This window comes from Bacillus sp. C1, assembly GCF_054570475.1.
Genome location: NZ_JBTMZT010000016.1, coordinates 1 through 57671, shown reverse-complemented (window position 1 = coordinate 57671; position 57671 = coordinate 1). Strand labels below are relative to the sequence as shown.

The following is a 57671-nucleotide window of genomic DNA, read 5'->3' as shown; positions in this document are numbered from 1 at the left end:
AATGAGCGCCGGAACTGTAATTGGTGTTCCATTTGGTATATATATTGCATCTGCTTCTGACTGGCGCACCGCAATGTGGCTTATTGTTGCGATTGGAACAATCGGGATACTTGCGATTGTGACTAAGTTTCCGATTATCCAATCCTCTCCTTTACCAACATTAAAAGAACGGCTTCATCTGTTCAAAAATAAGCAAATTTCACTCGTCATGCTGATCACAATGGTATTAAGTTTTTGTAGCTTAGGTTTGTACACATACTTAGATACGATCATTACCGCATACGGCTTTCAAAAATCCATTCTGTTTATTTGGATGTGGGGAATCGGCGGGATTGCAGGAAGCTTTCTAATTGGATGGATCCTAGATTTGTATAAGAAACCAAAGATCATATTAATGTACCTAATGGGTATCATGTTTTTCTCATTTATAAGTATGAGTCTTTTTTACGGAAGTGCCGTATTGCTAGCTCTTTGTTTACTTCTCTGGGGTGGTACAGGTTGGGCAACAGTCGCTACCCAACAAAAAACACTTTTAGAAATTAGTCCACAGCATGCAACCATTGCCATTGCTTTGCTTAGCTCAATTAATTATTTCGCTGGAGCAATCGGAACAATGGCAAATGGAATGTTTTTAGAAAAAGGAGTAGCTCCAGTCACTTTGCCCTATATAATAGGTGGGATATTACTTCTTGCTATTATAGGACAATTCTTTTTTATTCATAACGATTCCAAAGCAACTACAAATACGAAAGGCCTTCTTTAATAAAAATATCATATAATAAGAAAACCCAAGAAGCATCTATCTCACTTCTTGGGTTATTATCTTTATCTTCTTTTTGTAATCTTCCCAGCACCACCAACTCTCGTTTTCGGGGGAGACGTATTCTTCGGCGGGCTTTTAATCGATGATTTCGGCTTCACATCTGAGCCGCCTGAACTACTTGGTGACTTCGTAATCTTCCCTTTATTTTCAGTAGACGGCGGAACCGTTTTCGATCCTTTTTCTGTAATGCTTCCTGTATCACCGACGGATGTCTTTGGATCTACTTTATCACTTCTTTTAATAATAGAACCTTTCCCTTGTTTCGTAATCGGTGGTGGAGTTTTCTTCTCTTCTTTTGTCGGTGGTCTTTCCGGAGTAACCGGTTTATGATTTTTCCGATCTGTATATCCGCGGTAATCACCATGGTACGATTTGCGAGAATCAAATATATCATTTAATATGCTTGCTAACAGATAGCCTTGTAAGAAAGATGGTTGATAATTTTGGCGAACATATTCCTTGTTACTGATCTCAACTAATGTATCAGATGGCTTTTCTTTGTCTTTCTGAATGTTATAAAGTTTATCAGAATAGACAAGGAACATCTGATTTTCATCTTCTTTAGATGCTTGCTTCGGCTCTTTTTCATCAATCAGTTCCTTTGCAACTTCTGGAACTGATTGATTGGCAGCCCTATATACATATGACTCTTGCTTACCATCTTTTGCAACTGATTCTAATGGGTATCGGTCTTGAATCGAATTTTCATTTTGACACCCAGATAAAGCAAAGCCAGCAATAACAAGTAGCGTAACAATAACAGCAATAGGGATTATGAATGATTTCATCATGGTAAACAGTCGGTTTGACATGATTACATCCCCCTTACGTTGCCCTGATCATTTGTACATCAGCAGGAAGAATCGATTCCCCTTCATACATCATCGTACGTCCATCTTGCCACTCAATGCGAAGTAGCTTTCGGTTATCAGATTGAAATTCCCACACGTATTGTTCGTCAGAAACGGCAAACGGTGTTTTTCCCATCACAACAACACGTCCGTTATAGCGCTCTTCCATATGATAATCAATATCGTCCATTTCAATCGTTGTTGGAATCTCCTCTATAGAGTCTAAACGTCCATCAATTGGTGTATATAATTTATAATGAGTGCTTTCACGGTTTTCAATTTTTAAATAGCGAATCGTTCTCCCGTCCTGTAATGTTAAAACGATTTCATTACGAGAATGCATACTTGTTTTTCCGATCACTTCATACATGACTAATGAAACTTCAATCATATCGCCAGGTGCTAACGTAAGTAATGATTTCTCTTGTCTCACAGGCTCTGGACTTTTCACTATATTTTTAATACGTTTAAATAAACTCATCATCTATCCCTCCCTTTTCGTTATAGACAAGCGGATAGAATGAGGGCTCCAACAATATGTAATGAACCAGCTAATAAAGCATGAGTCACATGACCTTGCTTCGTTCCCTCTTCTAAATCTAAACCTGCCATCTTTTTCAAAATGAACTCAATAAACATTTCAACAATTAATAAGATAACGAAAGAAACAGCAGATGCAAGAAGTGCTTGCCATAAATCATTTGCTTTCATAATCGATTGTGACAAAATATATCCTTGTGCAAACAACTTCATAATAAAGCGCGTTGTGACAGCCATGTTGCCTTGTTTAATTTCTGCTAAATCGTTATATTTTGTAAAAATCGAATCAATCCACATCAGTGCAAATAAAAGAACAGCACTTGCTCCTGTCCATACAAGCATGGCTAAAACATTCATCCACGTCATTGCATAACCTCCTCTTAAAAAAATAATAAGAAAACCGACATGATTACTCTTCATGACATGTCGGTTCCTTTATCATATCTATTTTGATTTCCCTACATATAAACCACAGCTATGAAAACAAAAACAGTTCGCCTCTCATTCCCTCCTTTTGTCTTCACGCCGCATGGGGCTAAAAAAGGCACTGACCGCTCCTATGCATGGACGGATCCTCTCTCCACACTAAAAAATTAGGTTTTTTGGCAGTTCCTCAATTATTAGTTTACTTCTCGTACTGCTTCATAATACGAGCTAATTCATCATCTACAGCTGAATTTTTATTTAGACTTGCAAATTCATCGTCTAATGATTTTTCTTTCTTATAGATTTCCCCACTTGCTTCTGCTTCAGCCTCTAATTGAAGAGCTTTTTCTTCCATACGGCTCAGGCCAGCTTTTGCAGTGTTCGCATCAAATCCAGACATTGCTTGATTAATATTTTTTTGTGCTTTCGCTGCATTTACACGCGCTACAAGTGTTTCGCGTTTATTTTTCAGCTCTGTTAATTGCTTACGCATCTCTTCTAATTTCGCACGTAAGTTATCAGCAGCCGCTTTATTTTGCTCATAGCTCGCTTTATATTCATTCATCTTTTGCTCTGCATTTTGCTTCTCTTCTAGCGCACGGCGCGCAAGATCAAGATTACTTGCTTGAACAGCCATATGTGCTTGTTCTTCACGTTTCTTCACAAGTGCTTCTTGCTCTTCAAATAATAATTTGAACTTTTTCTCAAGCGCAATTTGGGCTGCTACACTTTTCTCAGCTTCTTGTACATCAGCTTGCATATCACGTAAATATTGATCTGTCATCTTAACTGGATCTTCCGCTTTTTCAATTAATGCATACACATTTGACATCGTTACATCTCTTAATCGTTTAAAAACAGACATTTAAATTCCTCCTATGGATTTCCTCATATTTCAAATGTACTTCCCGTAAAAGTGTCCTTTTACAGTAAGAATATTCATTTTTTAAATTCCTTATATTCATTATATCAAACCTCAAGTGTCCTTACATGTTATTTATCAAATATACAACCTATAATCTGACATCGTTATTGTAATATGTATTCATACCTTTTCCCTTTATATGTTCTCCTTTCTACCACATCTTCACTCTTTTCAATATTACATAAGTGTAAGCTAACTCGATGGTTACAAAAACGTTATTCTTATAAAGTGAAACTTTAATCAGTGGGGGTTTTCTTCACCCCCCACTGATTATTAGCCCGCAAATAGCGAGATAAAGCATATGAAAAGGAGACAAGACAAATAGAAAAAAGCTTTGCGAAATTCGCAAAGCTTTTTTCTATTTATTCACGATTCCCTTCATATCCGGACTACAAGTTTTTGTCTGACACGACTTATTCAAAGAACACGCCGCACATTTCCCTTTTTTACTTCTCTTTACAAAATGAAATAATGTATATCCTGCATAACCAAAAATGATCGCTCCAATGATAATATTGACCATCATTATGATACATCTCCTTCTAGAATCCAAGCATGGATCCGACTTGGTATATAACGAGCGTTAATACGTAAGCGATAATAAGCGGATAAACAACAGAGAAAATCGTCCACTTTACGGACCCTGTTTCACGACGAATGACAGCAACGGTCGCTAAACATGGAACGTATAATAAAATAAAGAACATGAATGCATATGCCGATAACGCAGTATAGTGCGTCCCCATTACATTTCCTAACACATCTTCTTTCACCGCATAAATAATGGCCATTGTCGAAACGACAACTTCTTTTGCTAAAAATCCTGTTAGAAGGGATGCTGCCGCTTGCCACGTTCCAAAACCGAGTGGCGCTAAAATTGGTGCAATAAAACCACCAATCATCGCTAAGAAACTATCTCCCATACCAACGTTAAAACCAGATGGGCCAGCATAGTTTAATAGCCAAATGACGACGGAACCACCAAAGATAAATGTCCCTGCTTTACGTACAAATCCTTTTCCTTTTTCCCACGTACTGAGCCACAATGTTTTTGCTTGTGGCATGCGATACGGCGGAAGCTCAATCACAAAAATCGATTTTTCTTCTTTTAAAACAGTAAGAGACATTATCTTTGTAACAAGCAAGGCAAGTACAATACCAACAATGTATAAAGAGAACACAACCGTCGCTTGACTATTCGGGAAAAAGACTCCTGCAAATAATGCATATACAGGTAACCGCGCTGAACAAGACATAAATGGTGTTACTAACACAGTAAGTAATCTTTCTTTTTCCTGTTCAATTGTTCTTGCTGCCATAATTCCTGGAACATTACAACCAAAACCGATAATCATTGGAATAAATGCTTTTCCGTTTAAACCAAAGAATTCCATAATCCGGTCCATCACAACTGCAATACGGGCCATATACCCTGAATCTTCTAATAACGAAATAAAGAAAAAGAGCGCAAAAATTTGTGGAACGAAAACTAATACAGCCCCAACCCCAGCAATAATCCCTTCTGTAACGAGCGCTTGAATAAACTCAGAAGCACCAATCGTTGTTAAACTAGCTGTTACCCAATCCGTAAGTTGCCCTGCGAAAAATTCATCAAGCAGATCTGATAAAGGTGTACCAATCCACGTAAACGTAACCTGAAAAATAAAAAACATAACTGCTAAAAAGATGGGAAGTCCTAAAATTTTGTGTGTAATTAACTGATCAATTTTTTCTGAAAAGGGAATCTTTCCTTCCTTTTCATGCTGAATTACATTTGTTTTTAACTTTTCAATATACGCCGCACGCGCATTGTAAATATGCTGTTCTAGCGTACCATCAACTGCCGATTCTAAAGCAGAGCGAATAACTACTAACTTTTCATAAACAGGCAATCTTTTTACTTCTTGCTCCACTACTTCGTTATTGCTTAAAAATTGCAGTGCTAGCCATCTTGGGTGTTTATAATTTTCTTTTGTTAAAAGATTTATAATATCGATAATTCCTGCATCTACTTTTTCACCGTAAGAAAGAATGAACGGCTTCTTCTCTTTCTCCCCACTCTCATGAAGAGTAGCAAGTAACTTGTCGCATCCTTTTCCACTTCTTGCGACAACAGGAACAACTGTTACACCTAATATTTCCGACAATTTTTTCACATTAATAACGATTCCACGCTGCTTCGCTACATCAATCATATTTAAACCGATAGAAACTGTTTTACCAAATTCCAGTAGTTGCAGTGTTAAATGCATATTACGTTCAAATTGAGAAGAGTCTACAATATTTAGCATATGATGAAATTCTTCTGTTAATAGAAAGTTTGTCACAACACCTTCATCACGAGATACAGGGTTTAAATCATATACACCTGGTAAATCGATTAATGTACCTTGCTTACCCTTTAATTTACCAACTTTCTTTTCTACCGTTACCCCGCTCCAGTTCCCTACATATTCATAAGAACCTGTTAGCGCATTAAACAATGATGTTTTCCCTGTATTCGGGTTCCCTAATAACGCAACCTTATTCACGCTAATTCCACCTTTATCATTTTCGCGTCACAATGACGAATGCTAATAAGTTGCCCGCGGCACTCTAATGTACATGGACCTTTGAACATCGCTTTTTGTTTCATACGAAGTTCACTCCCCTCTGAAAGGCCGAACGCAGCTAATCTACGCTTTAATAACTTATCTAGTGACTGGATGTTTTTCACTACTACTTTCTCACCTATTTGAATATCAACTAAACTCATAATCTCCCCCCCAAAAAAGAGAATGATAATTATTTTCAGAAGGATTATATCATATCCTATTTATGAAGTACTATATCTTTTTTTTTATATTTATTAACAGTTTCGGACAATTATATTCAAATAGTTTTTTACACTATATAACCATTTGAAATATTTCAACATGCAAGTCACTACTATGAAGAAAAAAGGCTCTAATCGCTTCTATCCTTGCTCAAAATTTCTCTTTAAGCTCAAAAAATTTATGTATATATAAGGTTCATCACCATAAGTTGGGAATGAGACATATAGAGAAGGGGTACACTCCATTCCAAGTGGACGCTTTCCGTCCTTGTATTAAAAATGAATCATTTTCCAAAAATCCCCCCATGTTACGGTGATGAACCTATACCTATATAAATCCATTTTGATTTTTCGACACATAACCCGCTGCTGTGGAGAACAAAAAGTGCTCTACACTCTTGTTTCAACTTGGCATGGGGCAGGAAGAGGGGCTGACCGCTTCTATGCATGCCGGATGCTCTCTCCCACCTAAAAAGAATGGTTTGATGTTAGTTTTTCAATTTGTATTTATATATAAACGCCATTTGCCATTCTCATCCATTTCAATTACAATAAACCTAGCAAATAAAGAATCTCGTTATCACAGGGGGAGCCTCGTTGCTGAGAGGGAACACTTCGTTCCGACCCTTAGAACCTGTTAGTTAATGCTAACGTAGGAATTGTGCAAACGTCGAAATACATATAGCTCCTCATTTTCTATTTACGTATTTCCTATCTCCCTATGGTAATTTATTCTTTTTTTGTGCAACTTACATTTAGGGGGAATGACAACATGCGTAACACCAATTTACAAGCGATGATTGAAGCGGCTATCCTTGCAGCCTTTGCCTTGATCATCGACATTTTACCACTCTCAATTAAACTTCCAACAGGTGGTTCCATTTCATTTGCTATGATTCCTATTTTTATAATTGCATACCGCTGGGGATTTAAAACGGCTTTCTTAGGTGGATTAATCTGGGGACTACTACAAATCGTAGTCGGAGATGCGTATATTTTAACGCCTATACAAGCATTTATTGAATACTTTATTGCCTTTGCTTTTATCGGTTTTGCTGGTTTATTCTACCGCCCGATTCAGAAAGCACTTGCGAATACCCAATATTCTTCTGACGAACAACAAGGCATTGGTAGCCGTAAAGAAAAACCAATAGAAAAGAATAGCCAAGGAAAAAAGGCACTTGCTTACATTATCCTTGCTACATTTGTCGGCAGCTTAGCACGTTATTTCTGTCACTTTATTGCCGGTGTTATCTTTTTTGGACAATACGCACCGAAAGGACAATCAGCTTTCCTTTATTCATTAATTGTTAACGGCAGTACGATGCTTGCTTCATTTGCATTATGTACAGTATTACTCTTGCTTCTCTTTACAACTTCACCACGCTTATTTAAAAGCACAAGTGTATATAATACAAACACAAAAAAGAAGAGTGCCTAAATAGGTGCTCTTCTTTTTTGTAACTAACTCTTGATGGAGCATAAAAAATGGTGAATGAAATTTTATCCCGCATTAACGGGCAGTAAGACTCCCACCTCAAAATACAGCAAAAGCAAAAAAGTTAGGTGGGAGAGCAACTGCCCGTAAAAGCCCGATTCGTGAGGGCTAATAATCAGTGGGGGATGAAGACCCCCTCCACTGATTAAAGTTTCACTTTATCAGCGATTTTTCAAATATATCAACTGTTTCTCACAATATATCGGTCGCAACTTTGAATATATCAGCGATTCGACAAAGGATATCGACAAGCCAACAAAAAACGACAAAAAACACAAGAGCCCCTAGCTCCTGTTTTCCCTTCTTTCATTTTGCATCAACGGCAATTAACTTCGCTTCAATAATATATCGATTTGGCGCATCCCCTATATAATTGAATGGATAACAAGTCGTAAGTGTTAATGTTGATGCTTCTTTTTTTACAATCACTGTGCGATCATCTGCGCTTGTAATCCACTTTCTTTTAATTTCATACGTATACATTTTATGATCGTATTCAACAATGAGCGTATCCTTTTCTTTCAGTTCTCCTAACTCTGTAAATACAGTATCACGATGACCACTCAGTACCGTGTGCCCTCCTTCAGATGGAGCTGTTGTAATATCACTAACAAACATACCAACACCTTTTTTTAAAGTCGTATCATTTGTCCCCCAGTATATAGAGAACTTCTTCTTTATTTTTGGAATACTTAATAGCGCTACTTTTTCACCTTCTTGATATTGCATTTGCGAAGAAGGTATTTGAGAATTTACAAGTGTTTTAATGGAATACCCCTTTGATTTTATCTTTTCAAAATGCTGCACTTCTTCTGCTGTTAACTCTTGTGCTGCACTTTTTCCTTTATACCATTCAAAAGAATAATACCCTCCTATAAGAACACCAAGTATCATGAAAACAAGTCCAATACGATTTACAACTCTCACTTTTAATCCCTCCATGCAAAAAATGGTAGGAGAATCCTACCATTTTTAATATGTGAAGTTATCCTATTCTTTATAGACAAATTAAAAATTCATTTGTTATTTTATTTTTACGGCAAGTATCCAAACAATGATCTTAACGCTACAAAGCATGTACTTACTATCTCCAAATAGCTATATAGCTAAACATAAAAAAAGTATTGCAGATTTCTCTACAATACTTTTTAGTGTCTCAGTATTCACTTATTACTTTCCTGTTACTCTAGAATAGGAGGGTCTGGAGCGATACCCATTTGTCTTGACTCAGTTTTCCTAAATTGGTTAGTGACGTTACACTTACGACGTTGAATACTCCATGCCTGTAAAGGATTTGTGAAAATGACTCTTCGCTCTTCATTAGGGGTCTCTTCTTCAAATTTACAACTTTCGCTCCATTTACACCACTTCATTGTAAACTTGGAAGAAGAATGATCGCTTTCTCGATCAAACAAATACGAAAAACTCATATCTCCAGCTAACGTAACTGTATTACTAGCTGATAACAAAGCGATGGTCATCCAACGTCTCTCCATTCCCTCCTACCCCATTTCACAGTGCCTAAAGCTTATTTTACCTAAAATGTGCTTGCCTTTTACCTTACACCTATAAGTCTATCTAAAAAACGACTACGCAACTATCGATTTTTCTTACAAATCACCTTACATTTTTGTAAGAAACAAAAAAACCTCCATCTCAACGAATGAAGGTTTTCAATCACTTTTCATCTATATATTTTTTCATATCATCTAATCCGGCTTCATACAGTTGCAGCATCATTCCGTGCGAAATTGCTCCAAGAACTAAAGTCATTCCAATCAGTGAAATACGAATAGCAGGAATATCAATTAAGTAAGCTAACATACCAATAACAATGGTTAAAAGTAATGCTTTTATAAATGTCATACTTGTATATTGTTTCTTTTTCATAATCCTCATCCTTTTGGAAGCGTTTTCTTGATATAGTTATTATATCATATCATCAGATCTTTTGGTGGGTATTTCTGTAAAAAGAACGTTGTTAAAAAAATGCCTCTGAGACAGATTACATTCTTTTTGATTTACTCGCCTCTACTAGCTAAACCTGTTGGACGAAAAATAGTACTCTATCCAAATCTTCTTCTCACTCTATTCTATTATATTTATATCCGTTTACTACTTTCGTCATACAAAATAAAAGACCCATATAAAACATAACTGGAATCACAATAATTCTGGGCTCTAACATTAATTCTCCATAGTAATAACTAATTAAATTTGCCCAGTCATTTAAGTACGGAAAATATATATTAAACTGATCATGAGCTTGCCCAGAAACAATTTTTGTTCCTCCTAAAAATAATTTAAAAAGGGCAAGATGTAACATTATTAATAATACTTGCACCATCTGTTCTCCAATTTGAAATATAATCTGTGGTTGTAATCCTTTCATAATATGAGTTCGGAATATATGCCATCTGCTGCCCCCTAATAGAAGGGAACTTATTACATACTCTTGTCTCCACATTTGTTGCACTTCTTTTTGAAAAAATCGTGTCATTCCTGGAACTGCCACAAACACTAATACAATTAATTGTATACATAGTACTTCTATATTTGTGACGATAGGTTTCGTTCGTAGTTCATAAATGATAAATGGAGTTAGAAATAAAATACAAAATAATGTTTGCGGAAAAAATTGCAAGCTAACAGTAATACGTTGTAAAAAGTAAAATCCCCACTTATCATTACGAACCAATAAGCTCATCAATAAAGAAATGATTACTCTAGCAACTGCCACAAAAAATGAAATTACAATCGTATACTTAGCTCCGTCTATTACTTTATAAAATAAATCTTCTCCTTCTCGATCCGTTCCAAACCAATGTGTACGGGAAATTGAAAAAGGAGCCGCTTCAACAATTTCTCCTTTGCCATTGTATTGATATTCCACTACCTTCGGCTCCTTCTGAAAATATGGAAGCACGAAGCTAATTATCAGTAATAAAATGATGGGAAATAAGAAGTATATATAACGCTGTTTACGCATACAGCTTCCTCCTTAACCAATGCAATATTAATATGACTCCATACATAGGCACTATAAATAACAAAAGCAAATATACGATAACCGCCGGATTTTGTCCGCTGATCAATATCGAAAATAAACCTCTTATGTTAAACATATACTCAAAAACGAATAAACTCGTTATCAAGTTTAGTAATATAGATTCAATATGATTCACAACTGAAGCTGAGATATTACTAAAAATATGCTTGCATAAAATATACACACTTCCAAATCCTTTCGCTCTCGCAAACGTAACGTAATCTTTCTGCTCTTCCTCCTTTATAATTAACAATTGAAATTGAAATAAAGAAATGGTAGGTATAATAGCTAAAATGAGAATTGGTAATACAATAGATGAATGTTGCATTGTAGAAAACGGATGTAATAGTAAAAACCCGGTATACCTATATATACTTACCATTACAAGTTGAAGAAAAAAAATCAGGAAGATATCTGGCACTGTCTTTAGAAAAAATACAACTTCTTCTATCACTCTCTGAATATGTCTTGGTAAAATCGCCGCAATCATACTACATAAAAAAGAGGACCAGATAGAAATGATAAGTGCTCCAAATATAAGTAAGAGTGAGTATGTATATGGCTGAAATATAAGTGGAAATAAGGGGAATTCCCTTTCTTGCATCTTAAATATTTGCACATTGTTTGAAATGGTCGCCACTTGTGTAGCCATCTTCATCTTTAGCTCTTCTGGATGCATAAGTGCAGAGATAACATGTATACATTCTGCAAAAAAATGCTCTATATGTATCCCAACCTTCTTTCCATTTATAAATAACATCGGAAGACTTACAATCACTACAAATAGCAGAAGCATAATAAATAATTGAAAAATTATTGAAGTTATTTTTCTTAACATTTCATTCCCCTCTCAATTTCTCTAGCATGGACGGATCATAAAGTGAAACTTTAATTAACCCTCACCAATCGGGCTTTTACGGGATAAAACTTTCAAATCAAGCTTTCATTTTATTTTATGCTGACTTTCTTAACATAAACCTTTGTCAAATACGTACTTCTCCTTTTTGACTTTTCCCTCTCAATCCTTTACAGTCGAAATGGTCATAAGTTTTACAACGTAGGAGGATTCTCATGAAGATTGAAATAAAAGATACTTTAATCTCTACCGAAACATTACAAGCAAAAGTAAAAGAACTCGCTCTTGCAATTGAGCGTGATTTTGAAGGAGAAGAAATCGTCGTTATCGCCGTATTAAAAGGTTCTTTCGTCTTTGCTGCTGATTTAATTCGTCACATTAAAAACGAAGTAACAATCGACTTTATCTCCGCATCTAGCTATGGAAACCAAACGGAAACAACAGGGAAAGTGAAATTATTAAAAGATATCGATGTCAACATTACAGGTAAAAATGTCATTGTCGTAGAAGACATTATCGATTCCGGCTTAACGCTTCATTTCTTAAAAGACCACTTCTTAATGCATAAGCCAAAATCTTTAAAATTCTGTACATTACTTGATAAACCAGAACGTCGTAAAGTTGATTTGAAAGCTGAATATGTAGGCTTCCAAATTCCAGACGAATTTATCGTCGGATACGGTATTGACTGTGCTGAAAAATATCGTAACTTACCATACATCGCTTCAGTTGTAACGGATAAGTAAAACTACATATAACGTCCATCAATTTTTGATGGACGTTTCTTTCAATCGTTCACGACTATTTAAAACAAAGGGAGAGATTAGAAATGACAGAAACAAAATTTGAAAAAGTCCTTCTCATCGTAAACCCAAAAGCAGGACAAGGAGATCTACATACAAACTTATCCAAAATCGTTCCACCACTAGCGGTGGCTTTTCCAGATTTACGTATTCTTCATACAAAACAGCAAGGCGATGCAACAACATATTGTAGGGAATTTGCAAACGAAGTTGATTTAATCATCGTTTTTGGCGGTGATGGCACTGTCTTCGAATGCACGAATGGACTAGCACCGCTTAAAATCCGTCCGGCACTTGCGATCATTCCAGGCGGAACATGCAACGACTTCTCTCGTACACTCGGTGTTCCGCAAAATATCACTGAAGCTGCGAAACTGATTGTGAAAGGCCATACGAAGCCGATTGATATTGCAAAGGCAAATAACCAATATTTCTTAAACTTTTGGGGCATTGGCCTCATCTCCGAAGTATCCAACAATATCGATGCTGATGAAAAAGCAAAGCTTGGGAAAATTGGTTACCATTTAAGTACAATCCGCACAGTTAAACATGCCGAAACCTTCCCTGTGAAAATTACATATGATGGACAAGTATATGAAGACGAAGCAGTACTTGTTATGGTTGGAAACGGCGAATATCTTGGTGGTATTCCGTCCTTCATTCCGCATGTAAAATGTGATGATGGGGCACTTGATATTTTTGTTGTGAAATCAACAGGTATCCAAGCATTCAAAGATTATATCGGAAAGAAGTTATTTGAAGATACAAATGATAATGATATTTTCCATGTTAAAGCAACATCCATCCATATAGAAACACAAGCAGAAAAAGAAGTGGATACAGATGGAGAAAGCTCTCTTCATACACCGTGCCAAATTGAATTATTACCAAAACATTTTACGATGATTTATAATCCAGAATTAGTATAATAGATTTATTGTTATACTTTGCTAATTTATAAAGTTCGCATTTTTGTAAAAAAAACATTATAATTAAAGTTATAAAAGGTTGTTAACAAAAAACGTTAACAACCTTTTTATTTTTTCAGAAAAACATTTTACTTTAGTGGAGTGATTATATGTATTGGAAAAAAAATAATACGCCTGTCGAAGAGCCAGAAGAAATAGCTGTATGGGAATGCCAAGCAGAAGATTGTCATGGGTGGATGCGTAAAAACTTTTCTTTAGAAGAAAAGCCACAATGCCCTTTATGTAAAGGTGATATGAAAAGCGGAACACGATTACTACAAAAAATATAGAGATCGTGCCCCCATTTCCTCTCTATTCTTCAATTATGAAATGAAATCAAATGAAGAGAAATTTCTCTTTCTCCTTATCTCCGATTCAAGTTTACTTTCTAATTATAAATCTAAATTTGTTTACGAAAGAAGCAACTATTTGGTGAAATAGCTGCTTCTTTCTCTACACTCACTAACTCCCTGTCTTTTCCTTTGCATATACAAATAAGAAATACTACCTATAACAACAATTACGCTACCTAAATAGATACCATACTTCGTCGCAAGTTCTACAATTACTTCAATATGTTTCCCAAACAAAGATCCAAGTATAAAATACAACAACGTCCAAACGAATCCTGTCGTATAGGAATACAAAGCATATGTTTGAAAGGACATATTATTCATTCCAACTAAATACGGTACGATATGTCTAACGACAGGTATAAAGTAACTTGTTACGAGTGCATACTGTCCGTATCTCCCAATCAGTTCTTGTGATCGCACTATATACTTTGCTTTTTTCTTTTTCATCAATTTACCGAGTACTTTAGTACCGAATACTTTCCCAAGTATATACCCTAAAGAGAGGCCTGACACTACGCCTAAATAGGTTAATAAAAAGGCTGGAATTACATGTAGTATGCCTACTGATGATACAAATCCACCGCTCATGACAATCATTTCATCTGGAATGGGCATGCCTACAATTCCGAGCCATAAACAAAAAAATAAAGCAGCATAACCATACTGCTCAATATAGGATAACAGTTCATGTAGTTCCATTATGCATATGCCTCCCTAACCGCTTTTTTGCAACTTAAAATATAGGCCGGGGGGACATTAACCCAAACCTTTTTTAATGCGATTTCTGGAAAGAAATTTTCTATAAACCCTTTTTTAACAAGTGAGTATTGGAATGTTATAAATTCCCCATTCTCTTGTAATGATTCCATCACATTACGTAAAATGCGTGATGATACTTCTTTTGGTAATGAAGTAAATGGTAAACCAGATAATACATAATCCACCTTTTCTATTTGTAACTCTTCCATATATCTTTGAATATTTTCAGCTGAGCCATGTATGACAAGAACATTTGAATCATCCTCATACTGCTTCTGTAACTTTTTGAAAAAAGCTTCATTAATTTCAATCAAAATCAATATCGTTTCTTTCTTTTTTCTCTTTATAATCTCTCTCGTAAATGATCCTGTTCCAGGTCCTAATTCTAGAATATACTTTGCTTCTTCAAAATGAATTGCACCTACCATCTTTTTGGCTAATCTATTAGAACTAGGTGCAATTGCTCCAGTATTCTTTGGATGTTTCACAAACTCAGTTAAGAATGTAATAAATTGCATTTTTAACCTCTCCCGTTCATTTGATATCTTCTAATATAGTTCCAAGCATAACGAGTATTTTTTAAAAAATAGCATGGAAATTTCTTAAGATTTTATGAAGAATAAAAAAAGAAACATGGTGATCTGACGAAATGAGTTCATATAACATGAAACTTTAATCAGTAGGGGGTTTCTTCATCCCCCACCTATCTTCCTTTCTTCTCTATGAAATTTGAGGTGGGGGTCTTACTGCCCGTTAATGCGGGATAAAGTGGTAAATGAAATTTTATCAGCGATTTTTCAAATATATCAACCGTTTCTCACAATATATCAGCGCAAATTGGAATATATCAGCGATTCGACAAAGGATATCGACTAACCAACAAAAGACGACAAAAAAACAGCTATTGCCTATAGCGATAGCTGTCCTTTTTATTACTTCGCGCTCACAATCTTATAATAAGAGCGAACTGTTAAGAAGTAATATCCGATATAAATGATGCCATATACTCCAATACTAATTAATAACGGAATGAATATTTCATATGGCAGTAAGTTTGATAAACCTTTTAAAGCAAATAAGCTGTGTAAAATTCCGACTACTAATGGAATCGCGAAGATAAAGCTTACTTGTTTTGCAATTGCTCTTTTCATTTCTTGCTTCGTTACACCAATTTTACGAAGAACAACGTAGCGATCACGGTCTGCGCTAGCTTCTGTTAACTGTTTGAAATAAATAATAGAACCTGTTGCAAGTAAGAACACGAGTCCTAGGAAAAGACCGATAAACATCATTAATCCTGTTGCTTCAATACTAGCTTGGAAACCAGTATCGAACTCTTTAAATGGTGCGTCAATTTCCATTTTTCCAGCCGGCATCACTTTCGCTAACTTTGCAGTCAATTCTTTCGTATTTCTTTCATCTTTTACATCGATATTTTTTACAATACGTGTTCCAGCTGCTTGTTTCGCTTGTTCATATACTTGATCTGGAACGATTACAAATAATTCACTTAAATTTGTGAGATTACGATTCTCTACACCTTTAATTGTTAACTTTGTCGTTTCATTTTCAACTGGAAATACAGCTGTATTCCCTTTATATTCTGGACTAAATTCAGAGCCTTCAATATATAAACCATCATATACAAATGCTTCATTAGTAGCTAACTGTACTTCATCCGCATCGATTTTTTTCGCGATAGTATTGAAAGTTGATTGCGAAATAAGCTGATATTGCTCTGTCACAAGGTAATGAGTATTCATAACTCGATCTGCTCTTTTACCTTCGAATTTCCCTTTAATAGATACCATCTCAATTTCTGATTGATCTGTAACGGGATGGTTTTTCTTCTCCTCATCCAAAATTGCCTTTACTTTATTATCTAACATTACATCTTGTTTCACGTATGAATAACTATGCGGTAAAACATCTTTCGCCTGCTTAAATGTGTTGTAATACATCGTAACAGACGTACCAACTGCCGTTAATGTTACTGCACTTAATATTGCAATCGTTGCAAGAGATTTCGCATTTCCTTTAATACGGTAAAGTAGCTGTGACGTCGTTACCATGTTCATACCGTTATAGAAAGATGATTTCTTATTTCTTGCTCGTTTTAATACGAATACTGTAAAGAACATAAATAGTAAGTACGTACCAAGCACAGTTGCAAGTAGAATATAAAATACAATCATCATAAAGTCCGCATATTGAATCGCTTTTATAAATGTCAGCGATAAGAAATAGCCAGAACCAATTAAGAAGACTGAAATCAATGCCATAATCATTGATCCTTTTGGCATCGATTCTCCTTCGCGCTCCGCACGGAAAAGTTCAATTAATTTAAAACGGTAAATTAAACGATATCCTTGAAGTGATGTATAAAGGATAATCACAAAGAAAATAATTGCCGTATCAATAACTGCCCCCATCGGTACTTCAAAATGCACATTCAAGTTTATTCCCATCATACTTACTAACAATTCAAGGAATAACTTAGAAAGTACACTACCGATTGCAATCCCGATGACTAATGACATTAAGCCCATTAGCATGTTTTCATAAAATAACATTTTTCCAATTTGTCTTTTTCGAATTCCTAGTAATGAATATAATCCAACTTCTTTTTTACGTTTACGTGTAAAGAATCCATTAGAGTATATAATAAATACTGCCACGAAAATAATGAGCATTACACTGGAAACTTGGAATGCACCGCTAATTTTTTTAGAGCCTTCCGCTGCTTTTTCCATTTGTGAATTATACTGAAGTGCTTTAAATGTAAAATAAATGACGATACTAAAGATCATCGATGCAAAATATATGAAGTAATCTTTAAAGTTCCGCTGTATGTTGCGGAGCGCGATGCTAGATAATGTCATCTGTGCTACCTCCAGAAATTGCGGACATTACGTCAACTACTTGTTGGAAAAATTGTTTACGAGTTAATTCTCCGCGATGCAATTCTTTATATAGCTCGCCATCTTTAATGAAGATCACTCGCTTACAATAACTTGCTGCAAACGCATCATGCGTTACCATTAAAATTGTTGACTGATCATATTCATTTAATGACTTCATACTTTCTAATAAATCTGTTGCTGATTTAGAATCAAGTGCTCCTGTTGGCTCGTCTCCAAAAATCATACTTGGATTTGTAACAATGGCACGAGATGCTGCGCAGCGCTGCTTCTGTCCACCAGATACTTGATACGGAAATTGACTTAAAATATGATCAATACCAAACTTCTTCGCGATTTCAAGAACGCGGCGATCAATTTCACTCGCTTTCACTTTTGATAACGCCAGTGGCAGTGCAATATTTTCTTTCACCGTTAACGTATCTAATAAGTTATAATCTTGGAAGATGAAGCCTAAATGATCACGACGGAACAATGCTAATTTATCATCATTCATTTTCACAATGTCTTTCCCATCAATTAAGATTTCACCACTTGTTGCATGATCAATAGTCGAAAGAACATTTAAAAGAGTCGTTTTACCAGACCCAGACGGTCCCATAATTCCAACGAACTCCCCCTCTTTCACTTGTAAATGAATCCCTTTTAACGCTTCAAATGTATTTCCACCTGTATCGTATACTTTTTTAATATTTTTCGCTTCTAGTACTGTTTTCATCACTATATCCCTCACTTCTTCTATTCTCTATTTTCAACTATATATAACTTCTACTCTTTCCACTATCGATGTTTCTTACACAAACATGACAGTTATGTAAGGACTCTTAGCAAAAGAAACGTAAATTTAACTTTGTGAAATAACTACTTTGCTACTATAACATTCGGACAAAAAGCCATCTATTCATTCTCCTTACAGGAACATTACATTTCTGTAAGATAAAAAAGCACTCATCTTATGATGTGTGCTTTTTGTACATATCCATTTTGATTTTCCAACATATAAATCGCGGCTTTGGAAACAAAAGCAGATTCCCTGCTCACTTTCTCCCCTTTGTTTTCACTTGGGATGGGGCTAAAAAAGGCACTGACCGCTTCTATCCAATGCCGGACGCTATCTTCCCACCCAAAAAGAAAGTTTTTTTTGTACGCATATAACATTCACTTTATCCTTCTTTTAGACTCATTGTTATACAATACTATAGTCATAATTGAAATCAGTACAACAACTACAAAAGTAAACATTCTATAGTTTGCTATCACAGCTGTTCCGATTAACAAAGCAGGTATTACCGCTATAATCATGCCTCCAAACATGCCAAGAACAGATCCCACACTCTGCTTCACCACTTGCGTTTCTGACATCCAGTCATAATAACCAAATCGATTATTAACGAAAATCCCCCATACTGCAGAAAAAAATGAATATACGACCGGCGTGATCACGATTAAAATAGAAGTCCCCATATCGGTCTTTAACCCTATTATTAACAGAATCGCACTAATAATTGATGTAGGTACGCTGAGTGAAAGATTCATAAGAATCTTACTGTCATAAATCATTTTCGGCGTAAGCGGCAATGATTTAATAATCCATACGTTTTTTCCCTCTAGCGACAAAGATACACATGTTGTACATGTCATCGAAATCATCGCTGCAATAACAAATGGCGCTATCTTCGGTAAAATCGTTTCAATTCCAGGATACCCAATGAATTGATGCGGCCCTACTATAACAACCACAAGTGAGAAAATAACTGCCATAATAACTCCCATTCCAATATTGATTACATATACCGTCGAAGAAAAGAATCGCTTCCATTCCTTTTTATATAACGTAATCAGTACCGTTTCTTTCTTCATACGATCAATTTTGTAATCGGAACGCATATGGTACGTAGAGATTCCTGTGTTGATTTGCTTATATTTTAACGAGAGCAGCTTTACAAAAAGGTAATACCAAATGATTGATATCCCAACAAATAAGATAAAAGCTCCGATATTCGCCTCGACAATTGCTTTTTGAAAAATGGGAGCTAACGGATACACCTTCGCTACCCCCTCTGAAACAACCGTCCCAATCCCTTCTAAATCTTCAAAACTATATTTCGTATTTCCTTGCTTGAACATAAAGTAACCAAAAATAACGATTGCGATCAAACTTAAAATGGTAGTGATCCGATTTGCATATCTAAATTTAGAGGCAATTGCCGTAATGCCTGCACCAAAAACTGCCGCAATCGTTGTTGGAATGAAAGACACTATAAACAGGGTTATAAACCACATCAGGTAGAATGAAGCGGATGGCTTCTCATATATAGAATAAACAATGCCCATCGGCAGCATGATAATTATGGAAAGAACCGTGTTTAATACGTACAAATACAAAAATCTACTAGCAATAATTGTACTTACAGGAATCGGTAAAGACATGACGAAATCATAATCCTTAAAAGCAAAAATCTCGCCATTCGCCTTAAACATCGTGAAAAACAAAACTAATATACTGCTAATAACGAATGCATAGACCGGAATGACTTCACCTATCCCAAGTTGTATCAATCCATATGCCGAGCTTCCACAATACAGCATCAACATAACAGCAACTAAGACAATTGATGCGGAAATTAAAACTTTATTCTGCTTCTTTTTCTTATCCTTTTCATATTTAAACGTATTGAGACCTAGCTGCGTTATGAGACGAATTTTTAAAAGAGCTAGCGCATTACTTCTCATCGGCAAGCACCTTCATAAAGAGCTCTTCTAATGACTGTTCCTTTGTTAAAGATTTTACTTCTCCAGAAAGTGCTAATTTCCCCTTATGAATCATCGCTATCTTATTGCATAACTTCTCTGCCACATCTAATACATGAGTAGAAAAGAAGATCGCACTACCTGATTCGCAAAGTTCCTTCATAATTCCCTTTAGTACGAGAGCCGCCTTTGGATCAAGCCCGACAAAAGGCTCATCTAAAACCAATAATTTCGGATCGTGTACAATGGCCGATATAATCGCTACTTTTTGCCTCATACCATGTGAATAAGAAGAGATTAAATCTCCTAAATATGGCGTAATCTCAAACGCATCCCCATACTTTTGTATCCGATCTTCCCGCTCTTTTGCAGACACACCAAAAACGTCCGCAACAAAGTTCAAATATTGAATCCCCGTTAACTGTTCGTATAAATCGGGATTATCAGGAATATATGCCATTACTTTTTTACATGCGATAGGATTCTTCTTTACTGAATGCCCATCAACAAAAATTTCTCCCTCTTCAAAGTCGATTACGCCTACTAGTGACTTAATCGTTGTACTTTTTCCAGCGCCGTTGTGGCCAATAAATCCAAAAATATCTCCTGCTTGAACTGTTAAACTCAAATCATCTACTGCTTTCTTTCCGCCTTTGTAAGTTTTGCTGAATTTTATGATTTCTAGCATGTTCTCTCCCCCACTCGTATCAAATCAACTGAATGTATTTCAGTCACATATCATTCCCATTGAAACATCATTTAGAAATGAATAGACATATCGGAATAATGATTAACGATAATACAGGAATTAACCATTTTTTTAATACTTGCTCTGCTTTCGTTATATTTTTTTGAGAATAATTGATTGTAAGATGAACAATCACATTCATGACAAGCATAAGCAGCGGCATTCCAAAAATAACCATATTTTTACTTACATAATGATCAGCGGCACCTGTAGCATTCCAATGAATAGGCATTTGTTCCGGCAAATCACTATATAAAACAATCGCTAATATCATTGGCACTAAACAAACGAAAGAGCTCATGATACACGTTACATCTATTTTCTTTTTCATCATCTTTCCTCCATTCCACCATCACCTTTAATACTTAATAAAAAAATAGTAGGATTACGCCATTATTCGTCAGAATTTTTAGATTTTAATCGTTAAAATTCACTCAGTGAATCTTTCCTTTCTCCCCACTGAGCATTATTATTTAAATATATAATTCATTTAATAATTGACCAATATACGAATACTCGCTTATACTCCCATTTCTTTTTTATAAGCGAAATAAGAATATAACATCGTAATCACCACTCCGCCTAGAACAACCGTTAATATAATAGCAGTTCTCCATGAAGTTGGCATAGCAATACTTATCATCATAATAAGACCTAATACAACAAATACCTTCCCACTAAAACGATGTGTTTTCCGCCAAACTTCTTCATTACTTAACGTCCATGGAGTACGAATTCCCACAAAGAAATTTGGTTTACACTGTGGTAAATAGTTACCAATTAGTAAAAACAAAATACCGACAATCAATTCTGGGACACGATTAATGAAAAGATTATATCCTAGTCCATTTGCGATGATACCTATATTCCCTATAAATAAGACAACTAACACCCCATTATTTATCATCATAAGGCCTTTAGGAAACTTCTTATAATTCTCTTTTTTTGGATCAATCTTTTGTATGATGTTCAAGAATATATATAATCCAATCATGATACCAACCATGGACAGCATCCCAGATGATTTCGATGAAAATCCATCTGCACCGTTACCGCTAAAATGCGTTGCAATTGTATCTGGCAAATACGGCCATGAAATCGCCCACGCTCCACAAGTTATAAGAATTAATATAATTGCAAAAAGATGCTTCTTCATTCCCCTTCTCCCCCTTTATTCGTAAACGTAAATACCCATGTTAATAAATCTTGAAACACAGTCGTGTTTAAGGAATACACAACAAATTGCCCTCTTTTTTCATCTTGAATGAGTTCCGCATTTTTGAGCGCATTTAAATGATGCGAAATACTTGGCTTTGTCATATTGAAGTGCTCGGCAATTTCACCTGCTGTTAAATCGCCTTCTTTTAATAAGTCTAAAATCTTTCGCCTTGTTGGATCTGCTAATGCTTTAAATGCTTGGTTCAATGTCTTTCTTCCCTTCACTAATTAGACATTTAGATATTTATCTAAATGTTAAATTAAAAGCGATGAATTGTCAATTATATCCACACCTCTTTTTACTTTTCCACTTTTGACCTATACTGTTTACTAGCCCATATTTCAACATAATGAAAAGACAAGAAACACATGGTACACTATAGCTACAATTGTTTTTAGGAGGAATAACTATGTATAAAGTTTTAATCGTTGAAGACGATCCAAATATTTCATCTTTACTACAATCTCACATTCAAAAATACGGCTACGAAGCTGTTGTTGCTGATAACTTTGATGATATTATGGATTCTTTTAATAGAGTGAAACCACACCTTGTATTACTTGATGTCAACTTACCGAAATTCGATGGTTTCTACTGGTGCCGTCAAATTCGTCATGAATCGACTTGTCCGATTATTTTCATTTCTGCTCGTGCAGGTGAAATGGAACAAATTATGGCGATTGAGAGTGGCGCGGATGATTATATTACGAAGCCATTCCACTACGATGTTGTCATGGCAAAAATTAAAGGGCAATTGCGCCGCATTTACGGTGACTATGCTCCAAATATTTCAGAACGTATTGTAGAAGTAGAAGGTTTGAAGTTATATCCCGAACGCCCAGAGATTCATTTTGAAGCGCAGCAAGTTTTACTAACAAAAAAAGAAGCAATCTTGGCGGAAATGTTATTATCAAAACATCCTCGTACAGCAAGCCGTGAAGATTTATTAGCTGCACTTTGGGATGATGAAAGCTTCGTGGAAGAAAATACATTAAACGTAAACATTACACGTCTTCGTAAGAAATTTAATGAACTTGGTATTGATAATGCAATTGAAACAGTACGAGGACTCGGGTATCGTTTTAACGCAACTTGGAGTGAATAAAGATGAAGTTATTTTTGCGTGATCATTTTGCATTTTTCCTATTATATGCATTAAACTTCGGTATCATTTTTATTCTATATGATGCTGTAGATGGATTCCAAAACAACAAATTTTACTTTATTGTATTAAGTTTATATTTGTTTATTTGCTTCCTTGCTTATCGCTATGTTCGTAACCGCAGAATGTACCATAGGTTAAGTGAGTCGCCAGAAAAAATGGAAGATGTGTTTATTGAAAGAGCAACTGCACCTATGCCGCATAGTGTAAACGAACTTGTTCGTACGCAGTATCATCTATTTCAAAAAGAATTGCAAACATATGAAGTAAAACAACAAGAACATCAATTATTTATTAACCATTGGGTACATCAAATGAAAACACCCGTTTCTGTTATGCAACTTATGGTACTAGAAATGGAAGATGAACATCTCATTCCTAAGTTTAAGAAAGAGCTAGAAAGATTAAACCAAGGACTAGATATGGCCTTATATATGGCAAGGCTTAATAACTTCCATGAAGACTTCCATGTCGAAACCATTTCACTAAAAGATGCTGTAACAAAAAATATCAATGGTCTAAAAGAACTGTTTATTCGCAATGGTGTTTTCCCTGTTTTAGACGTTCATTCTGACTTAAAGGTTGCTTCTGATGCCAAATGGCTCAAATTTATTATTTATCAGTTAATGACAAATGCCGTTCGCTATTCTGGGGAGCGTGGTAAGAAAGTTTTCTTATCAGCTTATCAAAACGGCAAAGATATTATTTTAGAAGTTCGTGATGAAGGTGTTGGTATTCCACAGGAAGATATTAGAAGAGTCTTCGAACCATTTTATACTGGGAAAAATGGACGTACTTTTGGCGAATCGACCGGTATGGGACTTTATATTGTAAGCAAAATTTGTTCTTATTTAGGTCATTCTGTGAAACTAGACTCTGAAGTGGGAAAAGGAACAAGTATTAAAATTATCTTCCATAACGCTGTTACTCATCAAACAGATGACGTAGAAAAGGTGATCTAAGAATGAACATACACAAATTTAGCAAAATGTATGAGGACTCCTTCTCATACATTTTTTGCAACATGACTCAAACTATATCTTCTATTTGGAGGTATACAGCATGACATTTTGGCAGTTTGCATTCAAAAATGTAACACGAAACGCAAGGGCCTATTTTGCCTATTTTGTAAGTAGTGCGTTTTCCATTGCTATTTTCTTTTCGTTTGCGGTGTATTTATTTCATCCTCGATTACAAAATTCTAATACAATTGATGCAATTGAAGCGTTAATGATTGTTTCAGAAATAGTCATTGTGTTTTTCTCCTTTTTCTTTCTATTTTATTCCATCGGTACCTTCTTAAAGGTTCGTAAAAAACAATTTGGGATATTAACTATTTTAGGAATATCGAGAAAGCAATTAAAACGGCTTGTTTTCATGGAAAACATGTTAATCGGGATATTATCTATTTTCTTTGGTATTCAGTTTGGATTTGTCTTTTCACAATTTTTCTTACTTGTCACAGCCAAAATTACACACGCACCAGGGTTATATTTATATTGTCCAACCGGAGCGATCATTTTAACGACGACAATCTTCCTTGTTCTCTTTATCATTGTCTCTGCTTTCACGCCTATACTCATTCGAACAAGAAAAGCAGTACGGCTTTTAAAGGAAGGCAATATAAAACAGAAAGACCGAAAACCATCTATCTTGATTTCCCTGTTTGGTTTTATCTGTTTATTATCTGGTTATATACTAGCCGGCAATCCAAAATATTTTCTATCACTCGGTGCTGATATCGGAACTTTATACCTTGTTTCTAGTATTTTCGTTATTCCGTCACTCGTTGCGATTGGAACCTATCTTTTCTTTTCGCAAATTAGTTTCCTACTAATTCGTATACTGAAGAAACGAAGAAAGTTTTATATGAAACGAATTAATATGTTATGGATTTCTGATTTAGCAAATCGGATTCGGACAAATATTAATATGCTATTTATTGTCGCAATGCTATCGACTCTTGCCTTTACGATGATTACATTCATCTATGGATTTGGGAAGTTTATGAAATTCGATGTCACAAACAACACACCCTTTCCGTTCACCTATCTCTCATACGATGCCAATCCATTTGACACGCAACATATAGACTGGTTAGAAAAACGTTTGAGTGACGAACAGTTCTCATATGAAAAGTTCAAAACAGACATATATGCCGTTTCATTACAAAAGGATGAGAGCAATCCCTATGGCAGAGGAGCATATGTATTAAAAGAGAGTGACTATAATAAACTTGCGACTGCTCTGCATGTTAAACCCCTTTATGTAGAAGGATATGACACATATGTACTACCTGGCCATGGCTATCAAAACATATTAGCTCCCATGCAAGATAAGTTTAAACAACAAAGCATTACACTTTCTCAATCTCCCATTACATTTCATGTAAAAGGTTATGAGAATTTCAGCGTCATACCAACTAGCTTAACATCACAGTTACTTATTTTATCCGATAATACAGTACATAACTTAGCAGATCAGATGAAACATATGACACTGTATAACTTTAAAGTGCAAGATTGGGAAAAGACACATATAATCGCCAAAGAGTACATTCATAAATTAACGACAGACCGGAAAACGATCTCGTCTGAAGAGCCTTTATTTATTGGGGAAGAAGCGAGTAATATGCTATATGAAACGAAATTAGGTGCTGCTTCCTTCTTCTTAATAGGTACATTCCTTGGCGTCATATTCTTCATCGGAGCTGGAAGTGTTCTGTACTTCCGAATGTATACCGATTTAACAAACGAACAAGAAAAATATATTACCATTACGAAAATTGGTTTGACGGAGTCTGAGATGAAGCAATCGGCAACCATTCAGCTTGCAATCTTATTCTTTGTTCCATATATAATGGCCTCGATTCACACAATGTTTGCTGCAAAAATGTTGCAAGAGCTCATGGCTCTATCGTTATTTACTGAGGTTACAGTTGTTCTTACGATTTTTGGAACGGTTGAAATTCTCTTTTTCTTGTTAATTCGTTCGCTCTATATGCAAAAATTATCACGACACATTAAGTTTTAACACATAGAAAGGTGAGTTTTTATGGAAGAAGTATTACACATAAAAAACGTATCTAAAGTGTATGAGGGCAAAGTCCCTCATACCGCTTTAAAAAATATTAATTTACATGTCGATAAAGGGGAATTTGTTGCGATTATGGGGCCTTCAGGAAGCGGTAAATCCACTTTCTTAAATGTCATTTCAACGATCGATTCTCCTACTGCTGGTGAAGTGTTTATTAATGGCAAACAACCCCACACATTCAGAAGAGAAAAACTAGCGGTTTTCCGCCGTCAAGAATTAGGATTCGTCTTTCAAAACTTCAACTTATTAGATACATTAACAATCGGTGAAAATATCGTATTACCATTAACATTAGATAATGTTTCTTTAAAAGAAATGGATGAAAAACTTGATCATATTTCAAAAAAACTTGGCATTGATCATATTTTAAATAAGCGAATTTTTGAGGTGTCTGGTGGACAAGCACAGCGTACCGCAGTAGCCCGCGCTGTCATTCATAATCCATCCCTTTTGCTTGCTGATGAACCGACCGGAAATTTAGATTCGAAAGCAGCAATTGATGTAATGGAGCTTTTTACAAAGTTAAATACAGAAGAACAAGCAACCATTTTAATGGTAACACATGACCCATTTGCAGCGAGTTATTGCAACCGCATCATTTTTATTAAAGATGGTAAGCTTTATAATGAATTACACCGCGGATTATCTCGTGAGAAGTTCTACCAAGAAATATTAGATGTATTAGCGTTATTAGGCGGGCGACGCAGATGACATTTTGGCAATTTGCATATAAGAACGTCATGCGCAATTCTAAAGCATATTTTGCCTATTTTGTAAGCAGTTCCTTTTCGATTATGGTTTTCTTCTCGCTTACTGTATACTCGTACCATCCACATTTACAGACTTTACAGGAACAAGGACCTTTAATGAATTTAATCGGAATGGCCCAATTTGTCATCGTCATGTTCTCATTTTTTTTCTTACTGTATTCGATTGGAACATTTTTAAATGTACGTAAAAAACAGTTTGGTATTTTAACCGTTCTCGGTATTTCCAAAAAACAATTAAGACGACTTGTATTTACCGAGAATATGATCATTGGATTATTAGCCATTTTTGCTGGCATTCAAGCTGGTCTCGTGTTTTCTAACTTTTTTCTATTAGTTACATCAAAATTAACAGGTGCAACAGGTCTTTATTTATATTGGCCAACAAAGGCGATTATCGTAACAACGTTAACTTTTATTGTTCTATTTCTGATTGTTGCTACATTTACACCTATGTTCGTTCGTACACGTAAAACGGTGCGTTTCATAAAAGGAGATCCGAAACGAAAAAAAGAAAAACGACCTTCTTATATCATTTCTCTTTTTGCTTTAGCTTGTTTAGGATTATGCTACTACATTGCTGGGTATCCACAAGGGTATGTCACGAAAGAAAATATAGAAGATGGCTCTATCGTTTTCATTCTGTTATCCATTTTACCGCTTGTGACAATCGGAACTTATTTATTCTTTTCACAAACATTTCTTCTATTTATTGTTATTGTAAAAAAGCGAAGAAAATTTTACATGAAGCAAATAAATATGTTATGGATTTCAGATTTAACCGCACGCACTCGGGGCAATATTAATATGCTGTTTATTGTTACGATGTTATCTGCACTTGCTTTCACCATTATTACACCTGTCTTTGCGACAAATAATTATACAAAAGCAGCTATTTTAGAACGGTATCCAGTTCCGTTCACCTATATATCTCAGTCTGGGAATGGATTCGAACAAAAGCATATCACCAAAATCGAACAAGAACTTACCAATTATCAATTTCAATATAAAAAATATAAGTTTATCGTTTTAAAAGATAGGACGCTCGAGCAAGACATCACTATTATGAAAATAAGTGATTATAATATGTTAGCGAAACTGTTGAAAAAACCAGAAATTCAGTTGAATAAGAATGAAGTATATAGCATCTCTAAATATTCGCCAACATTATTAAATTTAATAACCAATCCATTCGCAAAACAGCAAACCATTACTTTAGAATCTAACAAAAAAGAATTTCGTATGAAGGGCTTCTTAAAACATGGTGTAGAACCACAATTCGCCCTCCCTGATACCATTGTGATGCAAGATGCCGTTGTTGATAACATGATTCCGCATATTGAAACGATTACTATCTATAACTATTTCGTTGAAAATTGGGAAGATACGCTGATTCCTACAAAAAACATGGTGAATCAAATCCATGCAGATAGGGATTCTCTATATAAAAATGCTAGTAGCGAAGCCCAAGATTCTGTAACGATTCCATTCTCTATTTTTACAGCGAGTGATAATTTAGCATACGACAAAAAAAGTAATGTCTCTAGTTTCTTTATCGGGACTTTCCTTGGCATCATCATTTTTATTGGAGCAGCAAGCGTTTTATATTTCCGTATGTATAATGATTTAACAAGGGAAGAAGAAAAATATATTACCATTACAAAGATTGGTTTAACAGAATCAGAAATGTTTCGTTCTGCAACAATCCAATTGGCGATTTTATTTTTTGTGCCTTACATCATCGCCATGGTCCATACAATATTTGCGATTCAATTTTTACAAAGCATATTTGCCATTTCCCTATTCAAAGAATTATTATTCATACTCACTTTATTTGGAATAATCGAGATCACTTTCTTTTTCTTCATTCGGTCTCTCTATATCAAAAAATTATCACAACACATCAAGCTGTGAAATACAATAAAATAGCCTTGTGCATATGCACAAGGCTATTTTCAATAGTTTTTAACTGTTAGCAGCACTGTCCACCGTAACCGCCGCCGCCATAATGACAATAACCGCCACCATAGCCGCCTCCACCGAAGCAGCTAGCACCGATGATGATCAATAAAATAAATAATACAATTAGAAGCGCAAAACCGCCGCCACAGCCACCGTAGCCGCCGCCTCCACCACCACAGCTGTGGTGTCTTCCGTGTTCGTGATCGCAACGTTCACACATTTTTTTCTTCCTCCTTTAGTGTCATTCATAACATCAAGGGGATCCTATCATGTTCTAAATGAGTGGATTCCATTTATATTATGTTTACAGGAGAAATCGGGAGCTTGTTTTCGAAAAAAACGGGCTTGTTTAGCGAAAAGATACAATCTGGTTTTTCGTAATTTCTTCTAATCTTTCCCGGTTTATGCTATATCCAAATCCCGCCTTCTGTGGAACAATTATTTTCCCGCCTTGCAGCGTTACTTCTGGCTCAATAATGTCGCACTCCCAGTGTCTATTCGAAGCTGATATATCACCTGGAATTGTAAAATTCGGAAGTGATGCTAATGCAATATTTTGTGCACGTGAAATTCCCATTTCCACCATACCACCGCACCAAACCGGAATGCCGTGCTCCTGACAATAGTCATGAATACAAATCGATTCAGTTAATCCACCAACACGTCCTGGTTTAATATTTACAATGCGGCAACTTCCGAGTGTAACCGCTACTCTTGCATCTTCTAAGCTATGAATGCTTTCATCCAAACAAATCGGTGTCTCTATTTGTTTTTGGAGCTTAGCGTGATCAAGAAAATCGTTATCCGCTAGCGGCTGTTCAATCATCATTAACTGAAACTCATCTATCCTTTTTAATCGCTCCGTATCCGCCAACGTATACGCTGAATTTGCATCGGCCATTAATGGAATTTTGGGAAATGCTCTTCGAATTTCCTTCAAGAGCTCATAATCAAGTTCCGGTTTCATTTTCACTTTAAATCGCTGATACCCTTCTTCTGCATACATTTCAATTTGTTTTAACATATTTGGAATCGTATCTAATCCAATCACGACACCAACTTTAATTTCTGGCTGCGAGCCTCCAAGTAAAGCTGCTAGCGACTTGTTTTGACGTTTCGCATACAAATCCCATACCGCACCTTCTATTCCCGCTTTCGCCATACTGTTACGCTTTATGTGCTGGAACAGATGAGGAATTTCTTTCGGATGCGCAACTTCCGCTTTCAATAAGTCGGGTAATAAAAAATCCTTAAGCATATGAAGTGCTGTCGTTACCGTTTCTTCTGTATACCACGGCTCTGAGAAAGCAACAACTTCACCAAAACCAATATATCCATCCGTATCCTCTAGCTCAATGACAATACTTTCACGCGTCTTATACGTTCCATAGCTTGCTGCGAATGGAATCACAAGTGGCATTTCCGTTACATAAAGCGTCGCCTTTTTAAATTCCATCTACATTTCCTCCAGCAACTGCCTTAGTTCCCGTCTTAACAATTTTTTCGAAGCATTACGTGGTAACTCGTGTAAGAAATACACTTTTTTCGGTACTTTATACTTCGCTAACTTTTCTTCACAAAAGCGAATCATTTCTTCTTCTGTGACATGACCTATTTTTACGATAAATGCAGCTGGTACTTGTCCCCACTGTTCATCCGCTCTTCCAACAACACCAGCTTCTGCTACTAACGGATGTGCAAGCAATACTTCTTCAATTTGCGCTGGATAAATATTTTCTCCGCCCGAAATAATTAAATCACTGCGTCGATCTAATACATATAGAAAACCTTCTTCATCCAAATACCCAAGGTCCCCAGTATGAAGCCAGCCATTTACTATTGTTTCACGTGTTGCGTCTTCACGCTTAAAGTAGCCATGTGTCACATTCGGTCCTTTGACAACAATTTCTCCTTCCACATTCGGCGGCACAACCTTACCGTCCTTCTCAATCCGAAGCCTGCATGGGAAAAGAGGTTTTCCTGCTGAACCGACTTTCGTTAACATATAGTCAGCCGATAGCGTACAAATTTGTGAAGCGGTCTCCGTCATTCCATACGTTTGATACACAGGAATTCCTTTCGCTACGCATGTTTCTAAAAGCGGCCTTGGTGCTGGTCCTCCGCCTAATAACATGCAGCGTAAAGAACTCGGATATGTTTCCTCCCCAAGTCTTTCTAATAAATCTGTTAGCATCTTAGAAACGACAGATATGATTGTTACACCTCGGCTTTTTATCGCCTCATGAATAAAATCAGGATCATATTTCGGTACGAGTAAAATGCGCATACCATACATAACATTTTTCATTAAAAGAGATAAGCCGCCTACATGAAACATCGGCATACAAGCTAACCAACAATCGTCATCACGAAGTCCTAAATTCAGTGATGAACCAACCGCACTCGCCCAGTGATTACCATATGTTAAAATAACCCCTTTCGGCTTTCCAGTTGTTCCGGATGTATAGATAATTGTCATCGGTTCTGCTAAGGAGAATTCCTCTTGAACAATTGCAGTTTGCTTTTTGCCATTCACTACCTCTTCAAATACATATACTGGCACCTGTTCTGCCTTAAATTCTTGGTCCGTTATTAAGCAAACAACTTCAGCATCCTCCATTTGCCAAAGTAGCTCTTCTCTTGAAAGACGTGTATTTAAAAGTACAGTTACTGCCCCTATATAAGATAAGGCGTGAATCACCGTAATCATCTCAGTACCATTTTTCATCAGAACAGCCACTTTTTGACCTTTTTCTACTTGTAAATAAGCGAGATGTTCACAAACACTCCCTACTTTTTCATGCAGTTCTAAAAAAGTAATTGTTTCTTCCTTTGTTTCAATTGCAATGCGCTCTGGCGTTAAAAAAGCTCGTTGCATTAACCAATTTGGCATCGTCTCCATTATGTAGTCTCCTTTCATGAAAGAAAGAGACTTGATGTAGAATCAAGTCTCTTTTTTGCTTCCGCTTTTGATCAAGGGAAACGAGGGAACTGACCGAAGTCTGGGCGGCGTTTTTCTTTGAACGCGTCGCGTCCTTCTTTTGCTTCGTCTGTTGTGTAGTACAATAACGTTGCGTCTCCCGCTAGTTGCTGGATACCAGCTAAACCGTCTGTATCTGCATTGAATGCAGCTTTTAAGAAACGAAGTGCCATTGGGCTGTTTGCTAAGATTTCTTCTGCCCATTGTACTGTTTCTGCTTCAAGTTGTTCTAATGGTACAACTGTATTTACTAAGCCCATATCAAGTGCTTCTTGTGCACTATATTGACGGCATAGGTACCAAATTTCACGTGCTTTCTTATGACCTACCATACGAGCTAAATAACCAGCTCCGTACCCGCCATCAAAGCTACCTACTTTAGGACCAGTTTGTCCAAATACAGCGTTGTCTGCTGCGATTGTTAAGTCACATACGATATGAAGTACGTGTCCTCCTCCAATTGCATAACCTGCTACCATTGCGATAACTGGTTTCGGAATCGCGCGAATTAAACGTTGTAAGTCTAATACGTTTAAGCGTGGGATTTGATCGTCACCTACATATCCACCATGACCGCGAACTTTTTGGTCGCCGCCAGAACAGAATGCACGTCCACCTTCACCAGTTAAAATGATAACGCCAACATTTGCATCATCACGTGCGTGTGCAAATGCATCGATTAACTCCATTACCGTTTTCGGACGGAATGCGTTATGTACTTCAGGGCGGTTAATCGAAATTTTTGCGATACCATTGTATGTAGAATAAATAATATCTTCGTAATTGCCTTCTTTTACCCATTCAATAGCCATTACTCTTACCTCCTTTTTATTTGTGCTAATGATGATCCACTAGCCTCTCTATAAGTGAAACTTTCTTCAAGTAGATAAAGTTTCACTGTATGGTTTTAAGAAATCCCTCTACTATTGTACCAAACTTTTGCGGTTGTTCCACATGAATTGCATGGCCCGCCCCATCAATTTTAACAAATTTCGCGTGCGGGATCCGTTTTTGTATACGTTTTAAGATGTGAAAGAACTTTTGATCACTCTCTCCGTTCATTAACAAAACAGGTATTTTAAGCTCTTCCAGCTGATTCCACCATGAAGGCTGAGTCCCTGTCCCCATACCTCTCAGACTATTTGCAAGTCCTCTTGGATGATTCGCAAGTCGCTCGTTTCTGACTGCCTCCTGTACATCCCGCGGCAACCTTTTTTGCGTTGCAAACAGCGGTATGTTTTCCCATTTGTTCACAAAAGCCTCGATTCCTTCTAATTCAATTCGGTCGGCAAGTTGCTCATCGCGCGTGCGGCGTTCTTTACGGTCTGTCTCCCTCTCAAGTCCAGCTGTACAGTTCTCTAATAAGAGAGACCTCACACTGTTTGGATATAAACATGCCATCGTAATCGCCAGTCTTCCGCCCATTGAATAGCCGAGTATATGTGCTGTTTCAATATGTAGATAATCAAGTAGTGTCATCATTTGAAGTGCCACATTTTGAATATCATAATGTATAAGTTCTTTTGGGCTTTCCGTTTTTCCGTGCCCAACAAGATCAACTGTGATGACTTTAAACTGCTTACTCCATGAAGGAATAAACGTACGCCACGTTTCCATACTTCCCGTAAAACCATGAAGAAGTAGAAGTGGTTCCCCGCTTCCTACTACCTCATATTCATACGTTACACCTTTTAACGTTACTTCCATTCCGCGTCACCTTGCAAAATTTCTGTAGCCATTTTTGATGTACTTGCCCATAATTCACGATGAAGCTTTAAGTTTTCTTCACGATTCGTACAAATTTCTACAACGTGCAATCCTTTTTCAGTCGTTCCCTTTTGTACTTCTTCACGAAATGCTTCCCAGCCATTTACACGTGCGAATGAACCACCATACATGTTTACAACATGTTCATAATCCAGTCCAAGTGGTGTTCCGAATAAGGATTCAAAATGTTCTTTTGACTCATATTGCGGTAAGAATGAGAAAATACCACCACCATCATTATTTACAACAACAATCGTCACGTTTAAATCATGTAATTTTGCAGCTAAAAGACCATTTAAATCATGATAAAATGATAAATCACCAATGACTAATACAAGCGGCTCGTAAACCGTGCTTGCGCCTAGTGCTGTTGAAATAATACCATCAATGCCATTCACACCTCGGTTTGCCATAACATGGATGTTTTGATCTGTGTTAAAGAAAAATGTATCTGTATCACGAATAGGCATACTGTTGCTAGCAAATAACGTGGCATCTTCTGGTAATACACGCACAATATCCGTAATCACTTTCCCTTCAAATGCAGTCTCATATGTTTCGATTTCACGAAGCTTTTTCTTTGTTTCATCGTTTATATGTTTCCACATTGTGAACCAATCATTCTTTCCTCTTGCCTCTATTTTCTCTATCAACACTTTACAAAAATCGACATCACTTGCACATACAACTTCCGTTACTACAAGAGCTGGATCTCTCCACTTTCCTGATTCATCAATAACGATATGAACAGCAGTCTTTTGTTTTTTTATATATTGCGTCAATGCTTTCGATACAGGCATCCCGCCAAAACGAATGATAACTTCTGGCTTCCACGTATCCTTTACCAATTCATTGCGTAAAAATGTGTCGTAGCAATCGATTACCATCGATTTATCATGACTTCCTGCACGAAGACCTGAAAGCGGATCTGCTAAAATTGGATATCCGGTGATAGCAGCAAACTTCGTAATTGCTTCAGCAATCTCTGGATGCGTATCATCCCCACAAACAATAAGCCCCTTTTCCATGCTCAAAAGGCGCTCTGTAAGAGAACTTACATATTCACTCTTCATCGTCATGTTTCCTTGATGAACTGCCCCTGTATATTCGCCACGACCTTTTCCCCATAAATCCTCTAAAGAGAAATCAGGAATTAGCGGTTCCCGCAGCGGAAAGTTAATATGGACAGGTCCCATTGGCGCAAGCGACGCAGTTGCAATCGCACGCCCAGCTGTCATACGGGCATAATGATACATAGGCTCTCTCGCTTCTGGCAGGGCCATCTCCATAAACTGTTTCACAAAAGATCCATATAAATTTAATTGATTCATCGCTTGCGGTGCCCCAACATCTCTTAGTTCATGTGGTCTATCTGCTGTTAAGACAAGCAGCGGCACACGTGAATGAAAAGCTTCACAAATTGCTGGATAGTAGTTTGCTGCAGCTGTTCCTGATGTACATAAAATCGCTACAGGACGCTGCTTCGCTTTCGCAATACCGAGTGCGAAGAAGGCAGCTGATCGTTCATCTACATGTAAATACGTTTTCATTTGTTCATGTTGTTCCATTAGTAAAGCTAGCGGCGTTGACCGTGAGCCTGGACTAATGACAACATCACATACATTTAGACGCGCCAGTTCGTCCACAAACGCGCCTAAATAATAGGATAATGCTTCTATATGATTATTCATTTCATTAATTCCTCCAAAGCACCAAGCATCGGTCTAAACTTCAAACTGGTTTCTTCATATTCAAGTTGCGGAACAGAATCAATCACAATGCCACAACCGGCAAATAAAGATGCCTTATCGCCATTTAATAATCCGCAGCGTAAGGCTACCGCAAATTCACCGTTCCCTTTATCATCTATCCAGCCGATTGGTGCTCCGTATAAACCACGGTCTAATAACTCTACATCACGAATCATCTTCATCGCCGCGTGGCGAGGCGTACCGCCAAGTGCTGGTGTTGGATGCAGTTCTTCCACCATCGAAAGAAGTGATGCATCACCTTTCGCTTCAACCGGTGTATATAGATGTAGTAAATTTTTTGTTGTTAATAATCCAGGTTGCTGCGGGATATTAACAGACTCGCAATGCTCATTTAATACGCCTCGAATCATATTTACTACATAACCGTGCTCTGCTAAATTCTTTTCATCATGAAGAAGTGCATCGCCATTTCGCTTACTTTCCTCTATAGAATTACCATGACCAATCGAACCAGCAAGGCACATCGATGTGAATTTTTCGCCTTCTTTTCGAATTAATCTCTCAGGCGTTGCTCCTAAGAAGCAGGCCCTTTTATAATCAAAGGCAAATACGTAACAATCTGGCTGCCCCATACGGAGTGCCTCTAGCACACGAGCAGAATCAATATGTTGATTCATCACTAGTTTGAGCTCTCTTGCTAATACAACCTTGTGCAAGCTTCCTTTTTTCATTTCATCCTGTACTTTTACAATGGCATTCAGCCAGCCCTTTGGATCAACTTCCACTTTAGAAATTACTGTCAATCCCCCGTCTGTATGCGACCCATTATATTCTTGTAAAATTCTTTCTTCCAAAGAAACAATTTCTTCATAAACTGTCTGTGCAGAATCTTCCGCTGTAACAAATGTATTAATCGTTAACCATGCTTTTTCGTTTTTAACTGTTAAAAGAAATGACGGTAACGACAATGTTGTATCTTTAAATTCTTTCCAAAGATCTGTTTTTTCTTTTTCCGGATCAAATGAAAAGCCACCAAATAAAAGTGGTCCCGTACCAAATTCATATGCTTCTCTTTGAACAATTGCATTCTCCTGCACTTTACTCCACTCTTCACGGGCAGTTTGAAAGCGATTGTTAGAAGAGGTTGCTATAGTGAAAACAGAGCCAATTCCAGCAAAAATAACTTGCTGGGCTGGATCTGCAAAATAACATCTATTTTCAAATGCCACCCTTTTTCCTGCTGCATAAAAAAGAAGCGGATCCATCCAATCTATTTGTTTTACAAAACTAACCAATATTTTTTCATCAGTTGCAGATTCAATCGCTGCAGTAAGTACTTCTTGTAAATCTTTTTGTTTCGTCTGAATCACAGAATCTCCCCCCTATGGGCGAAAAATAGTCATAAATACGCTTGATTTTAAGATACACCTCAAACGAAAGCCCTGTCAACGTTTAGCATTTCTGAGAAAATCACCTTCTCTTCCTAGAAAATAAACGTTGACACTAAATGATGCTTTTCCTACACTTAATTGTGTACAATACGTGACAAAGGAGGATTCAACATGGAAATGAAAGTCGAAACGAATTCCCCTCCTATGGCGCCAAAGCCTAGTAAGCAAACGGGCTGGCGCATTTGGTGGAATTTATTACGTCCTCATACATTAACAGCAGCGTTTGTTCCTGTTTTTATCGGAACAGCTTATGCAATGGAAGTCGGAGGTATTAATCAAATACATCTCCCTCTGTTCTTTATCATGCTTCTCGCTTGTCTTCTCATTCAAGCGGCAACAAACATGTTTAATGAGTACTTTGATTATAAAAGAGGATTAGATCATGAAGGTTCAGTTGGTATCGGCGGTGCAATTGTCCGCGATGGCATTCAGCCAAAAACAGTACTAAACTTAGCATTTGGATTTTTCGGTATCTCGATGCTATTAGGTGTTTATATTTGTATGAACTCTAGCTGGTGGCTTGCTGCAATCGGTCTTGTTTGCATGGCTGTTGCCTACCTTTATACAGGCGGCCCCCTTCCAATTGCCTATACACCATTTGGAGAATTAACAGCAGGATTATTTATGGGTGTTATTATTATTGGTATTTCTTTCTTCATTCAAACTGGAACGGTAACATCAGAAATTATTTTAGTATCTATTCCAAATTCAATTTTAATTGGGGCTATTTTACTTTCTAACAACATTCGCGATTTAGATGGAGACAAAGAAAACGGTCGTAACACGTTAGCAATTATTGTTGGACGTGAAAATGCAATTGGTGTCCTTGCCTCTATGTTTATCGTTTCCTACATTTGGACGATTGCTCTCATCCTTGTCGGAATCGTATCTCCATGGATGCTCATTGTCTTCCTAAGTGCACCAAAAGCATTCAAAGCGACAAAAGGATTTATCGGCAAAAGCATTCCGATAGAGATGGCACCTGCGATGGTTGCAACTGCAAAAACAAATACAATCTTTGGATTTTTAATGGGAATCGGCCTATTACTTGGATATTTCCTATAAGAAAAGGAGCTGCTAGGCAGCTCTTTTTTTCATGTTCAAAAATATATTAGCTGTAACTCCAAATATATCAGCGATTTTTCAAATATATCGATCATTTCTTCTCATATATCGACGATTCGACACAACATATCGACCGCTCGACATGTAACGACACCGCGCTCCCCTCTAAATTCCCCTCATATTTCCCGTAATCCAGCTCATACTACATAAAGAAACCGAATTGTAGGAAGGTGGATACTATGTTAACTCCACAACAAATCACACATTTTAAATCTATTTTAGAAAAGCAACAACAAGAGCTAGTACAAACGCTGCAAACTCATGAAGGGGAAAACCGTGCTTCTGAACGGGAATCTGTGGGAGAATTATCTGCTTATGATAATCACCCTGGTGATATGGCTACCGAATTATATGAACGCGAAAAGGATTTTGGACTTATTGAATTTTGGCATAAGCAGCTGCAAGATACAAAGCATGCGCTAGAAAAAATTGAGGCTGGCACGTATGGCGTTTGCGAAGTTTCCGGTGAAAACATCCCGCTAGAAAGATTAGAAGCAATGCCAACGGCTACAACTTGTATTGAACATACAACAAATAAGTTAAACCTAGGCGCTCGTCCCGTGGAAGAAGAATTAGTCGAGCCACCGTTTGGCAAATATGATATGGATAGTGCAGTCGGATATGACGCGGAGGATGCTTGGCAAGATGTTGCTTTATACGGAACATCAGAAACACCATCTGATTTAGAGCGCCGCGATTCGAAAAACTTCGATGAGATGTATGTAGATGCTGAAGAACCACGCGGTTACGTAGAAGACTTTGAAAACTTCATCGGAACAGATATGTACGGAAAGAACCCGCAAATTTATGGAACGGAAGAACACGAAGAATATGAACAAATGCTAGATGATTTTGAAGAACGCACCTTTAAAGGAGAATTATCTTCAAATGAATCGAGTTCAAAAGAATAAAAAAAAGCATTCCGAAATTCGGAATGCTTTTTCTCGCTAGCTAATTAGTTTTTTGTAACGTTAGCAGCTTGTGGTCCACGGTTACCTTCAACGATTTCGAAAGAAACTTCTTGACCTTCTTCTAAAGTTTTGAAACCTTCACCTTGGATAGCTGAGAAGTGAACGAATACATCGTCTCCACCTTCAACTTCGATGAAACCAAAACCTTTTTCGCCGTTAAACCATTTAACTTTACCTGTTTGCATGTCATGTACCTCCTAAATAAAAATGAAACTATGAATCCACATGAAAAGGTGGATATAAAGGACATGAATGTATCTCAGACCTAATGCCTTGAATTAAACACGCTTTATTTCCGTACCACATTATGTAGCTCAATAGTGACTTCACTATATCACGCTCTATCAAAAACGTCAAATGAGAACACTTACATTCCAACATTTTTTTTATATTCTTTTAAAAAAGTTCACAAAATATGTATATATAAATTAAGAGAAGGTATTTTTTAGCCTCCATACCATGTAAAAAAGAAGAATACGAGTAAATATCATTTTTTATATAAATCCATTTTGATTTTAGGGCACATAACCCGCTGCTAGGAAGAAAAAAAATTGCACTACACTCATTTTCTCTCTTTGTTTCCACTTGGCATGGGGCTAAAAAAGGCACTGACCGCTTCTATCCATGGCCGGATGCTCTCACACCTAAAAAGAATGGTTTTATATCACTTTGTTTGAAAATTAACAAAATGATAGTTTTCTAATCCCTTTAAATTCTGTACAATATTAGTATCCACTACATACGAGGTGAAAATGATGAAAGCACATGAAATTGAATATAAATTATATGGCGATGATATGCAGTTCGTTGAAATTGAATTAGATCCACAGGAAAGTGTTATTGCAGAAGCTGGTGCAATGATGATGATGGAAGATTATATTGAAATGGAAACAATCTTTGGTGACGGCGCTGGACAATCTAGCGGTCTTTTCGGCAAACTAATGGGCGCTGGAAAGCGTCTCGTTACAGGTGAGAGTATGTTTATGACTGTATTCACAAATACGGGACATGGAAAACGTCACGTATCATTTGCTGCACCGTATCCAGGGAAAATTGTTCCCGTTGACTTAAGAGAGTATCAAGGCAAAATAATTTGTCAAAAAGATGCATTCCTTTGCGCTGCAAAAGGTGTTTCTATCGGAATCGAATTCACGAAAAAAATTGGTAGTGGTTTCTTCGGCGGGGAAGGCTTCATCATGCAGAAACTTGAAGGTGATGGACTTGCCTTCATGCATGCAGGTGGAACTATTTACAAACGTGAGCTAAAACCTGGTGAAAAACTACGCATCGATACAGGTTGTCTCGTTGCAATGACAAAAGATGTTGACTATGACATTCAATTTGTAGGCAATGTAAAAACAGCGCTATTTGGCGGAGAAGGTTTATTCTTCGCAACACTAGAAGGCCCAGGAACGGTTTGGCTTCAATCCTTAACACTTAGCCGTTTAGCAGCGCGTCTTACAAATCCTGCAGCTCAAAGCAGCGGGGAAGGTAGCGTTTTAGGTGGACTTGGTCGTCTTCTTGACGGAAAAGAATAAGATACAAATCGCTACGTCTTATGACGTAGCGATTGTTTTTTCACTCCTCTTTTTCTCCTGTAGGACTGTACATACCATTTTGAATCATATAATACTCCATCGCCCGATTTAACCATGCCTCTTCTTCCTCTGTATATGGTGAAGGAATCATCTGCTCATATTGTTCTTCTATATTTTCTAATTCCCCAAAAGAATGCAATGCTTCATCCCCGACGTATGTAAGAGTTGCCTTCATATGTTCATCAACAAGCTTTTGCACCTCCGGATCATGGACTGGTTTTCCAAATAATCTCTTTACTTCCTTCGACAACTGAATAAATTCTTTATCCAATGCGACCATCTCTTCTTCAGATTTATCGTATAATCGATCAACGACTTCCTTATCCATGTATTTCTCAAGCCATAGGCGTTGGTCACTATCTTTTTGTATGCTACGAATTAAAGCCATCAAAATATCACTGTCTATTTCTCCTTTATCGTCCAATAAGGTAATCGCTCGTTTAATTGCTTTTAAAGAAATTTCAATATGTCTCTTTTTTTCTTCAAAAGCCTTTTTCTGATTTTGTAATGTTTCTTTTAAATTCCCGTTAAAACTTTCCCTATTTACCATTACACATATTTCATCGAGACTATATCCTAAAAATTTAAGACTCACTATCTTTTGCAACGTTAAGATATCTTTACTTTTATATATTCGATGTCCAGAACTAGAATGTTTTTCAGGTGTTAGTAATCCAATTTCATCGTAATAATGTAGCGTCCGTATTGATGTGCCTGTTCTTTTAGAAAACTCTCCTATTGAATAATTTTCACTTTTATTCATCTTAATTTCCCCCTACATTCTTTTTTACCGATGTGGTTACCAAAATCATACTCCCTCACGTAACTGGAGCTTCAAGTGTTCCCTAATAAAAAAAATATATATTTTTCATTGTACTTTGTTTTCAAGCCGCTCAAAGAATGATTCCTCATTCCCGCTCATATATTGAACTATTACTATTTTTTAAGGAGGGGCTTCCTTGATGCGTGCTCCTTTATCCTTTGATAAAGATACTGCCATATTGTTATCTTCGTGCTGCGAGTTAACCTATGATCAATATAAACAAAATGGTGTTTTTCAAATACCTGATGATTTTCAATATGTACAAGGTTTTCAAGCAAAGGTAATTCAAGCAACGGAATGGTTTGGCTTCATATTAGAATCCGAGGATACAATCATCGTTGCCTTTAGGGGGACACAGACGGATACTGAGTGGATTATTGATTCACTTGTGAACCAAAAGCCATATCCATACGCCTTAAACAGTGGAAACGTCCATAACGGCTTTCTCTCTATTTATGAATCGTGTCGCGATAGTATTATGGATATGCTCGTCTCTTTACCGTCACATAAAAAACTACTTGCCACAGGACACAGCCTCGGCGGAGCACTTGCTACACTGCACATATTAGACGCACGAGTGAATACTGCGTTTGCACAATACGGCCTCTATAACTTTGCTTCTCCAAAAGTTGGAGATATTATCTTTCGAAACTACTACAAAATGCAAGTAGCAAGCAGCTTCCGCTTCGTTAATTTATTCGATGTTGTCCCGCTTCTTCCCCCGCGCAAAGTTCATTTTAATGACCAAGATTGGGAATATACACATGTTCATCACAATATGTCATTTACAAAAAACACAAAATCCATTGTTAATAATCACTCTATTACAACATACAAATCATGTCTGACTTCTCATTTTTGATACGGAAACATTTGGAAATAACATGCTAGTATACTATAATAATGTACGTAACTATCTTTGGATGAGGGGACCATATATGCTAAAATATTTCTTTGGATTTTTTCTAGTATTATTGTTTGCAGTTACGGGTTTCTTTACATTCTCATACTTTGCTACAGACGAATATGATGGGACTGGTATGTTATATACAGTCACCCCTTATATTTCAGTAGCAAACTGAAAAATGAAAACAGCTTGGAAGTTTCCAAGCTGTTTTCATTTTACCAAGCACTATTATATTCTTGTTTCAAAAGAGCATACACCTTAGAATCCCTATACACATCACTAATTCTTACACTTTGCCTCAATGTTCCTTCATAAGTCATTTTTAACTTTTGCATCACTCGTTCAGACGCTGTATTTTTCACGTCACATCTTCCTTCAATACGATTCAAACCTAACTCCTGAAAACCAAACTTTATAAGTTCTTCTGAAGCTTCAACAATGACACCCTTTCCCCAATACAACGGATTGATAACCGCTCCTAAAGAAGCACTACTATGCGGTAATAGCCAAATACCACAAGTTCCTATCGCTTTTTGGTTCTCCTGAAAAATAATGGACCAAACAAAAGACTTTCCTTCCTTTGTTGTTTCCATCATCTTTTCTATTAAACTACGAGTCTCTTCTTTATTTTTGTGTACATCTCGAGGGACATATGTAGTCGTTTGTGGGTCTGAATAAACTTCAAACAAGTCGTCTAAATGAGACATATCTAACTTTGTTAGTAGCAGACGCTTTGTTTCTAATTTCGGACATTCATAGCTATTTTGCATACTTCCACCTCGGTTCATAATTACTTTATATTCATGTACGGTTTTCGTAGCATATTTTGATATAACAAATACAACTTTTATTAATCAATAATTAAGCTCCATTCTCTATAAAATCCCTATCTCACCTTAACTTTTTATCATATCCAACATATCTTGAATTGCATGTATTACCGTTTGTGGACAATCCACATGAATTGCATGTCCAGCTTCTTCAACAATTATATGCTTACTTTTTGTAGAAAGCTTAGCAAGTTCTTTATGAAATCCAATCCAAGCTGACATAGATTCTGATGTATGATGAGGTTGTGAAGTCCCCGTCATTACAAGTAACGGAATATTACTAAGTAATTCAGAAGCGCGCACTTGTTCGAGACTCTCTTCCACTTCTTGAAAGGACCCTTCTGCGCCAAATTGATTAAAATACGCTTCTTGAACCTCTTTTGAAAATAACGGAGCCATTACTTTATTTTGATCTTCATGACATGAATCTAACAAAATTACCCCCGCTACTTCTTTTGGGTATGTACTCGCATATAGTCGAACATTTAAACCTCCAAATGAATGACCAACTAATACATAAGGAGGTTTTACATTTGCCTTTTTCAATAACATATGAAGATTCTCTACAGCTTGTTTACTATGACATGGTCTTTCATCCTTTTCACTTTTACCTACACCTGCCCGATCATACATAAATACCTTTGCAAATTTTGCAACCTCCTCTTTGATTGGATCCCAATTTTCTAATGCCCATCCATATCCTGAATCAAAAACAACAGTTGGATTTTCATTCTCTTCACCAAAATACTCATAATACAGCTCAAACCCACCAACATCTAATTTTTGTTCCACTTTTGTTTTCATGACTTGTTCCACATTAAAACCTCCCATTCCCTATCCTTTACTATCTTTTTATGCGAAATGGCGCCCCAATAATACTATACTTAAAATTCATCGATCATACAATTTTTCCCAAACCAATAAACAAAATCCCCTCTAAATTTTTCAGAAGGGACTCTATCTTATTTCTATATTCCATTCACGAAAGCCTCACTCTATCACCAATACCCCAAATCTCATTACTATACTGTAAAATCGTACGATCACTCGCAAAGTGTCCAGATTGCGCAATATTGATAATCGACACCTCTAGCCATTTTCTTCGGTTTTCATATGCTCTTCCTACATCTTCTTGGCGCTCTGCATAGGGACTAAAATCCCGAAGAACAAAGTATTCATCATTTTGGATGACAAGCGAATCGTAAATTGCTTCAAATTCAGCTCCAACATTTGTGAAGAAACCATTTGTTAATTGATCAACTACCTTTTTAATATGCATATTGTGATGATAGTAGTCGTTCGCACGATATCCGCCATTTTGATAATAATGCAGTACTTCTTCAGCCGTTAATCCGAAGATAAAACAAGCTTCATCTCCGACTCTTTCTCTTATTTCAATATTGGCTCCATCCAGCGTTCCGAGCGTAATTGCACCATTCATCATAAATTTCATATTCCCTGTTCCTGACGCCTCTTTACTCGCTGTCGAGATTTGTTCACTTACATCTGCTGCTGGAAATATATCTTCCGCAAGCGAAACACGATAGTTTTCTAGAAAGATAACTTTCATATATTGACTCACATACGGATCTTCATTCACTTTTCGAGCAAGTTCATTTATTAATTTAATAATTTTTTTTGCATAATAATAGCCTGGCGATGCTTTTGCTCCGAAAATAAATGTGCGCGGATAAAACGAAAAGCTGGAATCCTCTTTTAAACGATTGTACAAATATAAAATATGTAACACGTTTAATAGTTGTCTTTTGTAAGCGTGTAATCGTTTCACTTGTACATCAAAAATAGAACTCGGATCAACTACAATATCCATTTTATTGTAAATCCGCTCTGCTAAAATACGTTTACGCTCTTGCTTTACATCGTACAGCTTATCTTGAAAAGCAGTGTCGTATATGTAATTTTGCAACAGCTGTAACCCTCTAGGTTCTTTTTTCCATTTCGTTCCAATTGTTTCTGAAATGAGATTTGTAAGCTGCGGATTTGCCTTCATAAGCCAGCGCCGATGCGCAATACCATTTGTTTTATTATTAAACTTCTCTGGGTAAAATTCATAAAACACTCGCATTTCACGTTGTTTTAAAATTTCCGTATGAATCTTTGCAACACCATTTACACTATAACTTCCCACAATCGCCAAATGCGCCATCTTCACAAGACCATGCGCGATAATTGCCATCTCTTCAATCCGCTTCCAATCATACGGATATATCTCCCATAGTTCATGACAAAAACGTTCATTGATCTCTTCAATAATCATATAAATCCGTGGTAATAACGATTTAAAGATATGAATCGGCCACTTCTCAAGTGCTTCCGATAATGTCGTATGATTCGTATAAGAAATTGTCTGCGTTGTAATATCCCAAGCTTCTTCCCAAGCAAGCTTTTCTTCATCTAGTAAAATACGCATCAGTTCTGGGATTGCTAAAACAGGATGCGTATCATTAATATGAATCGCGATTTTCTCATGTAAATTCCGAAGTGTGCCATTTTGCTCTCTATGCATGCGAATGATGTTTTGTAAGCTTGCTGATACAAGGAAATATTGTTGTTTTAACCGAAGTATTTTCCCTTCGTCATGTGTATCATCTGGATATAAAAGTTCCGATACAGCTTCCGTTTCACGTTTATATTTCAAAATATCTTTACAGTTTTGCGGAAAAGATACAGGCTCTGCGTTCCAAAGCCGAAGTGTATTCACAGTATCTGTTTCATATCCAACAACCGGAACATCATAAGGCACCGCCATAATGACTTCTGTGTCAGTATGACGAAATTCAAGACGCCCATCTATTTCGACCGGTTCTACGTGCCCAAAGTAACTTACTTCTACTGCTTGATCATCCCTTCTTACTTCCCATACATTTTCATGAAGAAGCCATTGTTCAGGTAATTCCACCTGATACCCATCAACAATTTTTTGATCAAACAAACCATGCTTATAACGAATACCACATCCATGTCCCGGGAGATTTAAAGATGCAAGCGAATCAAGAAAACAAGCTGCAAGGCGGCCAAGCCCTCCGTTGCCAAGTCCTGCATCCGCCTCACTTTCTTCTAATTCTTTCAATGAAATTCCAAGATCTGAAAGACCTTGTTCACATACATCACGGATACCTAGATTCAGTAAGTTACTACCAAGTAAGCGGCCGAGTAAAAACTCAATCGACAAGTAATACATTTGCTTTTGATTCCCTGTCCGGTATTTTTCATTTGTTGTAATCCAGTGCTGATTCATATACTCACGTACCATATGACCAAGTGTATGATACTGATCACGACTTGTAGAATCTTTGAAACTTTTTCCATACATCGTTTCTAGTTTTTCTAAAAAGGCTGCTTTAAAGCTTTCAACATGAGTAAACATCTTTTCACCACCTAGGAATGTTTCAACAAATCTTTATATAATTCCTTATATGCAAGAGCCGACTTTTTCCAGCTATAATCTTCCATCATCGCCTGTTTTACAAGCTGATCCCATACCAGTTTCTTATGATAATACGTAAGCGCACGGCGAACCGTATATAACATGTCATGAGCATTAAAATTTCTAAAACTGAAGCCATTTCCAGCCCCTGTTTTCTCATTATAAGACTGAATTGTATCATTCAATCCTCCCGTTTCTCTCACAATTGGGATTACACCATATGCCAGCGCAATAAGCTGACCGAGTCCACATGGTTCAAATAATGATGGCATTAAAAATAAATCGCTACCTGCATATACTTGATGTGCTAACTCTTCATTAAACCCGATATACACTTTCACTTTTTCTGGATACTCATATGCCATCCACTCAAAGAACTGCTCATATTCAGCATCCCCTGACCCTAAAATGATGCATTGTACATCATCTTCCATCATTTCATGAAAGACAGTACGTACTAAATCAAGACCTTTTTGCTTTGTTAACCTTGTTACCATCGAAATAATTGGTGTATCTTCTTTTTCTGGTAACCCAAAATAACGTTGCAGTGCGCGTTTATTGTCTTTCTTATCATCTAACGCCTCAGCATCATATTGCGTGGGAATAAATGAATCTGTTTTCGGATTATACACGCTCGTATCAATACCATTAACAATCCCGCTCAGCTTATCATTATATTTACGTAACAACCCGTCTAGTTTTTCACCGAAAAATTCATACTGAATTTCTTCCTTATACGTAGGGCTAACTGCTGTAATACGATCTGAAGCAATAATGCCACCTTTCATAAAATTAACGTTCCCATAAAATTCAAGCTGTTCACTATGAAAATACTCATCACCAAGACCAAGTAAGTCGTACATAACCTCACGAGGAAATACACCTTGAAACTGTAAATTATGAATCGTATAAACTGTTTTAATATGTTGATATAGTGGATTATCTCCATACTTTTCACGCAGTAAAAAATTTGCCATCGCCGTATGCCAATCATGACTATGAAGAATATCCACTTCAAAATCTAAGTGCGGCATACACTCCAATACTGCTTTAGAAAAGAACGAAAAACGTTCTCCATCATCGTAATGTCCATAAAGAGAATCTCTTTTAAAATAATATTCATTATCGATTAAATAATACGTAATTCCGTCCTGCTCTCCTTTTAAAATCCCACAATACTGATTTCGCCAGCCGAGCTGAACATTGATTACTTTATGAAGCGTACATGCTTTTCGCAAGTGCGCTGGAATAAGACTATAGTTCGGAAGTATAATGCGGACGTTCACTCCTAATTTTTTGAGTTCTTTTGGAAGTGCACCTGCCACATCTGCTAAGCCTCCTGATTTAATAAACGGTACGCATTCTGATACAGCAAATAAAATATTCACGTGTTGTTCCACTGCCCGAAAAGCGTGTACACCATGAGCCGCCCTTCTTACAGCTTCCTCCCTTCGCATTTTAAATTCATATTATGATGAACCAGTGAACCCCTAATGAATAGGATTTCACTGGCTATATACATCCATTTTGTTTTCACTTATCCTGAAAATAAAAAAAGCTCTGACCGCTTCTATCCACAGGCGGATCCTCTCTTCCCACTAAAAAAGAAAGTTTTCTTTCAAGAATAACTCGTAATACTTTGATTTTGAACACGACCCTTTTCCACAACATGCGGTTGCTCAAGTGACCCTGTTAAAACCACACCATCCTCAATTTTAACATCCTTATCAATAATCACACCGTCTAATATACAATTATCTCCAATTTGACTCTTCTGCATAATAATACTATTTCGAATCACCGAGCCTTTCCCAATCTTAACAGAACGAAAGACAACACTATTCTCAACTTTACCTTTAATGACACTGCCATTTGCAATCATCGTGTTTTGTACTTGTGCGCCCTTTATATAACGCGTTGGCGGTTCATCCTTTACTTTTGTAAAAATTGGGGCTTCTTTCGTAAATAACTGCTTCCAAATAGTCGGTTGCAAAATTTCTAGACTATGTTTGTAATAACTTTCAATCGAATCGATTACTGCCATATATCCTGTATGCTCGTATGTAGTAATATACAAAGATTCTCCTCGTTTCTCCTTGACTACATCAAATAAGCTATAATGTTCCATATCTTTATATGTTTCAAATAGATCTAGTAACAATTGTTTCTTCAGCACATAAGTTTGCAGCGATACGCCATCATGGCATATTTCTGTAACATCTGCTCCTGTATGTCTATGTCTCTCTAACACTGCTTGAAAATTTATCGCTGTAACAAGGTGACTATTTGTAATAACAACATACTCTTGTCTGCTACGTAAAAAATAGTCAATATGTCTTCTAAAATGAGCGAAAGAACCAAACTCATCTTGATCACATTGGCAATTTGGAGGAAATAAAAATAAGCCATCGCGCTTTCGATCTAAATCCCATTGCTTTCCTGATCCGAGATGATCCATCAAGGAACGATTTTTATGACTCGTAAAAATCGCTACACTATGAATATGGGAGTTAACCATATTCGAAAGCATAAAATCAATGAGACGATAACGCCCCCCAAATGGCAGCGCCGCTAGTGAACGGTGCCCTGTTACTTTCTGTAAGGAAGGAAAGCTCCCTGTTGCATTAATAATTCCTAACATTGATTCTCCCATTCATCTCATCCTCCTTTTCTATTTCCCCTCAGCTATTAGTACAACATCATCGATATTTTTTTCCGGCCGAATAATTGTTCCATCTTGAATCTCCATATCTGGCCCAACAATCGCTCTTTCAATAACAACGTTTTTTCTAATTGTTGCACCCGGCATAATAACCGAATCTTTCACTATACTTCCTTCACCAATCGTCACGCCTTGGAATAATACAGAGTGTGTTACATCCCCTTCAATAACACATCCTTCATTAATTAACGACTCCTCTACCTTTGCCCCTTCAGCAATATATTGAGGTGGTTCGTTTGGATTCACTGAATAAATACGCCAGCTATGATCATTTAACTGTAAAGATGATTCTTCACGTAACAAGTCCATATTCGCTTCCCATAAGCTTTTTACTGTTCCAACATCTTTCCAATATCCTTCAAACGGATATGCCATGAGCTTTTTCTTTTCATCTAATAAAAGCGGGATAACATCCTTCCCAAAATCATTACTAGATTCAGGATTTCTTGCATCCATCTCTAAATATTCTTTTAAAATGGCCCAATTAAAAATATAAATTCCCATTGAAGCAAGATTACTTTTTGGAAACTGTGGTTTTTCCTCAAACTCAATAATTTCCATCTCTTCATTTGTATTCATAATACCGAATCGACTTGCTTCATCCCAAGGCACTTCAATAACAGAAATAGATACGTCTGCTTCTTTTTCAATATGATAATCTAGCATTTTACTGTAATCCATTTTATAAATATGATCCCCTGATAAAATCAGAACATATTCCGGATCATACTGATGTAAGTAATTTAAGTTTTGATAAATCGCACTCGCTGTTCCTGTATACCATTTTACTCCTGAAGATTCCGAATATGGGGGCAATACAGTCACGCCTCCATTCACACGGTCTAAATCCCAAGCGTTCCCGATTCCAATATAACTATGCAGCTCAAGCGGCTGATACTGCGTTAAAATTCCCACTGTTTCAATACCAGAGTTTGCACAATTACTTAATGTGAAATCAATAATTCGGTACTTACCGCCAAACGGAACAGCTGGCTTTGCTAAATTCTTTGTTAAAGCACTTAAACGACTACCCTTTCCTCCTGCTAGTAACATTGCTACACACGTCTGCTTTTGTACCATTTTGTTTTTTGCTCCCCTTTCTCGTTTTCACTGGTCTTAAAATACATACACCAAGTGGTGGAATTGTAATTTCTACATGAGCAGACTGGTTATGATATGGCTCCCCAATTACCTTCAGCCGTTTTTTATTCACCTGTCCTGAGCCCCCGTATACGGCATCATCACTATTTAAAATCTCGTTATAATATTGAAATTCTGGTACACCTACTTTATAGTTTCCATACGCAATGTTAGTAAAATTACATATGACAACAAGAACGTCTTCCTCTTTGTCTCCTTTACGAATAAATGAAAAAATACTTTGCTCGTTATTGTCAGCATCAATCCACTGAAATCCTTCCTGTGAATGATCTAGCTGCCAAAGTGGTTTTGAGCGCTTATACAATGCTATGAGTGCTTTAAAGTAATCATGCATATAACGATGCATTTCAAAATCATGTAAGTTCCAATCTAAATCCTCAAGATCTTTCCATTCATCAAATTGACCAAACTCTCCGCCCATAAACAATAATTTCTTACCTGGATGTGTAAAGAAATATCCATATAATAAACGAAGCTGCGCAAACTTCTCCCAGTAGTCTCCTGGCATTTTATTTAACAATGATTTTTTCCCGTGAACAACTTCATCATGAGATAGCGGCAATATAAAATTCTCGGAATAAGCATACAGCAAAGAAAATGTCATTTTCTCATGAATATATTTCCGGTACTCTGGTGCACACTCCATATATTTCAGCACATCATTCATCCAACCCATATTCCACTTATAGTTAAACCCTAGTCCTCCTTCATATGTTGGAGTGGTCACAAGTGGCCAAGCTGTAGAATCCTCTGCAGTCATCAGAAATTCTTCGTCCTCAGCAAATACTGCCTCATTTAACTCTCTTAAAAAGGAAACCGCATATTCATTACTTTGCTCTTTTCCTTCTTTTTCCCAATACAACATATTGGCAACTGCATCGACGCGAAAACCGTCAATATGGTAATATTTCATCCAAAATAACGCATTTGAAATTAAAAAATTTCGCACTTCCTGTTTTCCTAGATCAAAATTCACTGTTCCCCAAACACGGTTTTCCCTTACATCTAAATCTTTATATTCATAAGTCGGCGTCCCATCAAATAAATGCAAACCGTGAGCATCCTTACAAAAATGTCCAGGAACCCAATCTAAAATGACACCGATCCCATATTTATGACATTCATCGACAAAATACATAAAATCGTGAGGGGTACCAAATCGACTTGTCACCGCATAATATCCGGTTCCTTGATATCCCCAAGAACGATCATATGGATGTTCAACAAGCGGCATAATTTCAATATGAGTAAATTGATGTTCCGCTACATAAGGAATGAGCTCCTCTGCCAATTCCCGATAAGAATACAAAGAGCCATCTTCTTTCTTTTTCCATGAGCCGAAATGCAACTCGTAAATTGCCATTGCTTCCTTATAAATTAATTTTCGTTTCTTCTTTCGGAACCAATTTTTGTCATTCCATTTATATCCCTTTATATCAAAAATAACAGATGCCGTATTTGGTCTTACTTCTGCATATGTTGCATAAGGGTCTGCTTTTAAAATTGTTTCGCCACCTTTAGTTTCAATCGCATACTTGTATATCTCGTTTTCCTCCAACTGTGGTATAAACAATGACCAAATACCCTCTCCTGTCATTTTTCGCATCTTATGCCCGTCAATATCCCAATCATTAAAATCTCCAACTACACTCAAAGCTTTCGCATGAGGAGCCCATACAGTAAAACGTACACCTTTTGTTTCATTCTCTATTACAAAATGTGCTCCAAATATGGTATAACTCTCATAACATCCTTCTGTATGGAATTCAAACAAACTTTCTTCTAAGCAATTTGTTACACTCAATATGTTCACCTCGCTAAGATGACAGAATTTTTAATACTTTTAAGACATTCGATAAAAAACAGAAATATCCTTGTATATTTTAAATAAATATACGTTTTTTCGCGGTAATTAAAGGTAATATTCCGATTTTTTGTCAAATATATCGAATTTTGACGAATATTCATTGGAAGCGATTTCTTTTATTAAAACGAAAAAGCACTCTTAAAAATAGAGTGCTTTTTCTATAAACAATCCTTTCCCAACAAAAGAAGTATATTTGGGGATATACAAAAAACGGAAAAGGGATTTATATATATTTATATAAATTCAGAAGCAGTTTCCCGCTTCTGAATCAAGTTACTTATAATACTGGAGCCATTGTTTCTTTTAATATTTTTACAGAATGAGCAAATTTCGCTTTTTCTTCTTCATTTAATTCTAGCTCAACGATTTCACGTACACCTTCGCGGTTAATAACAGCTGGAACACCTACGTAAGCATCTTGTTCACCATATTGACCGTCAAGATAAGCAGATACAGTTAGTACACTGTTTTCATTATTTAAGATTGCTTTTGTTACGCGAAGTAGTGACATACCAATTCCGTAGTAAGTTGCTCCTTTGCGCTCAATAATATGGTAAGCGGCATCGCGTACATTTACGAAGATTTCATCTAAATCTTTTTCTTTATACTGTTTATTATTTGCTAAGATTGTTTCCAGCTTTTGTACACCTACAGTAGTGTGGCTCCAAACTGGAAGTTCAGTATCACCATGCTCACCAATGATATATGCATGTACGTTACGTGGATCTACATCTAAATAATCACCTAACATATAGCGGAAACGAGCAGAGTCTAAAGTTGTACCAGAACCAATTACACGTTCTTTTGGTAATCCAGATTCTTTCCAAGTTACATAAGTTAAAATGTCAACTGGGTTAGTTGCAATTAAGAAAATACCATCAAATCCAGTATCCATAATACTACGAACGATTTGCTTGAAGATTTTTGCGTTTTTCTCAACTAAGTCTAGACGAGTTTCACCTGGCTTTTGTGGTAATCCAGCAGTGATACAAACAAGATCAGCATCTTTACAATCTGCATAGCTACCGCTCCATACTTTTGTTGGTGATGGACAAAATGGTACCGCATGGCTTAAGTCCATTGCTTCCCCTTCTGCCTTTGCTTCATTTACGTCTACAAGTACAAACTCCTCAGCTACACCTTGGTTAATCATTGAGTAAGCATAACTACAACCTACAGCACCTGTTCCTACTAATACTACGCGATTAATACCTTTTTTCATGGTAATTTCCCCTCTCTATTGTTCACATCTATTATTGTTTAAGTAATTAATTAAAATACTAATTTAATGTTGTTTAACTTCCTTACACACATATTGTAGCATGAATTATTGTGAAAGAATTCACAAATTATGACCTATTTGTGAACTTTTTCACAGATAGGAGAAAGTGATTATATCAAGTGTGGAATCCATTTCAATGAGAGCGTTTTCTTTAGATTGTGAATAAATGAATTGTAGCTTATTTCCAAGCATTTATCCTGCTATTTCCGTTTTAAAACAAGACTGTTTATAAAAGAAGAGCATGTTTTGATCAATCTTTTTCAAAACATGCTCTTCTTTTCGTTTATCAAGGTTAATTACAGTAAGAAGCTCTCCAATATGCCTCTTATATAAACACAATTTGATTTTCTAACAGATACATTATCGTTAGGAAGGATAGACAGAGACCTTCACTCATTTTCTCCTTCTGTTTTCACATGGAATGGGGCGAAAAAAGACACTGACCGCTTCTATCCATGGCCGGATGCTCTCATCCATCTGAAAAGAATGGTTTGATGTTCGTTTTTAAATTTTGATTTATATATAAAACCATATGATTCAATCATTACATTTTCTTTCTTATTTTTATATAGATTAGAATTGCAATCAAAATAATGAGCAAACTGCCTCCTGCAATCATCCACAGTTCTAACATAGATGACGATGTAGGCGTTTTTGCAATACTTTCTTTTTCTGCTAGTTCTTAAGGAATCCGGTGTCCTCTCACTAACATTCTATGTGTATGAACCCCATAAGGCGTACATGTAAGCAATGTCGTATAATCCTGATTCTCCACAACCATTAAGTCCTCTACTTCATTCGGTAAAACCACTTTAATTCGATCAACTTCATAAGCAAGAACGTTGTCTAATGAATGGATATAAAAAACATCCGATTCTTTCAGCTTATCTAAATCAGTAAATAACTTAGCTGAAGGTAATCCCCTATGTCCTGTTAATACCGTATGTGTACTTTCTCCGCCTACTCTAAATATCCTACTCCGCGGCTCAGGGCTTCTTCAGATGTTCCTTGATAAATGGGAAGTTTCACATCGATTTTTGGTATTTCGACATATCCCATAACATCGCCAATACTTAACACATCTGCATAAGACTTTTGATTCCCTGCCTGCTTTTCCGCAAATGGATCTGAAAGCGATTGTGTCGATTTCTGAACTTGTTTATTATATTCCTTCGCCTTTTCTTCACGACGTTCGAGTTCTTTCTTTTGAAGTTCTTTTACTTTCGTATCAAAAGAGCTTATCTGAGAGTAATGTGTTCTTGTTGCTAACCAATCACTTACTTATCGTTGGATATAAGAAAATACTAAGGCCTAATAAAAAACACATCCAAAAATGATATTCCGTTTCATAATATGCCCCTTTAATTGTGCTAAAATGTCGAAAAGAGGAAGCTACCTGCTCTTCCTCTTTTCGCATGCTATTACTCTAATTCTCTACAAATTTAGTTATTCGCAGCCATTAATGCGATACCTACTACAGAGAATAAGATTGTTCCCATACCACCTGTTGAAGGAAGGATCCAGCCGCTCTTATTATTTTCTACATTTAATTTAATTGTTTGATGATCTTATCAATTGTTACATCGATTGGATCTCTTAACAATTGATAAGATCCTGTTGAGCCGTCTGCATTTGTATAAGTTCGTGCTTTTGTCTCAACGATTTGATAATTTCCATAAGGGATATTATTCCATGTGATAATACCATTAGCATCTGATACACCTTTTACTGGTTGTCCTTCTACCACTACCACTTTACCGTCTTTATCGCGTAATTCAAACTCTGCACCTGCTAATGTTTTTCCATCTGCGCTATCTACTTTTGTTAATGTGATGCTACTAGTTGTTGGTGTAACAATAACTGGTTTTGTTTCCTCTTCACCCGTTACATCGTTTTTGTTTGTAAAGTCAATTGTTGCTGTATTCGGGATCTCTGTTCCTGCTGGTACACCTTCTTTACTTTGCGCTACAATTTGTAAATAGAATTCTTTTTTACCATCTAATTTTGAAAAATCTTTTACTGTCGCTGTTACTTGTTGACCATTTACAACTACTTCTACTACGCTAGAATCTACTACTACACCATCAATTTTCACAACTGGTGTACCGATAATGTTTAAGCGATTATCTACATTATCTGTTACAACATAGTTTTTGTAGTCTTTAATATCTTCTGGAATTAATGCTTTAATATCATAGTTGTAATCTTTTAATGGATTAATCCCTAAAAACTCTAAATCGGTATTAATCTTTTTATCAATTGTTGGCTCTAAATAGTTTGTGATTTCTACTGGCACGACAATAAAGTTTCACTTTATACATATTCTCAGGCGCTTGTATACGCAAAGAATAAAAAGTATTCACAAATTAAAAAAGCAGACTTTATCAAGTCTACTTTTATTTGAAGAAAAATATACAAAAAAAAGATAGCAGAATATGCTATCTTTTTAAGTATGACCCGTACGGGATTCGAACCCGTGTTACCGCCGTGAAAGGGCGGTGTCTTAACCACTTGACCAACGGGCCAGTTACTGGCAGAGAAGAAGGGATTCGAACCCTCGCACCGCGTTCGCGATCTACTCCCTTAGCAGGGGAGCCCCTTGAGCCACTTGGGTACTTCTCTATATAATATGGCTCCGCAGGTAGGACTCGAACCTACGACCGATCGGTTAACAGCCGATAGCTCTACCACTGAGCTACTGCGGAATAATGGTGGGCCTAAATGGACTCGAACCATCGACCTCACGCTTATCAGGCGTGCGCTCTAACCAGCTGAGCTATAGGCCCCTAATTAAAAGCGGGTGAAGAGAATCGAACTCTCGACCAGAGCTTGGAAGGCTCTTGTTTTACCACTAAACTACACCCGCATAAAACTATAAAATAAATGGTGAGCCATGAAGGATTCGAACCTTCGACCCTCTGATTAAAAGTCAGATGCTCTACCAACTGAGCTAATGGCTCATTTTGAAAGTGGTGCCGGCTAGAGGACTTGAACCCCCAACCTACTGATTACAAGTCAGTTGCTCTACCAATTGAGCTAAGCCGGCTTGCGATTTCAAAATGGTGGCTCGGGACGGAATCGAACCGCCGACACGAGGATTTTCAGTCCTCTGCTCTACCGACTGAGCTACCGAGCCTTTATGTAAAAATGGCGGTCCCGACCGGGGTCGAACCGGCGATCTCCTGCGTGACAGGCAGGCATGTTAACCACTACACCACGGGACCATTTGGTTGCGGGGACAGGATTTGAACCTGCGACCTTCGGGTTATGAGCCCGACGAGCTACCAGACTGCTCCACCCCGCGACGATATCATATTCTTTTTTAAAAAATGGAGGAGGTAGAGGGATTCGAACCCCCGCGCGACTCTCGCCGCCTGTCGGTTTTCAAGACCGATCCCTTCAGCCAGACTTGGGTATACCTCCAAATTATTCACTTTAAATGGTGGACCTTGTAGGACTCGAACCTACGACCGGACGGTTATGAGCCGTCTGCTCTAACCAGCTGAGCTAAAGGTCCTTTATGGTAGCGGCGGAGGGGATCGAACCCCCGACCTCACGGGTATGAACCGTACGCTCTAGCCAGCTGAGCTACACCGCCATAATAATATTAGAAATAAGTGGAGCCTAGCGGGATCGAACCGCTGACCTCCTGCGTGCAAGGCAGGCGCTCTCCCAGCTGAGCTAAGGCCCCAAAACAAATATCGGGAAGACAGGATTTGAACCTGCGACCCC

General features: G+C 36.9%; 53 protein-coding genes, 14 tRNA genes, 2 pseudogenes and 1 riboswitch (1 of these 70 running past the window's edge). Of the genes and pseudogenes, 15 read left to right on the top strand and 54 right to left on the bottom strand.

What is annotated here, in order from left to right; translation table 11 throughout:
* Positions 1–763, top strand: partial view of an MFS transporter gene (locus ACX5JI_RS24320; protein ID WP_459503546.1) — the 3' portion only. It extends 401 nt beyond the left edge of the window; only the last 763 of its 1164 coding nucleotides appear in the window; the start codon falls outside the window, past its left edge; the stop codon is at positions 761–763.
* Positions 764–825: 62 nt separating this feature from the next.
* Here the strand turns inward: ACX5JI_RS24320 and ACX5JI_RS24315 are convergent, their stop codons facing one another.
* The 7 genes from ACX5JI_RS24315 to ACX5JI_RS24285 all read right to left on the bottom strand — a co-directional run bounded on the left by ACX5JI_RS24315 (position 826) and on the right by ACX5JI_RS24285 (position 6320).
* A complete protein-coding gene (locus ACX5JI_RS24315; RefSeq protein WP_459503544.1) occupies positions 826–1635 on the bottom strand; it encodes a DUF4247 domain-containing protein in 810 nt (269 codons plus the stop codon).
* 13 nt (positions 1636–1648) lie between these two features.
* The gene (locus ACX5JI_RS24310) at positions 1649–2155 is read right to left on the bottom strand and encodes a DUF4178 domain-containing protein (protein WP_459503542.1); all 507 of its coding nucleotides are present in this window, start codon (positions 2153–2155) and stop codon (positions 1649–1651) included.
* A gap of 20 nt (positions 2156–2175) precedes the next feature.
* A complete protein-coding gene (locus tag ACX5JI_RS24305) occupies positions 2176–2580 on the bottom strand; it encodes a DUF350 domain-containing protein (RefSeq protein WP_459503540.1) in 405 nt (134 codons plus the stop codon).
* Positions 2581–2839: 259 nt separating this feature from the next.
* Positions 2840–3505 (bottom strand): PspA/IM30 family protein, encoded by a 666-nt coding sequence (locus ACX5JI_RS24300; RefSeq protein ID WP_459503539.1) that lies wholly within the window; start codon positions 3503–3505, stop codon positions 2840–2842.
* Between the two features lie 418 nt (positions 3506–3923).
* Positions 3924–4091 (bottom strand): FeoB-associated Cys-rich membrane protein, encoded by a 168-nt coding sequence (locus ACX5JI_RS24295; protein ID WP_459503537.1) that lies wholly within the window; start codon positions 4089–4091, stop codon positions 3924–3926.
* A 16-nt stretch (positions 4092–4107) separates the two neighbouring features.
* Positions 4108–6096 carry a ferrous iron transport protein B gene (gene feoB / locus ACX5JI_RS24290; RefSeq protein WP_459503535.1) on the bottom strand — a complete coding sequence of 663 codons (1989 nt, stop codon included), beginning with the start codon at positions 6094–6096 and terminating at the stop codon, positions 4108–4110.
* A complete protein-coding gene (locus ACX5JI_RS24285) occupies positions 6093–6320 on the bottom strand; it encodes a FeoA family protein (RefSeq protein WP_459503534.1) in 228 nt (75 codons plus the stop codon). The genes feoB and ACX5JI_RS24285 overlap by 4 nt, the downstream gene beginning before the upstream one ends.
* Before the next feature lie 635 nt (positions 6321–6955).
* Positions 6956–7057: riboswitch (TPP riboswitch) on the top strand.
* A gap of 95 nt (positions 7058–7152) precedes the next feature.
* Between ACX5JI_RS24285 and thiT the strand changes: the two genes are divergently transcribed.
* Positions 7153–7821: an energy-coupled thiamine transporter ThiT gene (gene thiT, locus ACX5JI_RS24280; protein ID WP_459503533.1), complete on the top strand. Its 669-nt coding sequence runs from the start codon at positions 7153–7155 to the stop codon at positions 7819–7821.
* A 363-nt stretch (positions 7822–8184) separates the two neighbouring features.
* Here the strand turns inward: thiT and srtD are convergent, their stop codons facing one another.
* The 5 genes from srtD to ACX5JI_RS24255 form a co-directional block, all read right to left on the bottom strand.
* Positions 8185–8805, bottom strand: coding sequence for a class D sortase, LPxTATN-specific (srtD, locus tag ACX5JI_RS24275; protein WP_459503532.1), 621 nt, complete (start codon positions 8803–8805; stop codon positions 8185–8187).
* A 254-nt stretch (positions 8806–9059) separates the two neighbouring features.
* A complete protein-coding gene (locus ACX5JI_RS24270; protein ID WP_459503531.1) occupies positions 9060–9374 on the bottom strand; it encodes a hypothetical protein in 315 nt (104 codons plus the stop codon).
* A gap of 181 nt (positions 9375–9555) precedes the next feature.
* On the bottom strand, positions 9556–9768 hold the full coding sequence (locus tag ACX5JI_RS24265) for a hypothetical protein (protein WP_459503530.1): 213 nt from the start codon (positions 9766–9768) through the stop codon (positions 9556–9558).
* A gap of 193 nt (positions 9769–9961) precedes the next feature.
* A complete protein-coding gene (locus ACX5JI_RS24260) occupies positions 9962–10867 on the bottom strand; it encodes an ABC transporter permease subunit (RefSeq protein WP_459503529.1) in 906 nt (301 codons plus the stop codon).
* A complete protein-coding gene (locus ACX5JI_RS24255; protein ID WP_459503528.1) occupies positions 10860–11765 on the bottom strand; it encodes an ABC transporter permease subunit in 906 nt (301 codons plus the stop codon). The genes ACX5JI_RS24260 and ACX5JI_RS24255 overlap by 8 nt, the downstream gene beginning before the upstream one ends.
* Before the next feature lie 233 nt (positions 11766–11998).
* On the opposite strand from ACX5JI_RS24255, the gene hpt reads away from it, so the two are divergent.
* From hpt to ACX5JI_RS24240, 3 genes are all read left to right on the top strand, one after another.
* On the top strand, positions 11999–12529 hold the full coding sequence (gene hpt, locus ACX5JI_RS24250) for a hypoxanthine phosphoribosyltransferase (protein WP_459503527.1): 531 nt from the start codon (positions 11999–12001) through the stop codon (positions 12527–12529).
* A gap of 83 nt (positions 12530–12612) precedes the next feature.
* Positions 12613–13515, top strand: a complete 903-nt coding sequence (locus ACX5JI_RS24245; protein WP_459503526.1) for a diacylglycerol/lipid kinase family protein — start codon at positions 12613–12615, stop codon at positions 13513–13515.
* A gap of 149 nt (positions 13516–13664) precedes the next feature.
* The gene (locus ACX5JI_RS24240) at positions 13665–13844 is read left to right on the top strand and encodes a cold-shock protein (RefSeq protein ID WP_459503525.1); all 180 of its coding nucleotides are present in this window, start codon (positions 13665–13667) and stop codon (positions 13842–13844) included.
* 135 nt (positions 13845–13979) lie between these two features.
* On the opposite strand, the gene ACX5JI_RS24235 is transcribed toward ACX5JI_RS24240, so the two are convergent.
* From ACX5JI_RS24235 to ACX5JI_RS24195, 9 genes are all read right to left on the bottom strand, one after another.
* Complete coding sequence (locus tag ACX5JI_RS24235) at positions 13980–14609, bottom strand: DedA family protein (RefSeq protein ID WP_459503524.1); 630 nt, start codon at positions 14607–14609, stop codon at positions 13980–13982.
* On the bottom strand, positions 14609–15187 hold the full coding sequence (locus tag ACX5JI_RS24230) for a class I SAM-dependent methyltransferase (protein ID WP_459503523.1): 579 nt from the start codon (positions 15185–15187) through the stop codon (positions 14609–14611). Before ACX5JI_RS24230 ends, ACX5JI_RS24235 begins: the two co-directional genes overlap by 1 nt.
* A gap of 414 nt (positions 15188–15601) precedes the next feature.
* Complete coding sequence (locus ACX5JI_RS24225) at positions 15602–17551, bottom strand: ABC transporter permease (RefSeq protein WP_459503522.1); 1950 nt, start codon at positions 17549–17551, stop codon at positions 15602–15604.
* On the bottom strand, positions 17538–18308 hold the full coding sequence (locus ACX5JI_RS24220; RefSeq protein ID WP_459503521.1) for an ABC transporter ATP-binding protein: 771 nt from the start codon (positions 18306–18308) through the stop codon (positions 17538–17540). Before ACX5JI_RS24220 ends, ACX5JI_RS24225 begins: the two co-directional genes overlap by 14 nt.
* Positions 18309–18748: 440 nt before the next feature.
* Entirely contained in the window at positions 18749–20323 is a 1575-nt protein-coding gene (locus ACX5JI_RS24215; protein WP_459503520.1) for a putative ABC transporter permease subunit, read from the bottom strand.
* On the bottom strand, positions 20313–21029 hold the full coding sequence (locus ACX5JI_RS24210) for an ABC transporter ATP-binding protein (protein WP_459503519.1): 717 nt from the start codon (positions 21027–21029) through the stop codon (positions 20313–20315). Before ACX5JI_RS24210 ends, ACX5JI_RS24215 begins: the two co-directional genes overlap by 11 nt.
* 67 nt (positions 21030–21096) lie before the next feature.
* On the bottom strand, positions 21097–21420 hold the full coding sequence (locus tag ACX5JI_RS24205) for a DUF1648 domain-containing protein (RefSeq protein ID WP_459503518.1): 324 nt from the start codon (positions 21418–21420) through the stop codon (positions 21097–21099).
* A gap of 189 nt (positions 21421–21609) precedes the next feature.
* A complete protein-coding gene (locus tag ACX5JI_RS24200) occupies positions 21610–22245 on the bottom strand; it encodes an SdpI family protein (protein WP_459503517.1) in 636 nt (211 codons plus the stop codon).
* Complete coding sequence (locus ACX5JI_RS24195) at positions 22242–22514, bottom strand: autorepressor SdpR family transcription factor (protein WP_459503516.1); 273 nt, start codon at positions 22512–22514, stop codon at positions 22242–22244. The genes ACX5JI_RS24200 and ACX5JI_RS24195 overlap by 4 nt, the downstream gene beginning before the upstream one ends.
* A gap of 203 nt (positions 22515–22717) precedes the next feature.
* Here ACX5JI_RS24195 and ACX5JI_RS24190 point away from each other — a divergent pair, with 203 nt between their 5' ends.
* From ACX5JI_RS24190 to ACX5JI_RS24170, 5 genes are all read left to right on the top strand, one after another.
* A complete protein-coding gene (locus ACX5JI_RS24190; protein WP_459503515.1) occupies positions 22718–23413 on the top strand; it encodes a response regulator transcription factor in 696 nt (231 codons plus the stop codon).
* A 2-nt stretch (positions 23414–23415) separates the two neighbouring features.
* On the top strand, positions 23416–24432 hold the full coding sequence (locus ACX5JI_RS24185) for a sensor histidine kinase (RefSeq protein WP_459503514.1): 1017 nt from the start codon (positions 23416–23418) through the stop codon (positions 24430–24432).
* Positions 24433–24532: 100 nt separating this feature from the next.
* Positions 24533–26503, top strand: a complete 1971-nt coding sequence (locus tag ACX5JI_RS24180) for an FtsX-like permease family protein (protein WP_459503513.1) — start codon at positions 24533–24535, stop codon at positions 26501–26503.
* 21 nt (positions 26504–26524) lie between these two features.
* Positions 26525–27277: an ABC transporter ATP-binding protein gene (locus ACX5JI_RS24175; protein ID WP_459503512.1), complete on the top strand. Its 753-nt coding sequence runs from the start codon at positions 26525–26527 to the stop codon at positions 27275–27277.
* Positions 27274–29247 carry an FtsX-like permease family protein gene (locus tag ACX5JI_RS24170; protein WP_459503511.1) on the top strand — a complete coding sequence of 658 codons (1974 nt, stop codon included), beginning with the start codon at positions 27274–27276 and terminating at the stop codon, positions 29245–29247. The genes ACX5JI_RS24175 and ACX5JI_RS24170 overlap by 4 nt, the downstream gene beginning before the upstream one ends.
* A 58-nt stretch (positions 29248–29305) precedes the next feature.
* On the opposite strand, the gene ACX5JI_RS24165 is transcribed toward ACX5JI_RS24170, so the two are convergent.
* The 7 genes from ACX5JI_RS24165 to ACX5JI_RS24135 form a co-directional block, all read right to left on the bottom strand.
* Positions 29306–29515 (bottom strand): YjcZ family sporulation protein, encoded by a 210-nt coding sequence (locus ACX5JI_RS24165; protein WP_459503510.1) that lies wholly within the window; start codon positions 29513–29515, stop codon positions 29306–29308.
* Between the two features lie 129 nt (positions 29516–29644).
* Complete coding sequence (gene menC, locus ACX5JI_RS24160; RefSeq protein ID WP_459503509.1) at positions 29645–30751, bottom strand: o-succinylbenzoate synthase; 1107 nt, start codon at positions 30749–30751, stop codon at positions 29645–29647.
* On the bottom strand, positions 30752–32197 hold the full coding sequence (locus tag ACX5JI_RS24155; protein ID WP_459503508.1) for an o-succinylbenzoate--CoA ligase: 1446 nt from the start codon (positions 32195–32197) through the stop codon (positions 30752–30754).
* Positions 32198–32268: 71 nt separating this feature from the next.
* On the bottom strand, positions 32269–33087 hold the full coding sequence (gene menB, locus ACX5JI_RS24150; protein ID WP_000963880.1) for a 1,4-dihydroxy-2-naphthoyl-CoA synthase: 819 nt from the start codon (positions 33085–33087) through the stop codon (positions 32269–32271).
* A gap of 82 nt (positions 33088–33169) precedes the next feature.
* Positions 33170–33982, bottom strand: a complete 813-nt coding sequence (gene menH / locus ACX5JI_RS24145; RefSeq protein WP_459503507.1) for a 2-succinyl-6-hydroxy-2,4-cyclohexadiene-1-carboxylate synthase — start codon at positions 33980–33982, stop codon at positions 33170–33172.
* A complete protein-coding gene (gene menD / locus ACX5JI_RS24140; protein ID WP_459503506.1) occupies positions 33973–35733 on the bottom strand; it encodes a 2-succinyl-5-enolpyruvyl-6-hydroxy-3-cyclohexene-1-carboxylic-acid synthase in 1761 nt (586 codons plus the stop codon). The genes menH and menD overlap by 10 nt, the downstream gene beginning before the upstream one ends.
* Positions 35730–37124: an isochorismate synthase gene (locus ACX5JI_RS24135; protein WP_459503505.1), complete on the bottom strand. Its 1395-nt coding sequence runs from the start codon at positions 37122–37124 to the stop codon at positions 35730–35732. Before ACX5JI_RS24135 ends, menD begins: the two co-directional genes overlap by 4 nt.
* 192 nt (positions 37125–37316) lie before the next feature.
* Here ACX5JI_RS24135 and ACX5JI_RS24130 point away from each other — a divergent pair, with 192 nt between their 5' ends.
* Both ACX5JI_RS24130 and ACX5JI_RS24125 read left to right on the top strand, forming a co-directional pair.
* Positions 37317–38270, top strand: coding sequence for a 1,4-dihydroxy-2-naphthoate polyprenyltransferase (locus tag ACX5JI_RS24130; protein WP_459503504.1), 954 nt, complete (start codon positions 37317–37319; stop codon positions 38268–38270).
* A 239-nt stretch (positions 38271–38509) separates the two neighbouring features.
* Positions 38510–39241 carry a yteA family sporulation protein gene (locus ACX5JI_RS24125; protein WP_459503503.1) on the top strand — a complete coding sequence of 244 codons (732 nt, stop codon included), beginning with the start codon at positions 38510–38512 and terminating at the stop codon, positions 39239–39241.
* 44 nt (positions 39242–39285) lie between these two features.
* Here ACX5JI_RS24125 and cspD read toward each other — a convergent pair whose 3' ends face one another.
* Positions 39286–39486, bottom strand: coding sequence for a cold-shock protein CspD (gene cspD / locus ACX5JI_RS24120; RefSeq protein ID WP_001193050.1), 201 nt, complete (start codon positions 39484–39486; stop codon positions 39286–39288).
* Positions 39487–40056: 570 nt separating this feature from the next.
* On the opposite strand from cspD, the gene ACX5JI_RS24115 reads away from it, so the two are divergent.
* Positions 40057–40839, top strand: coding sequence for a TIGR00266 family protein (locus ACX5JI_RS24115; protein ID WP_459503502.1), 783 nt, complete (start codon positions 40057–40059; stop codon positions 40837–40839).
* A gap of 40 nt (positions 40840–40879) precedes the next feature.
* On the opposite strand, the gene ACX5JI_RS24110 is transcribed toward ACX5JI_RS24115, so the two are convergent.
* On the bottom strand, positions 40880–41662 hold the full coding sequence (locus ACX5JI_RS24110) for a MerR family transcriptional regulator (RefSeq protein WP_459503501.1): 783 nt from the start codon (positions 41660–41662) through the stop codon (positions 40880–40882).
* Positions 41663–41861: 199 nt separating this feature from the next.
* Between ACX5JI_RS24110 and ACX5JI_RS24105 the strand changes: the two genes are divergently transcribed.
* Together ACX5JI_RS24105 and ACX5JI_RS24100 are read left to right on the top strand one after the other, a co-directional pair.
* Entirely contained in the window at positions 41862–42584 is a 723-nt protein-coding gene (locus ACX5JI_RS24105) for a lipase family protein (RefSeq protein WP_459503572.1), read from the top strand.
* Between the two features lie 76 nt (positions 42585–42660).
* Entirely contained in the window at positions 42661–42804 is a 144-nt protein-coding gene (locus ACX5JI_RS24100) for a hypothetical protein (protein ID WP_459503500.1), read from the top strand.
* A 40-nt stretch (positions 42805–42844) separates the two neighbouring features.
* Here the strand turns inward: ACX5JI_RS24100 and ACX5JI_RS24095 are convergent, their stop codons facing one another.
* The 24 genes and pseudogenes from ACX5JI_RS24095 to ACX5JI_RS23980 all read right to left on the bottom strand — a co-directional run bounded on the left by ACX5JI_RS24095 (position 42845) and on the right by ACX5JI_RS23980 (position 57630).
* Positions 42845–43399 (bottom strand): GNAT family N-acetyltransferase, encoded by a 555-nt coding sequence (locus ACX5JI_RS24095; RefSeq protein WP_459503499.1) that lies wholly within the window; start codon positions 43397–43399, stop codon positions 42845–42847.
* A gap of 126 nt (positions 43400–43525) precedes the next feature.
* The gene (locus ACX5JI_RS24090; protein ID WP_459503498.1) at positions 43526–44275 is read right to left on the bottom strand and encodes an alpha/beta fold hydrolase; all 750 of its coding nucleotides are present in this window, start codon (positions 44273–44275) and stop codon (positions 43526–43528) included.
* A gap of 163 nt (positions 44276–44438) precedes the next feature.
* Positions 44439–46847, bottom strand: coding sequence for a glycogen/starch/alpha-glucan phosphorylase (locus ACX5JI_RS24085; protein WP_459503497.1), 2409 nt, complete (start codon positions 46845–46847; stop codon positions 44439–44441).
* A gap of 11 nt (positions 46848–46858) precedes the next feature.
* Positions 46859–48295 (bottom strand): glycogen synthase GlgA, encoded by a 1437-nt coding sequence (glgA, locus tag ACX5JI_RS24080; RefSeq protein WP_459503496.1) that lies wholly within the window; start codon positions 48293–48295, stop codon positions 46859–46861.
* Positions 48296–48525: 230 nt separating this feature from the next.
* Complete coding sequence (locus ACX5JI_RS24075; protein WP_459503495.1) at positions 48526–49560, bottom strand: GlgC family sugar phosphate nucleotidyltransferase; 1035 nt, start codon at positions 49558–49560, stop codon at positions 48526–48528.
* 18 nt (positions 49561–49578) lie between these two features.
* A complete protein-coding gene (locus tag ACX5JI_RS24070; RefSeq protein ID WP_459503494.1) occupies positions 49579–50709 on the bottom strand; it encodes a glucose-1-phosphate adenylyltransferase in 1131 nt (376 codons plus the stop codon).
* On the bottom strand, positions 50657–52594 hold the full coding sequence (gene glgB, locus ACX5JI_RS24065) for a 1,4-alpha-glucan branching protein GlgB (protein ID WP_459503493.1): 1938 nt from the start codon (positions 52592–52594) through the stop codon (positions 50657–50659). Before glgB ends, ACX5JI_RS24070 begins: the two co-directional genes overlap by 53 nt.
* A gap of 340 nt (positions 52595–52934) precedes the next feature.
* On the bottom strand, positions 52935–53879 hold the full coding sequence (locus ACX5JI_RS24060; protein WP_459503492.1) for an L-lactate dehydrogenase: 945 nt from the start codon (positions 53877–53879) through the stop codon (positions 52935–52937).
* A gap of 604 nt (positions 53880–54483) precedes the next feature.
* Positions 54484–55289, bottom strand: a pseudogene (locus ACX5JI_RS24055) (class C sortase).
* 92 nt (positions 55290–55381) lie between these two features.
* A pseudogene (locus tag ACX5JI_RS24050) lies at positions 55382–56238 on the bottom strand (isopeptide-forming domain-containing fimbrial protein); the annotation flags it as partial.
* A 154-nt stretch (positions 56239–56392) separates the two neighbouring features.
* Positions 56393–56464: transfer RNA gene (locus ACX5JI_RS24045), tRNA-Glu, on the bottom strand.
* Between the two features lie 6 nt (positions 56465–56470).
* Positions 56471–56561: transfer RNA gene (locus ACX5JI_RS24040), tRNA-Ser, on the bottom strand.
* Between the two features lie 8 nt (positions 56562–56569).
* Positions 56570–56644 (bottom strand) — tRNA-Asn (locus ACX5JI_RS24035).
* 4 nt (positions 56645–56648) lie between these two features.
* Positions 56649–56725: transfer RNA gene (locus ACX5JI_RS24030), tRNA-Ile, on the bottom strand.
* 9 nt (positions 56726–56734) lie between these two features.
* A tRNA-Gly gene (locus tag ACX5JI_RS24025) sits at positions 56735–56805 on the bottom strand.
* Positions 56806–56823: 18 nt separating this feature from the next.
* Positions 56824–56899: transfer RNA gene (locus ACX5JI_RS24020), tRNA-Lys, on the bottom strand.
* Between the two features lie 10 nt (positions 56900–56909).
* Positions 56910–56985, bottom strand: a tRNA-Thr gene (locus tag ACX5JI_RS24015).
* 14 nt (positions 56986–56999) lie between these two features.
* Positions 57000–57075 (bottom strand) — tRNA-Phe (locus ACX5JI_RS24010).
* Between the two features lie 12 nt (positions 57076–57087).
* Positions 57088–57163, bottom strand: a tRNA-Asp gene (locus tag ACX5JI_RS24005).
* 3 nt (positions 57164–57166) lie between these two features.
* A tRNA-Met gene (locus ACX5JI_RS24000) sits at positions 57167–57243 on the bottom strand.
* A gap of 26 nt (positions 57244–57269) precedes the next feature.
* Positions 57270–57362 (bottom strand) — tRNA-Ser (locus ACX5JI_RS23995).
* A 17-nt stretch (positions 57363–57379) separates the two neighbouring features.
* Positions 57380–57456: transfer RNA gene (locus tag ACX5JI_RS23990), tRNA-Ile, on the bottom strand.
* A 4-nt stretch (positions 57457–57460) separates the two neighbouring features.
* Positions 57461–57537, bottom strand: a tRNA-Met gene (locus ACX5JI_RS23985).
* A 20-nt stretch (positions 57538–57557) separates the two neighbouring features.
* A tRNA-Ala gene (locus ACX5JI_RS23980) sits at positions 57558–57630 on the bottom strand.
* Positions 57631–57671 lie beyond the last annotated feature (41 nt).

Bases quoted from the DNA above. Each gene is read 5' to 3' on its own strand.
- ACX5JI_RS24265 (WP_459503530.1), bottom strand. From the start codon at position 9,768: ATGAAAAAGAAACAATATACAAGTATGACATTTATAAAAGCATTACTT.
- ACX5JI_RS24170 (WP_459503511.1), top strand. From the start codon at position 27,274: ATGACATTTTGGCAATTTGCATATAAGAACGTCATGCGCAATTCTAAA.
- ACX5JI_RS24255 (WP_459503528.1), bottom strand. From the start codon at position 11,765: ATGTTAAGAAAAATAACTTCAATAATTTTTCAATTATTTATTATGCTT.
- ACX5JI_RS24175 (WP_459503512.1), top strand. From the start codon at position 26,525: ATGGAAGAAGTATTACACATAAAAAACGTATCTAAAGTGTATGAGGGC.
- ACX5JI_RS24115 (WP_459503502.1), top strand. From the start codon at position 40,057: ATGAAAGCACATGAAATTGAATATAAATTATATGGCGATGATATGCAG.
- cspD (WP_001193050.1), bottom strand. From the start codon at position 39,486: ATGCAAACAGGTAAAGTTAAATGGTTTAACGGCGAAAAAGGTTTTGGT.
- ACX5JI_RS24310 (WP_459503542.1), bottom strand. From the start codon at position 2,155: ATGAGTTTATTTAAACGTATTAAAAATATAGTGAAAAGTCCAGAGCCT.
- ACX5JI_RS24185 (WP_459503514.1), top strand. From the start codon at position 23,416: ATGAAGTTATTTTTGCGTGATCATTTTGCATTTTTCCTATTATATGCA.
- ACX5JI_RS24130 (WP_459503504.1), top strand. From the start codon at position 37,317: ATGGAAATGAAAGTCGAAACGAATTCCCCTCCTATGGCGCCAAAGCCT.
- hpt (WP_459503527.1), top strand. From the start codon at position 11,999: ATGAAGATTGAAATAAAAGATACTTTAATCTCTACCGAAACATTACAA.
- menB (WP_000963880.1), bottom strand. From the start codon at position 33,087: ATGGCTATTGAATGGGTAAAAGAAGGCAATTACGAAGATATTATTTAT.
- ACX5JI_RS24245 (WP_459503526.1), top strand. From the start codon at position 12,613: ATGACAGAAACAAAATTTGAAAAAGTCCTTCTCATCGTAAACCCAAAA.
- ACX5JI_RS24205 (WP_459503518.1), bottom strand. From the start codon at position 21,420: ATGAAAAAGAAAATAGATGTAACGTGTATCATGAGCTCTTTCGTTTGT.
- ACX5JI_RS24285 (WP_459503534.1), bottom strand. From the start codon at position 6,320: ATGAGTTTAGTTGATATTCAAATAGGTGAGAAAGTAGTAGTGAAAAAC.
- ACX5JI_RS24155 (WP_459503508.1), bottom strand. From the start codon at position 32,197: ATGGAGACGATGCCAAATTGGTTAATGCAACGAGCTTTTTTAACGCCA.
- ACX5JI_RS24240 (WP_459503525.1), top strand. From the start codon at position 13,665: ATGTATTGGAAAAAAAATAATACGCCTGTCGAAGAGCCAGAAGAAATA.
- ACX5JI_RS24105 (WP_459503572.1), top strand. From the start codon at position 41,862: ATGCGTGCTCCTTTATCCTTTGATAAAGATACTGCCATATTGTTATCT.
- ACX5JI_RS24085 (WP_459503497.1), bottom strand. From the start codon at position 46,847: ATGTTTACTCATGTTGAAAGCTTTAAAGCAGCCTTTTTAGAAAAACTA.
- ACX5JI_RS24060 (WP_459503492.1), bottom strand. From the start codon at position 53,879: ATGAAAAAAGGTATTAATCGCGTAGTATTAGTAGGAACAGGTGCTGTA.
- ACX5JI_RS24220 (WP_459503521.1), bottom strand. From the start codon at position 18,308: ATGAAAACAGTACTAGAAGCGAAAAATATTAAAAAAGTATACGATACA.
- ACX5JI_RS24110 (WP_459503501.1), bottom strand. From the start codon at position 41,662: ATGAATAAAAGTGAAAATTATTCAATAGGAGAGTTTTCTAAAAGAACA.
- ACX5JI_RS24095 (WP_459503499.1), bottom strand. From the start codon at position 43,399: ATGCAAAATAGCTATGAATGTCCGAAATTAGAAACAAAGCGTCTGCTA.
- ACX5JI_RS24225 (WP_459503522.1), bottom strand. From the start codon at position 17,551: ATGACATTATCTAGCATCGCGCTCCGCAACATACAGCGGAACTTTAAA.
- ACX5JI_RS24305 (WP_459503540.1), bottom strand. From the start codon at position 2,580: ATGACGTGGATGAATGTTTTAGCCATGCTTGTATGGACAGGAGCAAGT.
- ACX5JI_RS24165 (WP_459503510.1), bottom strand. From the start codon at position 29,515: ATGTGTGAACGTTGCGATCACGAACACGGAAGACACCACAGCTGTGGT.
- menH (WP_459503507.1), bottom strand. From the start codon at position 33,982: ATGGAAGTAACGTTAAAAGGTGTAACGTATGAATATGAGGTAGTAGGA.
- ACX5JI_RS24100 (WP_459503500.1), top strand. From the start codon at position 42,661: ATGCTAAAATATTTCTTTGGATTTTTTCTAGTATTATTGTTTGCAGTT.
- ACX5JI_RS24200 (WP_459503517.1), bottom strand. From the start codon at position 22,245: ATGAAGAAGCATCTTTTTGCAATTATATTAATTCTTATAACTTGTGGA.
- ACX5JI_RS24210 (WP_459503519.1), bottom strand. From the start codon at position 21,029: ATGCTAGAAATCATAAAATTCAGCAAAACTTACAAAGGCGGAAAGAAA.
- ACX5JI_RS24295 (WP_459503537.1), bottom strand. From the start codon at position 4,091: ATGATGGTCAATATTATCATTGGAGCGATCATTTTTGGTTATGCAGGA.
- thiT (WP_459503533.1), top strand. From the start codon at position 7,153: ATGCGTAACACCAATTTACAAGCGATGATTGAAGCGGCTATCCTTGCA.
- ACX5JI_RS24215 (WP_459503520.1), bottom strand. From the start codon at position 20,323: ATGAGAAGTAATGCGCTAGCTCTTTTAAAAATTCGTCTCATAACGCAG.
- ACX5JI_RS24125 (WP_459503503.1), top strand. From the start codon at position 38,510: ATGTTAACTCCACAACAAATCACACATTTTAAATCTATTTTAGAAAAG.
- ACX5JI_RS24180 (WP_459503513.1), top strand. From the start codon at position 24,533: ATGACATTTTGGCAGTTTGCATTCAAAAATGTAACACGAAACGCAAGG.
- menC (WP_459503509.1), bottom strand. From the start codon at position 30,751: ATGGAATTTAAAAAGGCGACGCTTTATGTAACGGAAATGCCACTTGTG.
- ACX5JI_RS24300 (WP_459503539.1), bottom strand. From the start codon at position 3,505: ATGTCTGTTTTTAAACGATTAAGAGATGTAACGATGTCAAATGTGTAT.
- ACX5JI_RS24070 (WP_459503494.1), bottom strand. From the start codon at position 50,709: ATGGTACAAAAGCAGACGTGTGTAGCAATGTTACTAGCAGGAGGAAAG.
- ACX5JI_RS24235 (WP_459503524.1), bottom strand. From the start codon at position 14,609: ATGGAACTACATGAACTGTTATCCTATATTGAGCAGTATGGTTATGCT.
- ACX5JI_RS24315 (WP_459503544.1), bottom strand. From the start codon at position 1,635: ATGTCAAACCGACTGTTTACCATGATGAAATCATTCATAATCCCTATT.
- ACX5JI_RS24270 (WP_459503531.1), bottom strand. From the start codon at position 9,374: ATGGAGAGACGTTGGATGACCATCGCTTTGTTATCAGCTAGTAATACA.
- ACX5JI_RS24230 (WP_459503523.1), bottom strand. From the start codon at position 15,187: ATGCAATTTATTACATTCTTAACTGAGTTTGTGAAACATCCAAAGAAT.
- ACX5JI_RS24190 (WP_459503515.1), top strand. From the start codon at position 22,718: ATGTATAAAGTTTTAATCGTTGAAGACGATCCAAATATTTCATCTTTA.
- menD (WP_459503506.1), bottom strand. From the start codon at position 35,733: ATGAATAATCATATAGAAGCATTATCCTATTATTTAGGCGCGTTTGTG.
- ACX5JI_RS24075 (WP_459503495.1), bottom strand. From the start codon at position 49,560: ATGGGAGAATCAATGTTAGGAATTATTAATGCAACAGGGAGCTTTCCT.
- ACX5JI_RS24260 (WP_459503529.1), bottom strand. From the start codon at position 10,867: ATGCGTAAACAGCGTTATATATACTTCTTATTTCCCATCATTTTATTA.